The following is a 57,671-nucleotide window of genomic DNA, read 5'->3' on the forward strand; positions in this document are numbered from 1 at the left end:
AATGCTGGTCGCGACGGGAAACGCTCGAAAATTAGATCAGGGAAACCTTAGCTTCACGTTCCGCAATGCCTGACCATTCAATTCTGTGCACTTTAGAGCACCGATTTGCTCTGCTCAACAAATTGACTCCTAATCTAAATTACAGTGTCAAGAGCAAAGTACTTCAAATAATTCCCACAATGAGAAATTTAATCAACACTAAATATCCATTCGTACGCAAGCATACATTCCTCCCTGATATTATGTGGCATTTCCGAGTTCTCCTGAATCTTAAATACCACGGTCTGTGAGTCAATGAAAGTAAGCTCAATGTGATTGGTGATGAGGTCATGCTCCTGTGATTTATACACGCCATGGCGAGAGTTAAACCAATACCAATGCTCTTCCTGAATCTTTAGAAGAAGGGAAAAGAATATATTCAACTGAGATATGAAAAGGTTATAGTTCTTGTTCATTTTAATACACAGTATCAGCGTTATAGCCCGATTACTTCAAGTATTAGGCCGTAGCATTTAAAAATTAAATCTTGTGCTGAAAATGTAACATCCTGTATAAAATTGCGCATATTATGAACTATACTACACTTTGTGTGAACACCAGTGCTTATACGGTGCATTAGAAGGAGTCATAATGGATTAGCTGGTTAAGTTTGAAACAAAAAAGGCCCGACCAATAGTGGCCTGACCTTTCCAAAAAACAGTTCTTAAGTGCTAATTATTGAGCGTTCTTTTTCTCGGTTACTTCTTTACGAATATCCGTAGCTAATACTTTTAATTGTTGCATAGCATTGCGCAGACGCGTTCCGGCTGCTTTATTTCCCTTGTCATAAAAACTTGCTGCGTCCACTTCAATTGCAGCAATCACTTCCTTTAATTTTTGAAAATTTTCCATAGTTATATTTTTAAAGGGAGCAAATGTAGAATTTTGGTTTAAATTATTCATAGAAGTCTCTGTTCATTTGCTAAGTGAGTACTTTTCAATAAGCAACCTGGTTAAACTCAGTGTGGCAATCCAATTTATCACTGGTAGGAGTGTACTTAATTGATAGACCATGAAATCAATTAAGCTGTTTATTAAATCTCTTGGTCTTAAATTTGAATTTACTATGTTTGCATAGTAATATTTATCATGAAGTTCGCCTGGTTAAAATACATACTGGTTTTTATATGCATATTTTCAATACTGGAAAGTACGGGTGTGTCTATTACCTCGGTTTTGATAAAAACTAACATTTGCCAAAGCGATTGCAGTCTGGTTAGCGATGATGAAGATGCAGCGGAAAGAAACGAAAACAAAGGAAGTAACCTAAAAGAGTTTTGGGCTATCCATCAGGATCTGGCATTTCCGCAACTGCATATGTATTGTAAAGCCATCAGTTATCCGGACGAAAAAAGCAGCCATCATTTAGCCTGGATTTCACCTGTACCAACTCCTCCGCCTAATTATACGGTTTAATTTATTTTATTTGTTAAACACACCCTGCTTTAAGCATGCAGGTAAAATATTATCTAAAATTAAATCTATAAACCATGAAATTTTCTGTTCAATTCATATTATTATTTATATTGTTCATTACTTTTAGTGCTATTACGTTTGCCCAGCAGGTAAGTGATAGCAGCATCAAAATCAACACCGCACCGGTAGCCAATTCGCTCGATTATATTACCAAATTGCAGCCCATTAGTTATGAATATAACCGTGGCCGATACAAACAGCTTAATTTACCTGCCGGTAAGCATTTTGGTTTTATTGCTCATGATGCAAAGCTAATAGTTCCTTCGGCTGTGAGTAATCGCCATAGTTGGTACACAGCAGGCAAGGGTAGTCAGCGTACAATTACCACATCCGAAGTAGACCTGGATAAATTGGTGCCGCTATTGGTTGGTGCTATAAAAGAACAGCAGGCACAGATCGAGGAACTTAAAATTGAGGTAGAACAATTTAAAAGAAGTAAATAGGCTTGCTTGTATAAATAAAATGCAGCAGACAGGCTGCATTTTATTTATACATATGTTGCATTTTTCAGTTATTCGCTTTTTAGGTCAATACCTTTTGGTTTGGTGCAAGTCCGATTGCTTTGCGGATGAACGGGATGAAAGTGACGCGGACAAAATACCTGGCTATAAATAAGCCCTGTTTCAGTTTATTTTTGCTGAACATCGTCAGCATTTCGTTCAATGCGCCAGGCTGGTGCATCCATTCAGTATTGAATAAAGTAGCCTGACCAATTTTGGCGAACCTGGCAAACATTTGCTTTTCATAATTTGCTATGCCTATTTGTATGTCGGTCAATGCGGGATCGGTGAGTGTTTCACTTAATTGCAATGCATCCAACATGGCCATATTTACACCTTCGCCGGCAAATGGCGGCATCCAATGTGCTGCATCGCCAATAAGCGTGATGTTAGGTTTTGCTTCCCATTTTTGATTTAAAGGCATACAGTATTGTGGTCGTGGAATGAAAAGTGTTTTTTCACACCCAAATAACTCCCACCACACCTCGCTCCAATCAGAAAATTCTTTTTTAAACCAGGCCAATACTTGTTTATTGTCCTTAAAATCTATACTGCTTTCTTTAAACCAAAATTCTTTGGATTTATGGCTGGTTGCAAACCCTAAACTACCATCGCCTTTCGAACTTACAATTAAGGTTTTATTATTTCCGTAGGCAAATATTTTTCCGCCTTTCAGTAGTTGGTGAATAACGGGCGCGGTATGGGCCGATTCTTTTATTACGCCTTCCAACATGGTAATACCAGTCCAATAAGGCTTGATGTCCGTAACAAAAGGTCTGATCTTTGAGTTTGCCCCGTCTGCTCCAATTACAATGTCGGCAATGGTAGTGCTGCCATTCTGAAAAAATATTTTCCATTGATCCTGTGTGGGTTCTATAGATAAGATATGACTGTCCCAAACAACCGTGCCGGGTTGTAATGCATTTAATAAAATTTCCCGTAGTGGCCCTCTGTCAATTTCGGGCGGTAATTTTTGTCACCGAATTTTTCGATGCTGCTTTCTATATGCTGGTCAGAATAAATTTTGGCCTTATTGTCGACTACCCTGACCAATTCTGCACCTGGCCGGTAGTGTGCTTTGAATTCGTTCATCAGACCTGCTTTTGCTAAGGCTGCTAAACCTGATTCGGTATGCAGGTCAAGAGCGCCGCCTTGCAACCTTACAGCCGCATTGATGTCTCTTTCGTATACTTTTACATTTGCTCCTTTTAGTTGTAAAAGGCGCGCTAAGGTTAAGCCTCCGGGGCCGCCCCCTATGATCGCGATTTCTTTATGCTGAATCATTTTGCCTGTTGAATTTGTTTTGACGATGCAAAACTATTTCTTCGGCAATGCTGATAATAGTATAAATCGGTCGTTTTGGTTTTTGGATAATTCTTTCGGCACTACGCCTGAATATTTTTTAACGGCTTTGATGAAATGTGTTTGATCTGCAAAATCTTGTTCGGGAAAAAGTTTACCTGCTTTAATTTGTTGCAATGATGCCCGGAACCGTAAAATATTGCAGTATGCTTTTAAAGAAATACCAAACTGCTGATTAAAATAACGGTTGATCTGGCGGTTGCTCCAAAAAACTTTTTCTGATAATTCCTTTACCGTCAGCGAACCATTGGAAGCATAGATCAGATCAAACAATTTTTTCTTCCTGCTGTCAATCCCCGGTTTGATCAGGGCGAGCATGGTTAAAGAAACCTTATGACAGAAAGTTTCAAAATCATTCAGGTCATCATTAGTAACACTCCAAAAATCAGCAGGTAAGCGATAACCGTGATTTAATACAGAAGCAACTTTAATGTGAAGCAAGTATTCGATAGCCAATAATTTGAAACTGACAGCAAACATGACCATCTTAGCAGGAATGACAGTTTGATCTGCCTCGGTATCTAAGCCCCTTAATGTGGCGTGAAAGGATTCGTTCGCGGCATATGAAAAAATAATATCAAACCTGCCGTCAGGCAATACCACAATTTCCTTTTCGACTGCAGAATGGCTCCGGATCATCCAGAAACTTTCAACAAAATCGGCAAGTTCAGCAACCGGTTTAATCGTTTCCAATTCCAAATCACTTATCGCCATTTTTCATTTGATTATTAATAGCTCGCAATTACGAAGTTAATAAATGTTAACGGTGGATTCTTAAACACGTTAAAAGAACGATATGAAGGCAATAAGCTTTAAAACTTGTTATGCTTTTTAAACTGGTTTGGGGTAAGCTTAATGATTTTTTTAAACTGTTCGGTAAAATGAGTTAAATTATTAAAACCGCTTTGGTAACAAACTGTGCTTATACTTGCATCTCCCTCCATTAAGTATTTACACGCGTTGCCAATACGTATCTCGTTAACAAAATGCGAGAAAGTCTTTTTAGTCCGGTTTTTAAAATATCTGGAGAACCCCGAGTAGCTCATGTTCGCTATTTTAGCTACATCTTCTATCTGAATGTTGTTGGTAAAGTTGGTCATTACATAATCAAAAACTTTATCCAGTCTATCGTTGTCCTTTCCGTTTTGGCCACTTACGTCTGGGTTCGATAACAATTCATATTCGGTAGAGTCAGCTAAAGAGGAGAGCAGTTGTAAAAGAGCAATTAACCTTTCCATCCCTCTTTGCCTTAATATCCCATGCATTTGCAAGCTTATGTTATCCCGTGTGCTGCCTTTAATATGCAGGCCCATTTTTGATTTTTCGAAAAGCAGCTTTATTTTTTGCATTTCAGGTATCGTCCTAAACTCGTTCCCTAAAAATTCTTCTTTAAAATGAATTACCAGCGATCCTCCATCGGCAGCACTGCTTTCTTTTCGGAACAAGTGGGGCAAATTCGGCCCTAAAAAAGTTAGGCTGCCTTCTTCGTAATCTGAAACATGGTTGCCTACAAAACGCTTTCCATTCCCTTTAATGATAAGTACCAGCTCATATTCCGAATGATAATGCCAGGGCGTTTCAAAATAAGGCGTAACAAACTTATCTGCAAGAAAAGATGATTGCTCTGATAAGGGCAGTTTTTGAATATGAGGACGCATATAATAGCTGTTTAATAATTGGTAGTATAAATATATATACCAAATTTTAATTACAAGTAATTAAACAGGTTGAAAAAGTTTATTTTTTTGAACAGATACTTGTTGTATTATGGAATTATTAAATGAAAATTTGATTAACCAAATTATAAATCATTATGTCTTACCAAAGTTTAAAAGCCTCACAAAAGGCTCAATACGATAATGACGGGTATTTAATTATTCCAAATTTTCTTACCCAGCCAGAAGTTGATTTGCTATATAACCTTGCCACCAATGATGATATTTTGCGCAGCAATGCTTTTGATCTAAACGATCAGGCGGGCAAGCGTACCAAACTTACTTTATGGTTCACACCCGGCGATGATACTTTTAGCCTGTTAACACGCAGCGAAAGAATGGTACGATCAGTTCAATCTTTACTGGGCGATGGGGAGGTTTGCCATTTTCATTCCAAACTAATGCAAAAAGAGCCTAAGGTAGGCGGAGCATGGGAGTGGCATCAGGATTATGGCTATTGGTACAAAAACGGATTTTTATATCCCGATGCTTTGATAAGTGTGATGCTGGCGCTTACAGAAGCCACTAAAGAGAACGGTTGTTTGCAGGTGCTTAAAGGATCGCACAAAATGGGGCGGTTTGAACATTTGTTTGCCGGCGAGCAGCAAGGAGCAGATATGCCTTTTGTAGAAGAAGCTTTGAAAATTTGCGAAAAAATATACGTAGAATTAAACGCAGGTGATGTGTTATTTTTCCATCCCAATTTATTGCACATGTCTGAAGCTAACTTATCAGATAAACCACGATGGTCATTAATATCAGCTTATAACTTAAGTTATAATAAACCATTCCGCGAAAAAAATACCTCATGCATTACGCCTGTAAACATGGTGGCCGATAATGCGATAATGGAATCTGCCCCAACGGGATTGTCCGCCCAGTCAGATTTTTTGAATAAAGAAAACGAAATAACGCTAAAAGTAAAATAGATAACCAGCTATGAATACAGATATTAAGCTGGATTATTTACCAAGGCTTCCGGTTAATAAAGAATTAGGTATAGGGTGCATAGGTTCGGGCTTTATTATGGCCGATTGCCAGCTTGTTGCTTACAGGCAGGCTGGTTTTAATCCAGTAGCCATTGCATCCAGGAACCGGGCAAACAGCCAGACGGTGGCCGACAGGCACGTCATTAAAAAGGTATACGATACTTATGATGAACTACTGGGCGATACCGAAATTGCTGTAATTGATATTGCCGTACCGCCCGATGTACAGATAGAGGTGATACGTAAAGCAGTTAAGCAAAAGCATATTAAAGGTATACTGGCGCAAAAGCCATTAGGTGTTAATTTGCAGCAAGCTAAAGAGATCGTAAAAATGTGTGCCGATGCAGGCATAAAGCTTGGGGTTAACCAAAATATGCGTTACGATCAGTCAATACGGGCTTGTAAATCGCTATTAGATCAGGGGTTGTTAGGGACACCGGTATTTGCGTCAATTGATATGCGCGCTATTCCTCATTATATGGATTGGCAAAAGGCATTGGGTTGGGCTACACTGCGTACCATGAGCATTCATCATTTAGATGCTTTCCGGTTTCTGTTTGGCGATCCCGAACGTGTGTTTGCCAGTGTGAGCGTGGATCCGCGTTGTGCGAAAAGTTTTAACCATGAAGATGGTATCGCTTTATATATTATGGAGTATGCAAATGGTTTCAGGGCATCCTCATGGGATGATATTTGGACCGGTCCGGGCAGGGAAGGTGCGGCAAACGATACCTATATAAACTGGCGGGTTGAAGGAACCGACGGCCTGGCTAAAGGCACTATCGGGTGGCCGTCCTATCCTGAACGTACGCCAAGTACTTTAGATTATAGTATCATTGGTAACCAGGGGCAGTGGATAAAGCCCCGGTGGGATGAAGTGTGGTTTCCCGATGCATTCGCGGGGCCTATGGCGCAGTTGCTTTGCGCTATTGAAGAAGATAAAGAGCCGGAAATAGGTGGAAAAGATAACCTTAAAACCATGGCATTGGTTGATGCCTGTTATCTTTCTTACAAAGAACATAGAGCAGTAGCCATAGAAGAAATATTATCAGCAAGCTAACCTTAAATCAATAAACAATGATACAAGTTGGAATATTTACGGGCTATTTTCCGTACGGATTAGAAGAAACAGCCCGGAAAATTAGGGAACTCGGGTTCAATACAGTTCAGTTAGATGTATCTTTTAAGGACATGGATCTTTCCATCGATCAGATTACATCAGATAAATGCAAAAAAATACGTGATACGTTCAGGAATTACAATTTACCTGTTTCCTGTATTTCGGGTTATACCAACCTGGTACACCCTGACCCCGCGAAGCGGAAAAAGAACCTGGACTACTTGAAACAAATTATACGTTTTGCAAATGAACTGGGTTCGCCATATGTTATCAGCGAATCAGGAACATTCGACCCGGATAGCGATTGGGTACATCATCCAAAAAATAAAACGGAGGCAGGATACCAGGAGTGCCGTAAAGTGATCCAGGAATTAGTTGATTATGCGAGAGAGCATGGTGTAACCTTCCTGGTAGAAACGTATGTAAATAATGTAATTGGCTCAATTGAAGAAACATTGCGCTTGTTTGCTGATATAAACGACTCCCATTTGGGCTTATTAATGGATCCTACAAATTACTTTGAAGAGCATAATATTGACCAAATGGATGAAACACTTAACCAGATTTTCAATGCCTTGTCTGATAGAATAAAAATATCACACGCTAAAGATGTAAAACGTGCTGCTGCAGCGCATGGGGTGCAAATGGCGGATATTGATGCCAGCGAGGCGCATGCATTGAGGGGGGTAGGGGCAATTGATCTTCCGGCACCGGGCCTCGGTTCATTAAATTACGATTTGTATTTAAAACGCTTAAGCCGCAATTATCCCAATATTCCGATTATAATTGAGCATTTAGAAGAAAGTGACGTTCCGCGTGCAAAACAGTTTTTAGATGGAAAATTGCTTGCAAATGGTTGCTAAGCCTTTGACAGGAACACTTGATTAATAAGTAAACCGCCAGCGGGTAATAATCAAAAGCGATCTTGCCATTGGCAAGATCGCTTTTTGTTAACCAGAGCGAGCACCGCGAGAGGAGGCTCAACGTTTTGCTTAATTTTTAACGATCTGAATTTGGCAGCTGTTTAATCTCTATATTCCTGAAATCCACAGGCTGCCCCTCACTTTGTAAGGCGATAAAGCCGCTGCTTAATAATTTCCCGTCCTGTTTATATTTAGGATCGTAGCCATGTGCTACGCCGCCACCAATGGTAGGCCTGGAATATTGCAGCACGGTATCGCCGTTGATGATATGTGTAATTAATTTGTTGCCTTGAACTATTAGTTCTCCCTTTACCCACTGCTCGCCGTCATAGGTTTTTGAAGTAGAATTGATACAATGGTCAGGCGAAACCTTTCCTTTATAAACAACATCGGTACCTGGTGAGCACATATTTCCCGTTGGTCTTGATTTCCCATCACTAAGACCGCCTAATAACTGCATTTCTATCGATATTGGCCAATCCTGATCCTTTAGCATTGTCCTGGGGTCCTGCGAATGAAACATGACCCCGCTGTTAAGGAGGGTGTAGTCCGGCGCGCCTTTTTGTTGTTTACCCACAAAGCGATACTCAAACCGTAGGTGATAGTAAGAAAACGGCGTTTTGTAATACAGGTGGCCAAACTGATCGTTGAACTCGCCGTACTGATCATATCTGATTTTGACTATGCCATCTTCTACCCGAAACGTATTCCCATAGTTTTCACCAACCAGGTGGTGATTGATCTTGACAAACCAATTGTTAATATCAGTTCCATTAAATAGCTTCTTCCAGCCTTTGTCGGTATTGCCGGTGTCCGCCAGCTTTTTTGCTCCGGTACAGCTAAGCATGAGGAAGCAGGAAAACATAAAAAAATAGTGTGTTTTTTTCATAGTCGATTATGTGTGGTGTTCTTTTTTTACTGCCTGGTTTCATTGAATTAGAATGTGCATTAAAGATAGTCCATGAGATTGAAAAATTTGCATTGATCAACTATTCAATGAGACACTACCGATTATTTTAATTATTATACAAGGTTTTATTAGGGAAAACAGCCCTGACAGAAAATATGGATGAAACTTAATAAATTTTAACTATTGGATATAGATTTAATTGATTGTGATTGTTTCTCCCAATGTCATAATTTTATATCACTGTACAACCGATAGGTGCAAGTACGTGTTCAATATATAAACTTATAAATATGGAAAACGAATCAAATGACATCAGTAAATGCCCTTTTCACAACGGCAGCATGAAGCACAATGTTGGCGGTGGCGGCACCCGGAACCACGATTGGTGGCCCACCCAGTTAAAGCTGAATATCCTGCGACAGCACGCCTCTTTATCAAGCCCGATGGGTGAAGATTTTAATTATGCCGAAGCTTTTAAAAGCCTCGACCTTGCAGCAGTGAAAAAAGACCTTCATGCACTCATGACCGACTCACAGGACTGGTGGCCGGCAGACTTTGGTCACTATGGCGGTTTATTCATCCGTATGGCATGGCACAGTGCCGGAACCTATCGTGTGGGCGACGGACGCGGAGGCGCCGGCGCAGGGCTACAACGTTTTGCACCACTTAACAGCTGGCCCGATAACGTAAGCCTCGATAAAGCCCGCAGGCTGCTGTGGCCCATTAAACAAAAATATGGCCGTAAAATTTCATGGGCCGATCTGATGATCCTTACCGGTAACGTAGCACTGGAATCAATGGGTTTTAAAACCTTTGGCTTTGCCGGTGGACGTGAAGATGTATGGGAAGCGGATGAATCCGTGTATTGGGGCGCTGAAACCACCTGGTTGGGTGGAGATCTGCGTTATGCACATGGTTCACATGGTGTGGTAGAGGGGCATGGCGTAACGGTATCAGACGATGATGCCGACGGTGACATTCACTCCCGCAACCTGGAAAAACCGCTTGCCGCTGTACAAATGGGGTTGATCTATGTGAATCCCGAAGGCCCTGACGGTAACCCTGATCCTGTTGCTGCCGCCAAAGACATCCGCGATACATTTGGCCGGATGGCCATGAACGATGAGGAAACGGTTGCATTAATTGCCGGTGGGCATAGCTTTGGCAAAACCCATGGCGCTGCGCCTACTGATCATGTTGGCAAAGAGCCAGAAGCTGCCGGCATCCACATGCAGGGCTTCGGCTGGAGCAACAGCTATGGTTCTGGCAAAGGTGCCGACACGATTACCAGTGGACTGGAAGTAACATGGACCAAAACACCAACCCAGTGGAGCAATAATTTTTTTGAAAACCTGTTTGGCTTTGAATGGCAACTGTCTAAAAGTCCGGCCGGCGCACACCAATGGGTAGCTAAAGATGCAGAAGCTATTATTCCTGATGCGTATGACACCTCAAAAAAGCATCGGCCGGCCATGCTTACTACCGACCTTGCTTTAAGGGTTGATCCGGCTTACGAAAAAATATCAAGGCGCTTTTTGGAAAACCCGGATGAGTTTGCAGATGCTTTTGCCCGTGCATGGTTCAAATTAACGCACCGCGATATGGGCCCCCGTGAACGTTACCTGGGCCCTGAGGTACCACAGGAAGAATTGCTATGGCAGGATCCCATCCCTGCAGTTGACTATGTACTGATAGCTGAAAGTGATATTGTAGCCTTGAAAGCAAAAGTATTGGAATCAGGGTTAAGCGTATCTGAGCTGGTTTCCACCGCATGGGCTTCAGCTTCTACTTTCCGCGGTTCTGATAAGCGCGGTGGTGCCAATGGCGCACGTATCCGCCTTGCTCCACAAAAATACTGGCATGTGAACAATCCTGGGCAATTACAAAACGCATTAAACATATTGGAGGGCATTCAAAAAGAATTTAATGCGGCGCAAACCGGGAGTAAAAAAGTTTCGCTGGCAGATCTGATCGTACTGGCCGGTTGCGCCGCGGTTGAAAAAGCGGCTAAAGATGCAGGACATGCCGTCACGGTTCCTTTTACACCTGGCCGTATGGATGCCTCGCAGGAACAAACCGATGTGGAATCATTCGGCTATCTGGAACCCATTGCTGACGGTTTCCGTAATTATCGCAGATCAAAAATCTCTGTATCAACCGAAGAGTTGCTGATAGATAAAGCACAATTGCTCACACTTACAGCGCCTGAGTTAACTGTATTGTTAGGTGGTATGCGTGTATTGAATACCAATTTTGATGGTTCCAAACATGGTGTTTTCACTTCACGTCCGGGAGTGCTCACCAACGATTTCTTTATAAACCTGCTCGATATGGGTATTGCATGGAAAGCAGTATCCGACGATAAGGAACTTTATGAAGGCAGCGACCGCGCCACCGGTGAAGTAAAATGGACAGGCACCCGTGCAGATCTGGTGTTGGGCTCCAACGCAGAACTGAGGGCTGTTGCCGAAGTATATGGAAGCGCCGATACTCAGGACAAGTTTGTAAAGGATTTTATAAAGGCCTGGAATAAAGTGATGAATCTGGATAGGTTTTAACTTAGCTTGGTTGTAAATCCTGAATCACCTTCGGCTTTTCATTTGATTCACTAATGAACCAGATGGATGAACAAAGGTTATGTGATATTCTAAAAAAGGCACCGTGAAGCGGTGCCTTTTTTAATTGATTTACATTGAGATGCCATTCTTTAAAGCGCTTAATACAGTTATCTGGGAAGCCTTGGAAACCACTAATCGGTAGTTAATCAAAGGGCGTAACTATAGCAGAAAATTACCGTTTGAAGCAATAGAATGTCATAGGCTTATGCCGTTGCCAGACAGGCATATAAGTGAGGGGGAAATAATGGCAAATTATTGCGAAATTTACGGCAATGACGGAATTGAATGAATACGAGTGCGAAATGCTGGATGCGATGCTGGAAGCCTTCGGTATCCCGGACAGTTTGACACGGCTGCAATTACTCGAGCTTTTTGACAAGGATGAAGCTACTGCTTTTGCCATGGTGCAAATATTACTCTGGGAGGGTCTGGTGGCTGAGTCGGGCAAGCATGGCGATTACGAATTGCCGGAGAAGCTTGTACTTAAGCCTAAGGGCGAGAAATTCCTCAATGGAGGTGGCTTTAGCCAACGTTACCGGTTGGAACAGCAAAAACCAGTGGAGGTTGGTGGCACGCTGGTCAAATTGCAGCAGCAAAATATGCGGTTGCAAAGTGAAAAGCTGGCTAATCAAGCTGAAATCTCCCGTCTTGAAAAACAAATCAAGGGTTACAGCATCCGTCAATACCTTTGGTGGACATTGATCGCCTTCGCTTTGATCCTTGGTTACTGGCTGGGGCATAAGTAAAAATGATCAACTCAGAAACGATTCCGGCTAAAGCTTGATGCTATAAATGCATGTTCCGTTGCTAAAAAGGAAAATTTGACCTTTATAGCAATCAGAGGCTATCACAAATTCCTAAGCACTTTTATTGATACAGCAGGAACGTTTGACCTCTTTTTACTTTTTAGGCCCCCTCTGTTATACCAGATGAAAAAACCGGTGACGGGCATAGCAGCACAGATGAGCGAAACAAATAAAGCGAGCAGTTTGGTCGGGATGCCGGCAAAAGCGCCGGTATGCAGATCATAGTTCAAACTTCTGAATTTCTCACCTCCCTTAACATCCTGATCTCCATACTTCATCAGCAATTTGCCATTGTTACGGTCAAAATAATACCATTGGAATAGGTGGGTCCGGTTTTTGGCCAGGCGTACCTGAACATCCAGCGGGTCAGTATTCTTTTCCCTGAAGCGGATCGAAAATACATCAGCTTGAGGATGGATGTGCAAAAGGAGGGCAATCGCGCTGTCGGCTGTCTCTGGGTTGTAGGTTTTATTCGGTGTCGATAAAGGTATGGCCCGTTTCTCAGATGCCTTTCCTCCATTAGCTATGTATTGAACAGATTGGTCAGCCCAGTCGAAAGCGAAGACAAGGCCGGTAATACAGATAAGTAAGGCTGGTATAAGAATATAAAAGCCCGCTATGTTATGTAAGTCATAATTCAGCCGTTTTCCGCTAACACCGCGCTTTAATATCAGTCCTCTTTTGAGAGCTTTTGCCTTCCATTTCCTGGGGAACCAGAGAATAAGACCGCTCAGCAGCAATACAAAGAAGCATAGCGCAGAAATTCCCGTCACCATTCCGCCTACCGTGTCACCCAGCAGCAGGTTCCGATGCAGGCTCAGCACCAGCTGGAAGAACTCGTTACGGGTATCTTCCACGTACACCACTTTTCCATTGTAGGGATCTACATACACCCTGTAATAATATTTGTTAAAGTTCCAGTAGCCGATGCCCTTTTTGTCTGTTAACGACGCCCTGAATATCCAGGTGCGTCCTTTAGCCGGATAGATCTCACAACGCGAGATCTTAACTTTTGGCCCAAGGGCCTTCTGCGCCTGATTCCGCAGCACACTGAAATTCTTGAATTGACGATTGGCACCTGGTTCTACATATAACCGATCGTGATAAAAGAGTTCCTTCAATTCATCCGAGAAAACATTGATACAACCGGTCAGGCTGACGATCAAAACGACCAGGCCTGTGATCAGGCCCAGCCATTTATGCACCCAGAAAAATACTCTCCTCGCCATGGTTAAAAATTGTAGGAAACGTTCAGGCTCATGGTAGTACCGTTGCCACGCACATATTCGGCATCAATAGCACGGTACTGGCTCACAACCGGATAGTACGAATTATTCAGCAGGTTCTCCACACCAAGACCAGCAGACCACTTGCTATTAAATCGGTAACCTGCAGACAGGTTGAAAAGACTCACCGGTTTCACTGGTCCCTCACTGTTGGCGTACAAACCGGTTGAGCGAACATCAAAACGGTCACGGCTTCCGGTGTAAACCCAGAACAGCTTCATATCCAGCGAGCTCAAAGGACGGTAGCCCAGGTAAGCGGTTGCTTTGGGGGGCGCAATGCGCAGACCGTTCATATACACTTTTGTGCCGTTTGCCTGTTCGGCTTTGCCTTCCACAAAGGAGTAACTTCCACCCAGTGTCCACTGGCGGCTGAAATAAATATCGGCAGCGATCTCGTAGCCATGGATCCTTTCCGGCTCCCGCTGAGGTACCAGGAAACCGCCTACATCAACCAGATTGGCGCCCAGTTTGGAAGTACTGATATAATAAGAAGCAGTCAAATTTACAATACCGAGCCTGCTGCTGAAGCCGGCTTCATAGTTATTAGTGATGATTGGGTCGGTTGCAATGCTCTCCAGTGTTCCACTCGTTGCACTTCGCAGAATACGCCCTAATTCATTAATGGCAAATCCCTGTGAAAAACTTACAAATGGGTTGAAAATTTCATACTTGTTATAGCGTAAACCGGCGTTAAAGGTGGTGGCATTGTAAGGTATCTTGCCGCCTGTTACCGCAATACTACCCTCGCCGTTCGGTCCTTTGGCAATGGTATTAAAATCGTTTACTTTAACCCTGGCATTTTCATAGCGGATACCCGCCTTTAAAACGAAATTGGTCATCAGGTCAAGCTTCATTTGTGCGTACGGCGCAAGATTGAGCATATTCATGTTCGGAATATATACCCTGCCATCTGTTAAAATCTGATTTGTCCGGTCATTCAGCAGGTCGAGGCCATAGGTCAGTTCTCCGTCGCCAAAACCACCCATCTTCCAGGGCGTGTTCAGCGTGAGGCGAAGACCTTTTTTGAAGGACTGGATCTTCGTTTGGCCAGGGCCATACCAGGCTGTTCCCTGCTCTACATACCGGTTCATGGAGATAAAGCCATTGTAATAGGCTGAAACATCCAGGGAACTGGACAAAGGGAGGGCGTTGTTGTGATAGGAAACCAGGGCGTTGTGGTTATAAGGCGTGCCTGCAGCTTCTCCCGGATCATTACCTTTTTGACCAATGGAAGGCGTTACCCCATATTTACCGATTACATTAATATAATCGGTGTTCTGCACGCTTCTGAACAAGTTATACGACGCAACGATCTCGCTATGTTCATTTGGCTTATAGGCCAGTTTTACAAAGGCATTGTAAAGCGAATTCTCTCCAAGTCCGTCAGCCTGGGCATTCACGTTTCCTTTGGCGTCTTTTAGTACCCCGGTATAGTTATAAGTACCGTTAACCACATAGGAAAACTTGTTCACCGTTCCGGAAAAGCTTTGTGAAAACCGGTACCCTGCAGTATTTGAAGGATGAACCAGGTTACCATTGATCCCAACGCTGGTTGTGCCGCTGAACGTTTTATCCGCAGCAGGCTTTTTAGTAATAAAGTTGATGATACCACCTGCAGACCCGTTGCCGTAAATGGAAGTTGCTCCCTTAATGACCTCAACCCGTTCAATGACAGCAGGATCAAGTGTACGGATGTCGCGGCTTCCATTCATGAGTGGCGTAGACTGGGGAATGCCATCAATTAATACCAATACCTGGCGACCGCGCAACGTCTGGCCTGCGTTGGTTGCCTTATTATTGGAGGTCCCCAGTCCCGGAATGGTGTTTCCAAGGATGGCGGCAATCGAAGGATTGACGTTCAGTTGTTCTTTGATAGCGCGCGCGTTCAGGATAGTGACCGAAGAAGGAACATCTTTCAGGCTTTCCGGTTTTCTTCCGGCCGTAATAACGACTTCCGAAAGCGCATTTCCTGCCTGGAGCGCAAAAGAAACTTCAATGGTACTGTCGGCAATAAGCGCCAATTCTTTTACCGCGGTCTGGTAACCAACCAGGCTGACACTGACACGATGGGTGCCGGCAGACAGACCTTTGATCAAAAACTTGCCCTGCTCGTCCGTAGGAGTGCTTTTGCTGCCGCTTACCGTAACGGTGGCATATTTCAGCGGTTGGCCTTCTGTATCATTTACAGTACCTGTTAACGATGCCTTCGAATTATTTCCGTTTTGCCCGAAAGAAACAGTAGGGGCCAGGATGCTAATTGTAATAAATAAGATAAATACCAGCGAGATTTTTAGTGAATTACAGGAAGAGCAGACATCAAAACTGGTTTTTATGGAGGAATCGTGCATAAATTAAAGAATGTGATAGTTAATTTTGCGGCAAATGTAGCTTTATTTAGACTTATTACAAATAATAAACAAAGATAGTATGCTCGTAAGATGGGGGAACTATCATTAAAACCATTAGTTGCATAAGGATTACGCTGCCTGAAACATGTTGCCCTATACTTGGTTATTCTATAAAAGAGATGTTATGAAAGGCTGGCAGGAAATTGATAATAAATTGCATAAAGTGTTTAAGTTTAAGGACTTCTCTGAAGCCTTTTCCTTTATGACCAGGGTTGCTTTGTTGGCAGAATCCAATCAGCACCATCCAACATGGAAAAACGAATGGAATAAAGTTGAAATTTGGCTGTCGACCCATGACCAGGGCGATATTGTTACCGATAAGGATAGGTCCCTGGCTGAGGCAATTGACAATTTGTTGCTTTGATATTTTTTTTAACGGAGAAGATAGGATCTTTTAGTACTTGTAACCAGCTTTTATCAATGCGAACGCCCGTTTATTGCTGCGTTTGCAGCTGTTAGTACTGCTTGCAACTTGGCCAGCTTTTCCGGTGCGGTATTTAAACTGGCTTGGGCGTTATTTAGCTCTTGTGCGATCATCGCGTATGATTTTTCCATTTGCACCTGATTGGCATCCGCGTTGGTGTAAGCCTGATCAAGCGATGAGGAAAGGGCAGGGGCGCTTTTATACAGCTCTTTGGCCCGGTGGTATCCGAGCGCCAGGGTGGCTTCGGTTTCGATATTGGAAGCTTCGGCCGTAAAAGTTGATCTTAGTGCTACCAGTGTTAATGTAACCGCATTATCAGCATCTGTGTAAGCCGTATGGGTCATATTTATCAAATCGTCTGAGATTAATGGGTTTAATGCCTTTTTTTTCGTAATATCCCTGGAAAGCATGTCAATTACTTCTACCGTATAGATCAGTTTGTCTATCAGTATTTTCATGTCGGCTGAGAGCGTTTTAGTCTTGTCGTCTGCCAGTACGATCTCCTTGAATGCGGTTTCTGAGCTGTTTTGCAGGTCGAGGGCGCTTTGTGTTAACTGGTCTGCCAGTGTTTTATGGTTGTAAGCTTGTGCTTTGTTATTTTCGGCGACTGTTAATTGTGCCTGGTAGCCATCCGCTTTTTCGGTGAGCGAATTGACGATGGTCTGGAATTGTTCCACTTCATATTGGGCATCGATGATCTGGGCAGACAGGTCATCCAGCCAGGCCTGCTCTTGCAATGTGATTGGTGCCGGGTTTAATTGTGGTTGAATTTTCATAGCGCGTTGTAATAAAAAGCTACTTTTTTGTCCATGGCTGAAAGGGCGTTGGTAAATTTTAAGGGCTTATCTACTTCGCCTGAAGAAAAGGTAAGTATAAGCGGGAGGTATTTCTTTCCCGGCACCAGTGGGTTGCCGAAATGATCAGTGGTCGTTGGACCTATGTAGACTTCATACTGATTCCCGTTTTGTGCATTTTGGGCTATCGAATAATTACCTCTTGAAACCTGTTCCGCAATGATCACATTAAAAAATATAGCCGGGACCCCTGCGGGTAAAAACATACAGCGATATTCCGGGTTACAGGCGGTGTTTTCCTCCATCGTAAATTCCAGTTTCTGCACGTTATCGCCGGGTAAGGTACTTTCATTGGTCAGGGGTTTAACGGTGATCGTACTGCTGTTAACCGCTTTCAATTTTATCGTCAGCGTGAACGGTTCGCATGGCGCGGACAGGAAATTATCAAAACTGCCACGTTCTTTTTTATAGGTATCCGTCAAAACGGCCAGTACGAAGATAACATAGCGCTGGCCCCACACCAGCTCATCGCCGTCTGCGTCCTGCAGTATTTTGTCTGGGCCGGGCATATCCAAAAAATTGACCTGTTTGCTGAGATAAGTTGGATAAGCGGCAGGGGAAAGATGTGGTAAGGGAACGCTGATGATGATTTGCGTATTCCCTTGCTGTAATAAATTTTCGGCCTCAGTTAATGAAAAGCTTAATTTTTTGCTGTCCTTGACCATAACGATATAATAACCGCTGGCCGGGTAATTGGGTTTGGTAAACTCCACGACGAAACTGCTGTCTGTGATGTGCGCATCGGGCACCATCAAATTCAGGTTGAATGTTTTATTGCCGAAACCGCAGGCTGCGCGGGCAGCCTGGTAATCTGCGTTCAGCGTTGCAAAGATGCCTTCGGCAAGTTTTTCGGCGGTGCCGGCCTGCGAAAGGACGGCCTTAGCTGCCACTGCAGTTTGAATGGCCGTATCCAGGTTCGTTGAGCTGATCTGCAAGAGATTATTTACCAGAGTATTAGTGCTTTTGGCTTTATCCAGAACGGTTGATGAGGACACTTCAGCAGCCAGCATCGAAGCTTCCATGGCCAGTTGGGATGTGTTTTCGGCTGCATAAGCAGTATCATTGATCAAATCGACCGTTTTTTTTGCCTGCGTATACAGCTCACTCCCATAATCAGCGGCATTTATCAGGCTCCATATGTTACCGATATCGCTTGCGAGCCTGATGATCGCTGTAGCCGCGATCTGTACGTTAGCGGCGTAAACTGCGGTATTGGAAACTGATTGTTTTACATACTGATCGCCCTGGGTTGCTGAAGCCAGCAGGTTGTTGGCGATATGACTGTTGGTGAGGGTTTGTTTATTTACGGTTTCTTTAAAGGTAGCGTCTGCTTTAGCTTCGTCCAGTTTTTCTTCCGCGGTGATTGTAGCGCCCTGCGCATAGTATAGGCTAAACATGGCCGCGTTCACCTGGGATCTTAAATTCGTTTGAGCCAGATACTGGCTTTGCAGTGAATCGAGCACGGTGGTTTGTAGGATTTCGCTGTAGGTATTCATGATCATGATTAGGTTTTGTGAATTTAAAAAAACTAATCCGGATCTGATCACAGTTGTTATTGCTTTTATTTTGTTATGCCCGGTCCGGAAAATAAATATAATCCCGCGCTTAGGCAAGCGGGGATTGTATTTGCGATGCCGCTATTTATTTAACCGGGCTATGTGTTGCTGCATCGATGATCAACCTGGCCACCTCTTTCGGATGCGATTGATAAACAGAATGACTTGCCCCGTCAATCTCTACTACGGTACTTTTGGCGCGTTTGGCGTACATGCGTTCCAGGTCGGGGTTGATGATGCGGTCAGCCTTAGCGACCATATACCAACTGGGCTTTACTCTCCAGGCCGGGTTCTGAATGATTGCATGAAATACGGCGTCGGCTGTAGGCATTTGCGCGTTGGCGGTAAATTCAGCCACCGCTTTGGGCAGGTCCGCGGCAAAATCGGCATAAAAACTTTCCGGTGCGATATAGTCAAATCCGTCAGCTGGTTTCTGCAAGGATTTATAGGCCGAAGGGTATAGTTTACCGTTACCTCCTTCGCTCTCGCCATTGTCAGGCGCATGGGCAGCAATGTACACAAGGCCGGCTACATGATCATCATTTCCGGCAACGGTAATAATAGCGCCGCCATAGCTGTGTCCAACCAGGATACACGGGCCATCCTGCATACTGAGCACACGTTTTACTGCTGCTACATCGCCATCGAAGGAGGTTAATGGCTGTTGGGTCACGCTAACGTGATAACCTTTTTTGACCAGGATATCGTACACCGGTTTCCAGCCGGAGCCGTCTACGAAAGCGCCGTGTACCAGGACGATGTTTCTTATTCCTGCCGGTTGCTGAGCAACCGCTTTAGTGGAATTGTAAATTAAGCAAAAGAGCAAGGCGTAAAACAGGCAAATGCTGTTTTTGAAGATTGAATTTTTCATGATAACAAATCTTAATTAAAGAATAACGTTTGAACCGGTTATTAAGGTGAATGTGAGAATAGTTATGTTGTTAGAATTAATAATTATGATCCAGGATGTTCCGGATGAGTTCCTGGGCCTGTTTTTTTCTTTTTGTTTTGATAGCCTGGAAAAGGTCTGCGTGCAGGTAATGACTTATAGCAAAATGCCCGATGCCCCGCGTCTCGCGTTCGGAAAAAAAAGTCCGGATAGTATGTGTGAAATTTTGATAAAGGGAAGCCAGTACCTTATTTTGGGACGCATTAGCTATAGCCATGTGGAAAGCGATATCTGCATTGGTACAGGCTGGCCTGTCCTCTTCGGTAATAGCCTGTTTCCGGAGTTTAAGCTGTTTTTCTATTTCTTCCAGCTGCGCCTGTGTATGGTTTTCTACCGCCAGCCTTACAATCTCCTGCTCCAGTAGTTTCCTGACTGCATTGATCTCGTCGAAATCAGCCACGTGCAACCGGCCGGTCATATTCTCCTCCGGCAAAACCTCGTTAACAAAAGTGCCTGAACCTTGCTGAACTTTCAGCATACCGGACATGGCCAGGCTTTTGATCGCCTCACGTATGCTTGACCGGCCTACTTCATAAACTTTCATCAACTCAGGCTCAGCTGGTATTTTTTCTCCGGCCTTGTATTTTCCGTCAAGAATATCCTGTCTGATTTTTGCAGAAACCTGATCTGATAATTTTTGATTTTCCATTGTTGTTAATTATGATACAAACATACGATGTTTTTATTAAACATCAGATGTTTTAAAAATATTTTTATAATTTCACAGTCATATTTAACCTTATTGCTGTAGTTGCCGATATGCCCGGCTGGAAAAGATACATCGATGGGCACCTAATGTCCCGAAAGCGGTAGAAAAGCCACGATCCAGAATCTTCGGGTAAACGGTACTTTGCCTTATAATAAATAGGCGGCATTTATTATTACAAATAGGGAAATGCTGAGGCAAGAACTGAGATGAAATAATCTGTCTCTGGTGAGGAAGCCGTTGCCGGTATTAGCAGGAATCTGATTGCGGTAGGTGCCCGATATATATAGACGTTAAAACGTTTTTACTGGCCGGCTTGCTGATGAATGACCGGACGAAGGGATATTCGCTCACCCGCAGCTGATCCTGACGATCAATAGACGCGGACGCAATGTAAATGCTGATAGCTTTTCGAAAAGAAGAATAAAGTTGATCAAACTGTTCCAGAAATTCCCATCCGCTGAAGTATGGCATATTCAGATCTAAGAAAATAACATCCGGTAACAACTCAGTTTTTGCCTGGTTTTCCTTCAAAAAGTCAATAATGATTTCCCCATCCAAGCTATAGGCTACATCTTTAAATAAATCATATTTTTCAAACATCCGCTGCATGATCACATGTGTTATCGGACTGTCGTCAATTATTATCAGTTTGCACATAGTTCACAGGTTAAGGTGGCGGGATATCAGCATACAATAACCATTCCGAGACGCTACCACTGCAAATAAATTATCGTCTCACCGAATGATAATTAGTAATAGCGACAATTGATTTAAGTTTGAATTAACCAATGCGCATTAACATTTCCTTTGTAAGCGGTTTTATGAGGTAATCCAATACAAAGGGGTATTGTCCGGATCTTCGTATATCACCTGGAAGAATTGAAGATGACACAATGTATACCCTTATAGGTTTAATTAGGCACGCATATAAATCTTTCAAGTCCTCCAGAAAATCCCATCCGCTGTAATTGCTCATATAAAGATCAATAAAGATCACATCGGGCAACATGCATTGATTCGTTTTGTTTTCCATGAGATCCCGGATAACATGAATGCCGTCCATCCGATGGGAGATAGTCTTAAATGTTTGATATTTATCCTGCATTATTTTTAAAATCGAGTGATCAATAAAATTGTCGTCGATATATAAAAGCCTTTTTTTTAACATTTTATGATTTGTATAGAAATATGGTAACGGTGAACATATATACTAAGTTGAACCATTTTTTGTTTTGCTTTTATTGCAATATTTTAAGATTTATACTAACAATTGATCTGATTAACGGAAATGCCCTTTAATTAAACCCTCATAAAATAATTTCTCAGTTCCTTGTCTTTCATTTGAGCGCATATCTTTTCCCTCGGGAGGTATACCTGCCAAATCTATTACAGTAGCAAGGCTTTTATATGTTCATTTGTTTAGGAATAGCAGTCTTTTTAATGGCAGAAAGTAGCTGCTGTGGCTTAAATGGTTTTAATAAACAATCAGAAAACCCACTTTCGAGCAGATCTGTAAGCATTTGCTGATCAACAAGTGAAGCGGTAAAAGCGATTACGGGAATATTGGGAAACATTTTTTTGATGTGCAAAATAGCTGTATAGCCACTCATGACCGGCATCTCCAAATCCATTAAAATGATATCATAGTTGGCATTGTTGATAAGGGCTTCAATGGCTTCTTTACCGTTAAAGCTGCAGGTAATGACCGCTTTCAAATTTGAAAGCGTTTTTTTTGCTACCATCATATTTATCTGATTGTCTTCAACCAGCAAGACATTTACACCAGAAAGGTCCTCTGGAACGTTAATTTCCATATCACTAAGCGTCGGAGAGGCAAGGTCTGCTTTATTAAATTTGATATCAAACAAGAATTTGCTGCCTTTGCCTTTTTCGCTAAGAAGCGTTATGTTACTGTTCATTAATTTTAATAAACGGACACAAATAGTCAGACCCAGACCAGTTCCAATATTTTTATCATGATCCCTATCATATACCTGTTCAAAACTTTCAAATACTTTGTGGTGGTCATTTTTAGCTATACCAATGCCCGTGTCTTCAACCATAAATCTGATTTCAACCGATGTAGGACTGATGTTCAAACAATGGGCCTCCACCTTAATGTACCCTTGCTGGGTGAACTTTAGAGCGTTAGACAACAAATTATTGAAAATTTGAATGAGCCTCAGGTCATCCACGTAAACCATACTATTGAGCTTTTGATCTATATCAATGATAAGGTCAAGGCCTTTTTCACGGATTGAAGTAGTGAAGGGCATACCAATGTTGGTTAATAATTGATAAAGATTCAGTTTTACAGGATGAATTTCGAGCTTATCTGCTTCAATTCTATTGAAATCCAGGATGTTGTTAACCTGTTGTAACATATGATCCGAACAATAGATCAATGTCTGAAAATATTCATCTTTATACAAGCCATGGTCTTGCCTTAGCAAATTTAAGGTACCAATAATGCCATTTAAAGGTGTCCTTAACTCGTGTCCCATTGTAGACAGGAACCTGGTCCTTGCATCAATTGCCAGTTTACTTTGGTTTAGTAATTCATGTATATATTTTTTTTCAAAAACAATATAAGAGGTAGCAAAAATTATCGTCATAATGATTGCAATAAATCTGTTTACAACGGAAAGTTTACTGGCCTGCTGTGCATTAAATGCTTCTAAAGGAGACAGATGGAGCCCCAAAAAAATGCAAATACTGAAAGAGGAAATTATCAGTAAAATATAAACTAATGGTTCCCATAATTTCGATTCCTTAAAATCAATGAGGATGGGCACTGTAACCATTAATGGAAAAAAGTACAGGTACTGTTCCGTTTGGATGCCCTCAAGGCAAACCAGCAGGATCAGCAATCCGCAGACAGTTGATATGATCGCGATTTTCAGATTTTTGATTGCCTGATGGTATTTTAACAGGAGAAACATCAGGACAGCGAAGCAAAAACAGGCCACCAGAAAAGCCGAAACTAATAAGCCAAGCCATAAGTCATATACGGAGAGGAGCATCCCCGCGGCCAGCGTTGCGATACCAAGCTGATATGTCCTTTTTGGCACATTTTTGATATCAAAAAGGGCGTGCAGATAGGATTTGCTGTTTTTTTGTGATGGAGCTATATTACCAAGGTTTTTCATATTGTTTTACCGGAAGAAATCCATTTATATTTATTACTGCTTGCAGGCCAAAACAGTTCTTCGGCCATTTTATAGTGCCCTGGTTGTTTTATCACCATTGAGTTACGGAGTAGACGTTTCTCTTTTATTTACTGTTTTATAATGGGGCGTATGATAAAGTACGGAATAAGGCGGAATGCTTGACGTTAACCAAACGTTGCCCCCGATCACGCTATGATGACCTATGATTGTATTTCCTCCCAATATGGTTGCCCCTGAATAAATGATCACATTGTCCTCCAGTGATGGATGGCGTTTGGTATGTGCCATACCTTTATCTACACTTAATGCCCCAAGCGTCACACCCTGGTATAGTTTAACATGCCTACCTATTGTACAGCTTTCACCAATCACAATGCCGGTGCCGTGATCTATATGAAAATACGGGCCAATCGTGGCGGCCGGATGGATATCAATGCCCGTTTTGGAATGCGCGTATTCGGTAATAATACGGGGCAACAGGCTGATATGGAGTTTGCTTAATGCGTGGGCTATACGATAAAGCGATATAGCGAGAAAACCTGGATAGGTTCTAATCACTTCAAATTCGCTGTGCGCTGCCGGGTCGCCTTCCAGAATAGCTTCCAGGTCACTTTTTATCAGGCTGTATAACGAAGGAACTGAGTCAAAGAATAATGAGGCCGGGCATGAACCGTCGTGCTGTTTTGAACCATTGACATCTGCAACCATACGATGCAATTTGTTTTTTAAGTCTGAAAATTCATTTTCGATCTGCTGTATGTGATTAAACGTTTTGTTTGCTTGTTCCGGAAACAGTAAAGCGATCAAACCGGTGGCCCAACCCGTTATTTCCTTATTATCTGGTACGATTTCGGCCAACTGATGTTTATTTAGAATGTATTGATAAAATGGTGGGGTCATATCAGATTTCTATGGTTACTTTAAACTGTCAATATGCGTTTTACTTGCCGTTGTTTTCTGTAGTGTGGCTTCTTTAATTTCGTTGTGAGGCCCGGTTCCATTATTTATCATGTTTTAGTATTTAACCAAAAAGACTTCAAAAACGGGTAGTGTTTAATCAGCGCCTGATGGTCAGGATTGACGGAGGACCATGGCCTGTCAATAGGAACGGGTTTCAAAGGTCTTTTTTTCTCTGGCTGAAAATATTTCGTGAAATCCGAGCCGTTTAACCCGGGTGCACGCAGATCGTGCAGTTTAATGTCGGGCAACTCTTCCCCCTTTTGTGGACTTTTCTCTACTGGCAGCATCTTGTTTGAATTTTCAAATATGCCATAATACTTGAAAAGCGTCTTGGCAATGGTATATTCCAGAGAATTGTCGTTGATCATCAGTAAATATTATCTGGTTATCTAACCCTGCTTGGTCAAATATGATGCCTTAGCTCTGCCGGGGATATTTCTGACTGGCAGTGTTTTAACCAGTAATTAAAGTGTTGGGGAAATTTATATATTAGCTAAATAAACTATACGGATACTGGGCGGAATTTTTTTTATTACCCAAACAGTAAATGTGCCCTCAGTGGTAATAAAGGGCTTTTTCGAACCGGTTGCGTTTTACTGCACAAGCTACAAAAGTATGGCTTACAAACCAGCAATGCCGAATGTAAACAATTGGTATCAGGTTTGAAGAGGCTGGCATAGTTTAACAACGGTTATTCTCATCTTTTTATTTAATTCTTTCCGGGTTTTAGCATGAAACAAAAAATCAAAAGTTTAATATCATTTTTTAACTATATCATGCTGTTATTGCATCTAAAGAAAAGCCAGATCAAAGGGAGCAGCTTCTTTAAGACAACCATCCGTTTTCAGCGTTCCACCAACATCGGGATTTTCTGTTCAAGAATAGAAAATACATCATTAACCGTCTCAGGAAGTGATAACAAGGTGGCTTTCCATAACGCTTATGTCGCTGGTTCGGTTATTAGTATTGAAGGAAGTCAAAATCAGGTTAACTTTGAAAAAGGCGTGATGTTCCGGGATTCCTCATTGATTATCCGCGGCGAAAATTGTGTGGTTAACATCGGAGCGAATACTACGTTCGGTGGCATCCGGATTGTTAACGCCGGCAAGAACAATAATATATCGATCGGTTCAAATTGTTTGTTTTCGGACTATATCGAATTATGGGCCAGTGATACGCACCCCATTTTTAATGAAAGCGGCCAAATCATTAACCAGGAAAAGCCAATTTTTATAGGTGACCATGTATGGGTTGGGAGTAAAGTAACCATACTTAAAGGAGTCACTATCCAAAGCGGAAGCATTATTGGAATGGGCTCCGTTGTTACCAAGGATGTGCCTTCAAATGTGATCAGCGCCGGCTATCCCAACAAGACTATAAAAGAAAATGTTTCCTGGAAACTTGAATATTAGCGTTTAATAAATCAGTCTGTTGGGCTTTCTTTTATTACCCTTATTTTGCCCAAACTCCGGTATCTTTCTCATTGGTGATGCGGTTTACCTGGTAGGTAAGAAAAACGTTAATGATCAGCACCAGAATGATGTTGGCTAAAACGGTGCCATACAGGCCAACCAGCTTGATTAAATAAATTGATAATGGAATGTTCAGGACTGCAGTGCTGATAACCAGGATCAGCTGTATTCTTAACTTTCCGATCCCATTAAGCGCACTGGAGTAAATTCCCTGCCAGTTGGTAGAAATGACATATACCGTCATGGCTAACGACAATTGGAACGGTACATGCACTGTGTCGCCTATCCAGAGATGGTAAAATAACTGTGAACCAACAAATAACAGTATGGCTAATCCGCTGATATAAAGCCACTGCTTCCTCATTTTCTGAATAGATTGTTTGATCCAACTCATATCCTTTTTGGCATAAGCGTCGGTAAAGGCACTCCAATAAGGGGTAAGTATGATGACAAAGATTACCTGTATTAAAGAAAAATATTTATAAGCCAGATTGAATACGGTAACATCCTGAGGGCCCAGGTTACGGGAGATAACAATGTTATCCGTTTGGAAGAGCACTATTGCGCCGATCTGGATGAAAAAAAACACCCCACCTGTATTCAGCAGGCTCTTGGCACTGGACAGATCTATAAAGCGGAATTTGGGCGCGTATGCTTTTAGTGACGTATTGAAAAAGTAAAAGTTTGCTATCAAAAAGACAATAACAGGGGATATACTGACTGCTACGACCAGCAAGAATAAATTGCCTTTTGTGAAAACGGTAAGCAGATAGATAGCCAATAATGTTAATGCCTGTCCGCAAAGAGCGATTAGTGATGCTTTAAAAGGTTGGTGAGATGCCGTTAAAACACTATTTACCGGTTGAAGAAAAAATTGAACGCAGAAGGCGCCAAGTGTAATGGTGATAATGGGCCAAATATCGTAGGTTACCGCGTTTTTTATATTCAGTAACGCGTTCCAGTCGAAAAGCGAACCGGTAACGTAGAATAAAAGAAAAGTAACGGCCGCTATCAAAAACAGGATGGCATATGTTGTGCTTATATACCGGGCAATATTTTCAGTTTCATTTAATGCCAGGGAGCGTGCCATCTTATTTCTTAATCCATTGCTTAGCCCGATATCAAAGGTATTGATCCAGCTTACCATTGAACTGATTGTAAGCCAAATACCATATTGCCCTGCATTAATGTAATGAATGGTTAACGGGATGAGTATAAAGCCCACAAGCACACTTGCTCCTTTGATTAAGAATGAATAAATAATATTCTTCTTTAACTTTAGCGTTCGTTCGTGACCAACGGTCCAAAAGGTTTGTGCTTTGCTTCTTAATGATGTTAACATTCTTTGCCGGTAAATTTGATAAAATAAAATGCGGAATCCCGCCGGTTATATCTTCTTAATTTGAAATATTTAGCTGTTATAGAATTCCACGAGCTCTGCCGCGTTTTTATCCATGGAGAAGTTTAGCTCAACAAATTTTCTTGCAGCGGTTTTCATAGGTAAGGTATCGATTTTATTATTGCACAATCTTTTTATAAGCGCGATGTAGGCGGTAACATCGCCAACATCAATAACATATCCATTATCTTCATGCACTACCATATTGCTCAACCCAGGCGCATCATTAACAATAACCAGTCCATTGTAATACATAGCCTCCAGCAGCGCTATCGAAAGGCCTTCGAACAAAGAGGGCATTAGATATATATCTGAGGCGATCAGCAATTCCGGTATATCCTTTCTGTTCCCGGTAAAGATGATATTGGCATTCGGAAAGTTCTCCGTTGCTCTGACTTGCTCTGCAGCCTCATCAGCACCCGTTCCTACATGAAGATAAGTTATTTTTACACCAGCTTTATGCAGTGGCGCTATAAGGTCAATAAGGAAATTGTGGTTCTTTATAGCGGAACATCCCCCAATCGAAATCATTACAAATGCATCTTGCGGAATCCCTAATTCCCTGCGTTTGGTTAAGCGGATATCATCACGCTGTGCCAAAAGGTCGGGATTGAGGTTTATCCAGTTATTGATGATAAAAGTTTTGTTATAAAACCTGTCCCTTTCATTGGCCTGGACAGCAGTACCAATAGCGTGATTTTTGACGCCCAGAAGGGATGCCATTTTCCGGTGCAAAATCCGCTTAAATCTTGTCCAGCCTTTAAAGGTCCAGTTGTTATGATAAGTTCTCACAATATTCCGGTGGCCGGTAAGTCTTAATGCTATTACCTTCCATAAGTACAGATCTTCGGTATGTATATGCACAATACCGAACTTTTTATTTTTGAAATAACTGAAAAACTTCAATATGGAAGAAATTTTGCCACTGGATCCTACAGAATCAACCGTATAGCCCTTGTCCAACATTTGCTCTTCAAACCGTCCCTTGCGTAATTCGCACGCCAAAAGCGTTATGTCTATCTGGTTCCTCTTAAAGATATCAGATGCATGGTACAACATGATTTCCGCACCTGAAAATTCTATACTATGCAGAATATGAACTGCTTTTTGTGATTTCATTTAAAAAAAAATCTGGTTAATCCCATTTTGATCAGCCATATGGCTGAAAGTATCAAGTATGGCTCAATTCTTCTTTATTAAGTTACTGAGTTAAATCCTTGCTTTTATTGTGTGCTTTTTACTCCTGATAAACGGCTTTTCTATAAATATCCACGATAAGAGCCCTAAAAAATAGGTGATCCCGATCAGGGTAAACACATTGATATATCCCTGCAACTTCAGCTGTACGATAACCGTTAGTAAAAGCCCATGATAAATATATATACCATAAGAGATATCGTTATTATTAAACACTTTCTTTGCTATGCCTGGCGAAGAATAAGCCAGGGAAATCACGCAAAAACTTAAAATAACATGTTTAATGGAAGTAAATATCGCCTTGTCCATCAAATTGGGGAATAATAAACTGTACGCAACATAGCCAATGACCCAAAAGTGGGCCTTGTTATAAATAAACGGCAGCTTGTAAATACGCAGCCGCTGAAAGATAACGCCAATTAAGAAAAGATAAAAGTAGGGTATGAACGTGTATCCTGCTGCCTTTTGTAAAAATGAGCTTGGAAGTTTAATGTAATAAAACAAAACATGTACTATAAAAAACAAGATAAAAAGGCCATAAAAGCCATAATCCAATCTCTTTTGCGGAAGTATAATGTAAAGCAACGGGAGAAGCAGGTAAAACTGTAGCTCAATCGGGATCGACCATAAACTGCCGTTGTAAGATCCAAATCCATAACCAGACAAAAAGCCGGGAGTATAAATAAATCCTGTTAGCTGGCTGGGTAACCACAATACCGAACTGCTGTTAATAAAGTTTATCCCGGTTAATGAAATAACAATGATAGTTACTAAAACGCAGGCCCATAAACCCGGATAAATGCGAAGTGCCCTGTTACGCAGATAATCGCTGAAATGCGTATTCCGTTCGTAAGAGGCAGATATCAGGTATCCACTGATCACAAAAAACACAGGAACTCCGGGGAATAGATATAATATATCGATGCCTCTTGGGGAGATCGGAAGGTTTAAATGCTGAAAATAATGATCAACGATCACCTGAGTAGCGGCAAAAAAACGTAACAGGTCAAAATTGTTGACTTTAAACTCTTTAATATTTTGCATTTAATATAACCATATCCAATGGTCACTGGCTATGCAATTATTGTGCAACACTTGCCCCGAAAAGATTCATTGTGCATTAAAGCGCCTTTTGATGCTTCATAACCTGTTTCTGCATGATTAAACAGGACTAAACTCAAATGCAAGTAAAATGATTAATAGTAAAATACTTTTCACATGTTGATATAAATGCCCGGTTTGGGTATAAATATCATCATTGTTCTGCTCAGGTTTCGAAACCAAAATAAACAATAAAAATGCTGCCAATTGTCTGTTTGTAATAAAATTGTTATTTAAAAGATACTTATTAAATCCGTCATATTTTTACGAAATGATAATAATATTATATATTTTGTATATATTATGGATTGTATTTTAAAAAAATAACATTCAAAGTGTAATAAAATTATTAATTTGCGAAAAATGTAACATTTCACATATTTTGCACGTTTGAAACACGGGCAGACAAAACTGTAGACATTTAAACACCCCCTTATGAAAAAAAACTATTATCTATTGATGCTATTGGTTGGCTTACTTTCCTGTAAGAAAGAAGCCAGCAATGTTTCTCCAATCCAAGAGTCTGATACTTCGGCTCTTCGGTCGGCAATGGTAACGACAGCAGCGACTGTGGCCGTTGTAAAAGACACTATTCCGCCAACAAATGCGGTCAATGTAAAAACCTATGGCGCATTAGGTGATGGGGTTCATGATGATACACAGGCTATTCAAAACGCGATTAATGCCAGGAGCATCCTGGTGCTTACTAAAGGCACTTATATTATTAATAAAACGCTTGTTATGCGAAGCGGCGTCAGTATTTATGGAACAAACGGTGCTACTATCAAAGCCGGGCCATCCATGAGTGGGACTTTGCTGGTATCCGGAAGGTATTTCTCTTTAAATTCGGTAGCCAGCAGCTCGATCGTAAATTTAAAATTCCTGCCGTCAACAAAAAGCTTTACACCGGGCGCATGGGCCAATGCCGTTTTTTATATATCCAACAGCCCCAAAAATTCCTTTAAATATAATACCATAACCTTTAATCAGGCTTATAAGGCCTTGGGCATTGAGGGTTTCTGGGTATCAGGTACGGGCAGTACCAATAATTTTATTGGTTATAATAAGCTTTATACTGCAGGGATGGAGTATGCGGAGGCGGGTGCGAGTTACAATATCATCATTGGTAACACTATTCAGAACGCGCATTCAAACGGCCTCAGCTCACACGGAAATTCTACTGTTTATTGTAAAAGCAACCAGGTGATCAATAATACTGTTATTAACGCAGGGCATATGGGGATTGAAGATTGGGGTAACGTAGATGGCACACTGCTGAAAGGGAATGTTGTTTCGGGTACCGGGAAAAGCCCTACAGAGAGCGCAGACGGTATGGGTATGTCATTAGTGGGAATCAACACAGTGGCTGTTCTGAACACCCTGAGCGATGCCAAGCTTATGTATATGGAAATTGGTGGGAATCATAATTGCCGTATTGATAGCAATCTTATAAATGATGCAGCCAGCTTAATTCCCGGTATCGTTGTAAATTTCCGTGGCAGCACACCGGCAAATACTAAGGCCGCATCTTCTAAAGTAGGTTACAATACCATTAATAATTGCTGGGAAGGAATTTCAGTGGAAGGGGATTATACACCTGCGGCCTCTATAACCGGCAACAGGATAAATAATTCCAAATATATAGCGATCAACGTCAATAGCAATTCTTCTTTCAACGTTAATGTTACTGGCAACAACATCACCTATAGTAAGCCTAATGTGCAGTCAAGAAATGCTATTGTAGTGTATTCAACTAAACTTTCGTCCGCACAAATTGTGACCGAAACCAATAATACCATTACCTACAATACCAGTGCAAACGGCGGGGTTATGCGTGAAATCGCCCTGCTTGTTGCCATCAATAATATTAATTTTACCGGCAATAAAGTTGTGGGGAACAATATTAAGGCTGGAGGCATAAAAATCAGCGCCATCTCTGCAAACGGCAATAAATTTACCGGGATTACCCTGGTTAGCAACTCATTTAGCGGTGCCCTTGTTGAACTGGCGGGCATGAGTTTTAAAGCGAACACGAATAATGTAACGCTGAACTAACGAAAAATAGAAATAGCGCGGTCGCCTTGCTTAGGGGAACCGCAACTTTTAGACCGGTAATTGCGTGCAGCAGTTACCGGTATTTTTATGAAACCCCGCGGGTACAATCCATAATTTACTTAAACTGAAAACGTAACCGAAAGCCAATAACTGCAGGTCATAATTTACCGGCCTGTTAAGTTTAAGGCTTGTACGTTAAATAGCTTATCTGCCGGTTAATGCCAATTACAACAATGTTAAAGTTGTTGTGTACCAAATATTCCCCAATTCTCATGTTGTCCAATTAATTCCTCATTTAATTTGCGAAAATTCTGCAATTTCTGATTGCTTTAAGCTGTTTTTTTATGAAAATTACAAATTTGCCTAATGGTTCAATTATTGTAAACCGATAGCCAACTCGGTAAGGGTAAAAAATTAACAGCTTTTAACTATAGGACGGTTTATACATAATCAACTGGTGCTATAGCTAACTTTTGATCATTCCAATCCGATAAATATTGACTTTACTTTGAAACCATGAAATTAAGTGTTACAAAATTTTTCCTGTTTATTGCCCTCTTTTTTTGCTTCTCTTGCGGTTCCTATAAAAATGTGCCTTATTTCCAGGATTTGGATCACGTTAAAAATTCAGAAGAGGCGATTAACAACTTTGCCCCTTTAAAAATACAAACCAATGATCTGATAGGGATCCACGTAACGAGCTTAAACCCTGAAGCGGCTATGGTATTCAATTCCGGTCAGGGGAATAGTGGTAATGAAGCTTCGGCCAACAATCAGGTCTACGGTTATCGGGTAGATGCAAATGGTGAAATCAAATTGCCGTTAATAAGTAGTATGAAAGTTGCCGGTATGACCACAGACCAGGTAGCCCAGCAATTAACCAATGATTTATTGCCGTATCTGAAAAAGCCTATTGTTAACGTTCGCTTACTCAATTTTAAAATTTCTGTTATGGGCGATGTGTTAAAACCAGACTCTTACGCGGTACAAAACGAACATATCAACATTTATGAAGCTTTGAGTCTTGCAGGAGATCTGAATATTACAGCCAAACGTAAAACTGTTTTTTTAATAAGAGAACAGAATGGGAAACGACAGTATTTTCCAATAGATTTAACTAAAAAGGAAGTATTTAACCAACCTTATTACTATTTGCAGAACAATGATATTTTATATGTAGAACCGGATAAGTCCAAATATTCCAACGTGGATAGAGGATATAGGAATACTTCTTTGCTCCTTTCCGGTCTTTCGGCCATTGCTATCGTAGTATCTGCATTATTAATCCAAAATCGTTAAGCGTTATGCCAACTAATAAATCACAGCATATAATAAACAGCCGTCAGGCCCGTGGTGACGACGACAGCATCGATTTTAAATACCTTATTCGCCACTATTTTAGTTACTGGCCCCTTTATCTGATTTTTTTGGTTATTGGGCTTGGGGCCGCTTCTGCATATTATAAAATAAAAAAGCCCTTATTTGACGTTAAGGCTACCATGTTAATGCAGGACGACAGTAAGGAAAAGCCTACGGATGATAAATCTGCTTTACAGGAACTGGATCTTGTTAACCCGCCTAAAATTGTGGAAAATGAAATAGAGGTTTTTAAATCCCGCAGTTTGATCAAATCGGTGGTTGACCATCTTCAATTATGGGTTAGTTATCAATTCGTTGATGGCATACTAAAAACCGACCTGTATGATTCAACTCCGGTGGAATTTAATTTATATAAGTCAGAAGGTGTTATTCCAAGCCAGCTCATGATAGTGAAAATCTTAAATCATGATGCTTATACCATTACCGATGAAAATAAAAAAGTAACCAGTCACCGTTTCAGGGATACCATAACTGACCGGATGGGCGTATGGAACATTTCGCCAACAACACAACTCGATAAATATATCGGAAAATCAGTAAATGTTATTCTGGGCGATAGGGAAGCCACTATATTGAGCTACCAAAATGGGGTAGATGTTTCTATGCCTGATAAACTGGCCTCGGTAATTGAATTGTCAACCAGCGATCAAAACGCAAAACGGGGAGAGGATTTCCTGAATAATCTTATTTATTATTACAAGCAGGCGGAGCTGACGGAAAAAAACAATATGACCAAAAGCACTATTGATTTTATTGATAACCGACTTGATTCATTAGTGGGCGAACTGAACTCTGCTGAGGGTAAGGTTGAAGGTTATCGCAGTAGCAAAGGTTTAACTGATATTAATGCGCAATCACAGGTATATCTTCAAAATGTACAATCCAACGAGTCAAAATTAAATGAAGTCAGTATTCAGTTAAGCGTTCTTGACGGTCTGGAAAGTTTCGTGAATTCTAATGCCGACCGTGGTACGCCATCCACCATCGGTATTTCAGATCCAACCCTTGTCGCCCAGGTACAGAAACTGTCCGATTTGCAATTAGAAAAGACTAAATTGTTAGCAACCCTTCCGGAAAAAAATCCGGCCTTTGAGCCTTTGAATAAGCAAATTGCTTCAACCAAGCTGAGTATAAAAGAAAGTTTGCGAAATATTAAGGCATCATTATTGGCAACAAAACATGAGTTACAATCTTTCAAATCTACATCACAGTCTTCCATATCCAACATTCCCGGACAGGAACGTCAGCTTGTTGGTTTAAAACGCCAGCAATCCATCAAAGAAAACCTGTACACGTATTTATTGCAAAAACGTGAACAGATCTCGCTAAGTTATGCGTCTTCGTTGTCAAGTGCCCGTTTGCTGGATGTTGCCTACGCACTTCCTCAAAAAAAATCAAAACGATACATCCCTTTCGCGGTAGCCCTGCTTTTAGGACTGATTGTTCCTACCGGATTTGTTTATGCTAAAGGTGTGGCGAAGGATACTGTGAACAAACGCAAAGAAATTGAAGTTGCTACTTCACTGAATGTTCTGGCGGAATTGAGCTATACCAAGCTTAATCATGAAATTGTAACAGACAAGCAGAACAATGACATCAACTTTTCACTTATTGAACAATTCAGGCATTTACGCACTCAATTGAACATTCTGAGCAATGGTCATGAAAAAGGAAGCGTTGTTTTGATCTCATCGAGTATTACCAAGGAAGGAAAAAGTTTTGTTAGTAGCAATCTGGCCGTATCGCTGGCCCGGTCTGGTAAAAAAACCATCTTGCTGGAAATGGACATTTATAAACCTAAGATCAGCAACGCGTTCCACCTGGGCAAAACAGCAGGTTTGTCTGATTACCTAATGAATGTAATTGGGAAGGATCAGTTAACTCAGGAAATTGCTGCCTATCCAAATTTGCATGTGATCAGTAGCGGCGCATTTGTCGATTCTTTTTCAGAGCTGCTTGACCAGGTTAAATTTAGCCAGTTGATAGCTAATTTAAGAGCAGAATATGATTACGTTTTATTAGACACCCCTCCATTGCATTCCATTAATGACGCAAACATTTTAGCGCAATATGCTGATACAACTTTATTTGTTGTTCGTCACGCTTACACGCCTAAATCAATGCTTGCCTTTATCAGGAAGCTTTATGTTAGTAATAATTTACCCAACATTCAGGTTATTTTCAATGGCTTGAAAAATGGCAGGGACGGTGAGGGTTACAAATACGAAAATTATTATTCGCGTAAAAACATGGCTTAATCCCATTCCGGCAATCTTTTAAGAAAGATTGCCGAAATGGATTTTGGGATTGGGCAATGACGGCAACAATATGATAAAAAAAAAGGTATTTATAAAATGTTTATGTGCTTCGGGAATAAGAAGCAGTGCAATGACCAGGATTCAAGTTCGTGTCAATTATCTTAACTGATTATGTATTATTTTCTGGCATTCTTGTTTATGTTAATTTCAGCAAAAGGAAGTTTCTTTTCTTTCTTTGAGATTGACTATTTATTAATTGATGTCTTATTTATCTGGGTAGGAATTACTTATAACCGATTTAAAAAGTCGGACATTAGGTTGTTTTTAAAGTTCAGTCTCATTTACGTAGGGTTTGTCTCCATGAGATATTTCTGCCTCAATAATGTGTCCTTCGCATTTTTAATGAGCGATATTATCTTTCTCTTTAAATATATTTTGCTGGCATTCTTGTACTGTGCAATACTTAAAGAGGAAGCATTGAATTATATCGTAAAAATTACCGTCATAGGCGCAGGGATATCTATCTTTTTTTATACGATTCAGTTAATTAACAATGATGCGGTGTTTTTTATCGGAAGTCTTATTCATCTTCCCCCACGGACTTCAAACCCCGATTATACGAATTTCCTGATCTTTACATTTGACAGGAACCATAGTATCAGAAACTCGGGTTTTGCCTGGGAGCCAGGTGCATTTGGCTGTCTGTTAAATATGGCGCTGTTGATGTACCTGTTTTCCAATAAATTTGTTTTCGATAAAAAAGTGCTGCTGCTTATCGTGGCTATCGTCACTACATTATCTACAACCTCGTATATCGCGTTGATGGTTAATCTTTTAATTTATTACCGGGCCAATGGCGGAAAGCTCAGCAGGATATTCCTGATCGCAGCACCAATAATAGGAGTAGTTGCTGTCAAGGTGCCATTTCTGTTTGGTAAAATTATTGAGCTTTACAAACAGGATTTGCATGACGTGGAGCACATGGAAACACTGGGTACCTTTTATTTGAAGCATGGAGGCCAGTTGCCGTTAAACAGGTTTGGCAGTCTGATATACATATACCGGTTATTTGGAGAAAAATTGATATGGGGAATATCGAACATGTATCAGGAGGCGGTTGTGCAATTGGGTAATGTGAACATCTCCAACGGTATCATTGATTTCATCGCTAAATTCGGTCTCATTGGTTTAGTTTTCCTGTTGTACAGGTATGCGATGCTTTTTAAGAAATTTATAGCCAGCAATGAGCTGATGATTTATGCCATACTTATTATACTGATATTAAGTTTTGGAGAGCCTATATTGATATGGCAAAATATTCTGGCATTTTTTTTTCTATACCATTATACAAATCCGGTTAGTGATGATGACGAAAGCCTTGCCGAAGAAGATGCTGCTGCTATGGAAGAAATGGCCCATTAATGATCAATATTTATTAATTATAATTTAAAGAATATAAAAAGTGCCTGAAAAAATAATAAAAATCGCTACTTTATGCTGCTGTTATAACCGCATCAGCAAGACAACATTGTTCCTTAACAGTTTGCTTAAGCAAGCAGTTCCTGATCATTGTCATCTCGATTTTTATCTTTTGGATGATAATTCACCCGACATGACCGGAGCACGTGTTAAGGAGATGTTTCCTCAAGTTAATGTGGTACACGGTACCGGGTCGTTATTTTGGGCCGGAGGAATGAGAACACTTTGGGCAGAGGTGCTCCGTCGGGATGAATATGATTTTTATTTGTTGCTAAATGATGACGTGGTTTTATCAGCCGACGCACTTGAACGGCTACTTGCAGCGTATAGCCAGGCCAAAAGCGGCGGCAATATCCTTTTAGGTACCGTGCTTGACCCCAAAAGCGGAAAGATAACCTATGGCGGGCGTAAAATAAAAAACTTTATAACCGGCTCTACTTTTATGCAAACGCCCGATGCCGAACGCTTGAAAATATGCGAAATAGGCAATGCTAACATTATGTTGGTGGATCGCGCGACAGTGAATAAAATAGGGATACTGACTGATATCTACACGCATGGCTTCGCCGATTTCGATTATACCTACACGGCAGTAAAAAATGGCCTGCAGGTGTGGGTAGCCCCGGGTTATTACGGACATTGTGAAAACGATCATGGTGTAAGCTGGTTATCAGGCAAGGTTCCGCTAAAAAAGCGTATTGAACATTTGTATAGCCCCAAAGGCCTTGCATTCAGAGAGTATCGCACTTTTATCAACCGGCATTTTTCCTTTATGTTACCGGCAGCCTATTTTAAATTGTGGCTGAAAACACTGTTCCCTTTTATTTACGACTCCTTTAAGAAAGAGCAAGTATAATTTGCCCGTTTACCCGACAATGGGGACAACGGCTTTAAAGTAGTATGATTGCCGCGCAGGCCTCTGACGGGAAAGTGTTGTTATTGCGCCGGCGTATAGCCAGAAATTTATTAGATTAAAAAACTACGTTCCGTTTAACAGGCCCGTTAACGGCGAATGGTGCGAAATATCAGCATGATGATGCTGATATTTCGCACCATTCGCTGCTCCAGGGAAGTAAAGGGAGGGGGATCAATAGTGCACCGCTTACAGTATTGATGCTGACTGCTTGAATGTGCTCCGACAAATTTTTCGTGATGCCGAAATGAAAGGTTTGAATCCGCAAAGGTAATTGGTATCACCCAGGAATGTGGTAAATAATCCACAAGGTAGGTACAAATAGCCCCGTTATTTTTAGGGTTTAACAACACCTGGATGTTCTTGAAAATAAAAGGAAAAAATAATTAAACATGTAAGGACCGCTTTTCGACCTGTGAATCGGAAGAATTAGACTGCTTACTTAGGTATTATGGCGCCATGCATTATTAAATGAGAAGAAATGGATCATTTCGGAGCATCGTTTGAACTTAGTTGCTGTACATATATGAATACTTATGATTAAAGCCTGGATTAAACGGAATTGGTACAGACAGCAGTATAAAGGTAGGCATTTACGAATAAGCAACCATGTTTTGCTTGATATGAGATGTCATTTTGAGGGATGGAATGTAATAGGTGAAAACTGCGAGATTTCAACCTCATCTATAGGTAGATCAACCTATATTAGTGCAGATTCTGTGATCAGATATACGCATATAGGCCGTTTTTGCTCTATTGGAAGCAAGCTGCAAACAGGTTTGGGGATGCATCCTACGCGTGATTTTGTTTCCACGCACCCCGCTTTTTTCTCGGTTTCGCAGCAGGCGGGATTTACTTTTGTGAAAAAAAATTCCTTTAAAGAAAACCGCTTTGTCAATGAAGCTCAAAAGTGTATTGTTAAGATCGGTAATGATGTTTGGATTGGGAATAATGTGACAATTATGGATGGATTATCAATAGGGGATGGTGCTGTGATTGGAACGGGGGCCGTAGTTACCCAAAATGTGGCGCCATATGCTATTGTCGCAGGAGTACCTGCCCGGATCAAAAAATATCGGTTCTCCGAAGCAGAAATCGGGCAATTACTGGATATTAAATGGTGGGATTGGGACATGAAAAAAATCCGCTCAAACAGCCATCTTTTTGCAGATATGACATCTTTTCTAAAACTACACGGAAAATCCGCAGCAGAATATCGGGATCAAGTAATTGGGTAAAGTGCTGATTGATAGCGGTAAGTAGCAGTTAAAACATTGCGCGGGCTATGGTATATGCCATCAGCCCTTACTTTCTGGTGTTGGGAAAGTTTTATTTTTTTTCAGGGCGTTTAACTGCTTCTCGAGCGCTTGAATCATGAAATCGTCGTTGACGTTGGATATGTAATTGGCCATATTATTCCCATCCGGTTCGAAAACGATTAACGCGAAACCACAGTCGGGTATCTCCCGAATAAGGGCATCAGCCAAATTCCTCATTTTTTCAGCGTCAATTTTATTCTTCATTAATTCTATATGCATAGTTATGGCGACGATTTAAAACTTTATTGATCATGATTTGCTGCTGTCTAAAGCTCCACCCAATCATGCTATCTTTTTGGTTTTACGTGAAATAACTGATAATGTTTCTGTCCTGCAAATTTTAATTTTTTGGCTTGCTTTTTGCCAAGTGACTAAAAGTTATAAAAAGCTTTTCTTGCCGGCAAGAATCGAAAATTAAATATATAAGCGCATGATGAAAAATAATAAATCATGCTATAAATATAGGGCATTTTAATAATTATTTCTGTTGGTAATTAATATTTATTGCTAACTGAAATTTAATGCATTGGTTTTAAAGCCCGATAATTTAAGCACCAGCAATGTATACCCTAACGATAAGAATTTAGATTGTTTAATTTTTAAAAAAATACCCCTTAAAAAAAATACCCCTTAACTGAATATAAGCTTTAAATATTTATTAGAACCTATGTCACAATCGTATTTACTAAACAAAGAAGTATTAGATAACATTGATCAGTTTAAGGATAAATTTCAAACACTCCCACTTTTAAAGCTCCCTATTGATATCCAAACCTTAACAGGCAAAAAGTCCGGTGTTGCAGAACAAGAATTTGTATTGGATACAGACTTGTTAAAAAGGCTTAGCTTTTTTGCAGAAGAACAAGGCTGTAAACTGTCGACCATACTTTTGGCGGCATATAAAGTATTGTTACAACGGTACTCTACACAGGAAGATCTTTTTATCACACAAATCATATGCAGAGACTTGCCGGTTGAAAATCCATCCTCAAAATATGGTTTCAATTCTATCAGGAGCACGATCAGTGGGGAGATATCCTTTGTTAATATTGTTCAGCAATTAAAAGCAACGCGATATGCTCCCGGGTACACCGGCAATCTGACATTTAATGATCTTAATGAAATTTTGTTAAACCTTAAAATTGACAAAGAGGTATTTAAAGGGTTATTTGGTTTCGATGAATCAGGAGAGGCGGTTGAAGGCGATGAAATTAAAGGATTAATCAGTAAACATTTTAAGGACTTTTATCTGGGTTTATTTTTTAAAGAAACAACAGAAGGAGTACCGGGAGTATTATACTATAATGCGTCTCTTTTCCAGGATGAATTTATTGACAAATTTCTGAAACATTTTGTTCAGCTATTGGATTTAATAGCTATTAATCCTGCTGAGCAGGTGGGGCGGCATCAGTTGCTTACGAGCGAAGAATGGAAACAGATTATTGTTGACTTCAATGATACCGTTGCTCCTTATCCCGAGGAAAAACTTTTATTTTCCCTGTTTGAGGAGCAGGTTGCAAAAAATCCTGACGCTATCGCCCTGATTCAGGCCGGGCAGGTTTTAACTTATGGTCAGCTTAACCAACAGTCAAACCGTTTAGCCCATTATCTTATAGATGAAGGAATTGTTCCGGGAGATAACGTGGGCATATTGGCAGACCGGGACTTCAATATGATTGTGGGTATGCTGGGTATCTTAAAAGCCGGGGGAGCATATGTGCCCGTTGATCCCGATTATCCAATTGAGCGGCAGGAATATATTTTTTATCAATCCGCGTTAAAACTAATCATTGCTGATAAAAGTTACCCTTTAAAATCGCTGATCGATCCCCGGAAATTTGCAGATATCGATTTTAACAGCATCAATATAAGCAGGGACACCAATCCGGATATCAAGATCAGCAGCCGGCAATTGGCTTATACGATTTATACCTCCGGTTCTACCGGCCGGCCAAAAGGCGTAATGATAGAGCATCATTCGGCTGTTAATTTAGTCCAATGGGTAAATAATGAATTTAATGTTGACGCCAATGACAGGATATTATTCATAACCTCCATGTGTTTTGATCTTTCTGTCTATGATATCTTTGGCATGTTGTCTGCCGGCGGACAGATCGTTATAGCCCGGCAGGAAGAGATCCGGGACGTTAAACAGCTTCAAAGCTTGCTGGTCAATCATCAGATTACTTTTTGGGATTCTGTTCCAACTACATTGGACTACCTGATTTTAAATTTAGAAACTGAGGACCCTCAATACCGTTATGATGGCCTGAAAACAGTATTTTTGAGCGGAGACTGGATTCCTTTGAGTTTGCCAGACAGGGTTAAAAAGTACATGCCAGGCGCAAGAGTCATAAGCCTTGGAGGTGCTACTGAGGGTACCGTATGGTCCAACTTTTTCCCGGTAGAAAGTACATCGGAGAAATGGAACAGTATCCCGTATGGCAAGCCGATCACCAATAACTTTTTTTACATTCTGAATAAACAGTTGCAGCCGCTTCCGTTTGGGGTAGCTGGTGATTTATACATCGGAGGAGCTGGTGTAGCCCGGGGATATGCAAATGATCCGGATAAGACGGCAGCAGCATTTGTGCCCGATCCTTTTAATGACAGCCTGGGCGGTATGATGTACCGGACCGGAGACCTGGGCAGAATGATGCCGGATCTAAATATGGAATTCATAGGCCGGATAGACAATCAGGTAAAGATCCAGGGGTTCCGAATTGAACTTGGAGAAATTGAAAACGTTTTAAAAGGATTTCACCTGGTATCAAATGCTGTTGTGTTAGCCAAGGATGACCAGGAGGGTAAAAAAAGACTGATTGGTTATGTGGTGCCTGAAGGCGGTAAATTTAACAAGGAAGCTGTAATGGATTATCTCGGAACAAAGCTTCCGGGGTACATGGTGCCTTCGGTTTGGGTTGAGCTGGAATTTCTGCCACTTACCTCCAATGGGAAAATTGACCGGAAATCGCTGCCGGAGGTGAATCACCTTGATGCAACAGATAACCTTGTAAATGCAGTTTCTGAAACCGAAATGATTCTCCAATCCATCTGGCAGGATTGTATGGGAATTCCTCAGATCAGTATCAATGCCAATTTTTTTGAATTGGGAGGGCATTCTCTAAAAGCAGTACAGATACTATCCAAATTTGAAAAACGTACCGGAAAAAACTTCCAGCTTTCTGTGCTTTTCAAATATCCGGATATTCAGTCCCTGGCGCGTTTTATTGACGATGATGACAAGGAATCGGTATTTATATCCTTAGTTCCGATCAAACCGTCCGGTTCTAAGACTCCCTTATATATCATCCACGGCGAAGGATTAAATGTGCTGAATTTTAGCGAGCTGGCAGCCTGTATTGATAAAGAACAACCTATTTATGGATTACAGGCTAAGGGGCTGAATGATGCGGATGAGCCGTTTGAATCCATTCCCGATATCGCGGCACATTACATCAGTGAAATTTTACGCCACAATCCAGAGGGTCCGTATATATTGTCCGGTTATTCCTTTGGCGGATATGTCGCAGTTGAAATGAACCGCCAGCTTGGCGAAATGGGTAAAAAGGTCAGTATGCTGATTATGTTTGATACCAATGCCGAAAAAACTGAATATAAGGATTGGTACAAGTTGTTACCCAAGAAGGTTAAGAGAAACATCCCGAAATTACTAACCTTCATTAAAAATTCAGTTACACAACCTGTCAGTACGTTTAAAAATCAATCACAACAGGTCTCCAAAAAACGCTTTAAAAAAGAATCGGAGAAATTTTACCAGCAAATCGGGAAAATAAAGGAGAAACACCTGGTTGCATTTCGCAAATACCAGTTGGGCCCCTTTGATAATAAGGTTTATTTATTCCGTGCAGAAATTTGCGTTCATTATGTAAATGATACGAAGTACCTGGGATGGAAAAATTATGCACGCCAGGGAGTAGAGGTACTTGAGGTACCAGGAGATCATCTTTCCATGCTGGAAACCCCAAATGTGGAAAAGCTTGCTGGCATTTTGGAGAGAACACTGGATCAGCGCTGCTAAACAACGCTTGGATATCAACCCATTAAACACAAACAAATCAAAACTTAATGAACATTGTACCCGTAACCCAAGAAAATTTAAATGACTGTGTAAATATTTTTATAAAGGCATATAATCAGGCACCCTGGAATTACCAATGGACTGCAGAGAAAGCTTCCCGGTATTTGGCTGAGTATATGAGTTCGGGTCAATTTGTGGGATTTATACTATATGATGAATCAGTTCCGGTGGGCGCCATATTTGGACATTTTAAAACGTGGTGGACTAACGATCAGCTAATGATTGATGAATTTTTCATTGCCGCTGAGAAACAGCGGAAAGGATATGGAAAACGGCTGATGGAATTTTGCAGCGCCTACGCTAAAGAGCAGGATGCGGAATTGACGATACTGATGACCAACAAATATATGCCAGCTTATAAGTTTTACAATAAAATTGGATACCTAACAGCCGAGCAGTATGTATTTATGTTTAAACAACTTTAAAATTTGCCAGCGTGTTTATTGGTATGCATCTCCGCACTGCAATAGTAAAATCAATTGTCAAGCTAAATATTACATGATATGAAACCTAATAACCTAATTCCAAAGCTCGATGTTTTTAACAGCAAATTCATTCTGAGAGATAAACGATTTCTTTGGCTGGATTATGATAAAGGAATCAGTATTATACTCGTTGCTTACGGACATTGCTTTTTTATGCTCTTTGATCATGGTATTAACATGGCCCCGTATCCATATTTCAATTATATCGGCACGTTTTTGTACGGCTTCCGGATGCCGTTGTTTTTTATTGTATCGGGTATTCTGATTTCCAATAGCCTGCGAAAGAGGGGCCTGCCAGCCTATTTGCTTAACCGGGTAAATAATATTCTATACCCTTTGTTGGTATGGGGAGGAATACAGATATCACTTGCACTGTTATCTGCCCGTTATACGAATTCTGATATTACAATGGCAAGTTACCTGAATCTGATCATTAACCCCAGGCAAACAGGGCACTTTTGGTATCTGAACGCGCTGTTTTTTATTGGTGTAATATACTCCTTGCTGAAAACCAAATTAAAGGTTTCCATCGGTATTCAACTTGTAATTGGTTTTGTGTTTTTTTCAATCGCAGGTTACATTAATATGCATGATTTACAGGCTGGACTCCTTACCGATATATGCCAGTTCTATTTGTTTTTCGCGATAGGCGACGCGATCTCCAACATCTTTTTAAACGAACGCTTTGTCCATCGTTATACATCCTGGAAAGTTTTCCTGCCATTGCTACTCCTTTTTCTTGTTATTCAATATAAGTTTACGGAACTCAATCTGCATGGCGGCAAAGACGGGATCAATTATGTAGAGCATAAATTACCATGGTTTTATCTTTTTGAAGCATTAATCGGGTGTTCACTTTCCGTTAGCCTTTCTTTTCTGCTGCAAAAATATAAGGTGTTATCGTTTTTGAGGGTAATAGGGTATCATTCGCTTTATATTTATTGTATGCAGATCATCGTAATGAATATTATGAGGATTGTGCTGATTTCTATATTGAAAATTTCCTTTGTTCCATTATTGTTTGGTTTGATATGGACCTCAGGTATCGTTATTCCGATGTTGTTTTACAATGTATGTTTAAGACTTAATGCCTGGTGGTTGTTCACGTTTAACAAACCGCATGACCATTACGATTATATAAAACAGTCCAGGTTAGATTTACAGATATCCGACCGGTAATCAGGGGTTTACCAGGCAGATGAAACGTGGAAATAATTACTCAAATTGCGCACGGGTTAATTAGCTCCTCAAAAATTGCGGTTCGTTTCTTTTAGTAATAAGCAAAAATTTAATAGTAGCGCAAATAACAGGGCCGATCTTCATTGATCTTTTCCTTTCAGCGCTTAAATAGGTTACAAACACAGCTTAGCATCATAATTGTTATAATCATTATATATAAGTATATATGAGTGAACGTTATAAGAATGTCAACAGAATGGTCAATGTCTTAATGGATTATTCCATATTGAATTTGTCTTTAATATTAGTTTATAACTTAACACATCATACATTATATCAGTGGTTGTTTGATAAATCACAATTAAATGTTGTTTTGATTTTAAACCTGTTGTGGCTTTTGTCGACCAGTTTATTGGGGGTGTATCGCCCTGTTCATCATGTCTCATTGTTTGTCAAATCCATCAAAGCATATGTACTGTATTTGTTTTTAGTTAGCTATATCCTGATAATTGTAAATACTACAGATTCTTATCATATAAACAGAGCATCTTTATTCTGCTTAATGACCCTGTTCGGTTGCCTTCTTCTTTTGTGCAAATTTATCTTTTACAAAACCGTTGGGAGCTCGTCAATTATTTACGGGCCGGTGAGAAAAGCGGTCATTTTAAGTGAAGGCCGGTCAGGAGCCGATTTTTATAACCGGTTTAAAAAAGATATGGTCGGTTATAAAATAATGGGTTTGTTTGATGACAATCCTCCGGCTATAACTGACGATCATTTATATTTGGGTAGGATTGAGACCTGTATGGCATATGTAATTAAACATAAAGTGGACGAGATCTACTGCGCACTTGATCCATCTAAAAAAAGCACTATTGAAAGGCTTATTAAAGATTCGGATAAAAACATGGTGCGCTTTAAACTTGTCCCTCAGCACTTTGATTATATTCAAAAGTTTCTTCCTGCTTCCGTAATTAACGCAAATGTCCTTTCTCTCAGGGAGGAGCCTTTAGAGAATATTTTGAACCGCGCTCTTAAGAGAGTATTTGATGTCATGTTTTCGCTATTGGTTATCGTGTTTGTATTCACGTGGCTTTTTCCAATCATATATGTACTGATCAAGATGGAGTCACCTGGCCCTGTTTTTTTTGTGCAGCCGAGATCGGGCAGAGATAATACGACTTTCAACTGTTATAAATTCAGAAGCATGTATGTTAACCGGCATGCCGACAATTTGCAGGCTAAGAAAGGCGATTCACGAATTACCCGGATCGGAGCCTTCCTCAGGAAGACGAGCCTGGACGAAATGCCGCAGTTCTTCAATGTCTTATTTGGTGATATGTCTGTTGTTGGCCCAAGACCGCACATGCTGAAACATACGGAGGAATATTCTAATTTGATTGATCATTTCATGGTACGTCACTTTATAAAACCAGGCATTACGGGATGGGCCCAGATTAATGGACTTAGGGGAGAAACGAAATTGTTGGAAGATATGCAGGCGCGCGTAGAAGCCGACGTTTGGTATATGCAGAACTGGAGTTTCGATCTGGACCTGAAAATTATTTTTTCAACAATTTTTAAAACTATAAGAGGAGATAAATATGCTTTTTAATGATCTGTGCATGGAAGGAAGGGATAGTTTGCAACAGCCCTGCAATAGCGCTATATGGGGCTTGGGTGCATGCAAATCTGAAATAATATGAATAAAATTCTTTTATCTGCCTTTGCCTGTGAACCTGATAAGGGATCTGAACAGGGTAATGGATGGAATTGGGCCAAGGGCTTAGCTGAAAAAGGTTATGAAGTTCATTGCTTAACCAGGAGTGTAAACCGGCCAAGTATCGAAACGCATCCGGTCATTGAAAATCTTCATTTTCATTACATCACGATGCCGCTCGGGACAGAAGTTTTGTATTTAATGACGCAGGCCTCCATTTACCTGCATTATATGCTTTGGCAATACCTGGCTTTCAGAAAAGGTAAATCTTTGCATAAGGAAATGAAGTTTAAACTTGCCCATCACGTTACCTGGGGAAGCCTGCAGATGGGTTCCTTTATGTACCGGTTGAATATCCCTTTTATTTTCGGCCCGGCCGGCGGAGGGCAAAAGGCCCCGGAAACATTTAAGCGGTATTTTCTTGATCACTGGGCCTCCGAATTGAAAAGAGAAAAGGTGAGTAACTGGATGATAAAATATAATCCCGCCTGCAGAAAAATGCTTCAAAAGGCAGCGGTTGTATTGGTATCCAATCAGGACACCCTTGCTATGGCAAAAAAGATAGGCGCAAAAAACTGCCAGCTATCACTCGATATGGCGTTGCCCGAAAGCTTTTTTCCCAGAGAGTTCAAACTAAAGCAGCCTGTGAACGGACTACTTAAATTGTTGTGGGTAGGCAGGTTTATGCCCAGAAAAGGGATGTTGCTGATATTGGATGTTATGCAGCAATTAAAACATATTCCGGAAATAACATTAACAATTGTAGGGTATGGAGAGATGGAGGCGGTCATTGCCGGCAAGATCAAAGAATATGGATTGGAGAACACGGTGAAGATGGTGGGGGCGGTGCCATATGAACAAGTACGGCTGTTTTATGATATGCATGATGTGTTCTTTTTCACGTCCTTAAGAGACTCGGGGCCAGCCCAGTTGCTTGAAGCCCAGTCTTTTGGTATGCCGATTGTTACGCTCGATTTACACGGCCAGTCGCAGGTAGTCAGTGATAAAACCGGTATAAGATGTAATGCCAGTTCACCAGAGGCGGCTATTCCAGAATTGAAAGATGCCATTGTTCATTTATATCGTCATCCGCATATTGTTAGTGAGATGAGTATTGAGGCTATGAAATTTGCACGAAAGCAAACCATGGCAGAAAAAATCAGCCATATTGTTACTGACTATTATCCTGTGTGAGACAGGATAATCCGTTTACAGAATAGGAGTGGGCTGAATATGATAAAAATTGTTAAACTATAAAGTTTCATAAAGTGAGGGTAGTATTATTACATAATGATTTACGGGTATATTGGAAGCGAAGGCTGTCTTTTTTAAAGGATTTTTTAAAATCCCGGGATATCGATCTTTACGTTATCGAATTGTTCGGCAAGGGTTCACCATATATATTCGACCCATATGATAACAAAGAATTATGGTGGAACTGTCTTTTTCCGGACAATAAGGATAATGAACTTTCAAAGTCCACGATTAAGGAGGTTTTGTTTTCCAAATTAGCGGATATCAATCCCGATGTTATCATTGCCGGATCTATTGTATTTTACTCAGGGGCATTGGGCTTAAGGTGGGCCAAGAATAACAACAGGAAGTTTATCATGTTTGACGACGCCAAACCATCAAATGTTAAACGGAATTTCGTAGTACAGCAAGTTAAGGATGCTATAACCAATCAGATAGACGCCCTATGGTTGCCATCTAAAGATTATGATGAGGAATATACTTCTTTATATAGTAAGGAATCTATACATTTTTTCTACGGGTATAACTGCATAGATAATGGTCTTTTCAAATTTAAACAAAAGAAGAGGTTCGATAACCGCAGAATTATTTGTGTTGCCAGGCTTGTTCCAATTAAAAACCTGGAGAATTTGCTGAAAGCCTGGAAAAATGTAGAGGAAGAGAGCGACCAGGATACACTTGTCATGCTTGGAGACGGATCGCAGTTGAATGACCTGACCTTACTCCGGGATCAAATGGGGTTGAAAAGGGTAGAATTTGTAGGTGCTATACCCAATGATTCTATTCCGAATCATCTGTTTGAGGCAGACGCCTTTATTTTGCCCAGCTGGTCGGAGAGTTGGGGGCTTGTGGTCAATGAAGCTATGGCAGCAGGACTGCCGGTGCTGTTAAGTAACAAGGTAAACGCTGCGGACACATTGCTGATAGAAGGTATTAATGGCTACAGTTTTGCTCCTTCAGATGTTAAAGGCATGAGTGACCAGATCCTGCGATTTATCAATTTATCAGCGGATGCGAAAGGACGAATGTCAGAAAGTTCTCTTGAAATAATAAATTCACTTAGTTACGAAAATATGGGCAATGAACTGCTGACAACCTTGTTATGGTTAAAGTCTAAACCCTTAAAGAAAAAAAGGTTGTTATCCAATCTCTTAATTAATTTTTGGGATGGCCGTTACAATACACAAGGTTGGGATACGGTTGCCGTTTGAACCAAATATCATCACCCGACTACATACAAATTTTATATGAGCCTTGCTCCGATCATACTTTTTACTTATAAACGTGTCGCACCATTAAAGGCGACCATAGCCGCCTTGCAAAAAAACTTTTTGGCGAGAGACTCTTTCCTTTATATTTTTTCTGACGGTCCCCGCCATGAACATGACAAAGCGCAGGTAGAAGAGGTCAGGAAATATTTAAGAAGCGTGACCGGCTTTAGGGAAATCACCATTCGCGAATCTGAACAAAACAAAGGACTTGCGCGTTCAATCATTGACGGCACTTCGGAACTGATCCAGCAGTTCGGAAAAGTGATCGTGTTGGAGGATGACCTGCTAACGACCCCGAATTTTTTAAATTTTATGAATGAAGCGCTGGAAAATTATGTGTACAACCAGCAGGTTTTCTCCATATCAGGCTACAGTTTTAATTTGAAACCGGAATCTTCGGATGACATCAGCGAGGGTTATTTTCTGAATCGTGGGTGGTCATGGGGATGGGCCACGTGGGCAGACCGATGGAATCAGGTGGACTGGCAGGTGGAAGAATACGCACGGTTTAAAAACGATAAAGCGGCAAGAAAACGGTTTGCTCAGGGAGGGTCTGACCTGAACAGCATGCTTGACAAACAAATGACCGGCCTTTTGGATTCCTGGGCAATCAGATGGTTTTTCAATCAGTATAAGCTGGAAGGCGTAACATTATATCCAAAGCTCTCCAAGATTTATAACAATGGATTTGATCAGTATGCTACGCATACTAACGGATCATCATCACGTTATATTCCCTTGCTGGATACTAAACACAAGACTGATTTTATTTTCCCGGATGTACACGAGATCCATCCGCATTATCAAAAGCAGTTTCAGCATAAAATGGGTTTATCATCCAGAATAAAATCAAAAATCGAAACACTATTTATACGCTACTGTAAATGATGAATTTAGTTAAAGTTTTGAAGAAAGGCCGAGACCTATATTTATCCAAAGTACTGTGGAATAAATATCAGATAGGTAAAAATTTTCACGCCGGTAAAGGTGTGCGCATGTGGGCGAAAAAAACCCTGGTCATCGGCGATAATTTTTATATCGGACGTTATTCTCAGATCGAATCCGATACTGTCATCGGTAATGATGTCATTTTTGGAAATTATGTAGCCATTGTTGGGCGATATGATCATCATTACCAGCAAATTGGAACGGCTATCCGTTTTTCAAGTCAGATCAGGGATAACGATTATAACTGGCTGGGCAAGGATCTGCTTACCGTTATAGAGGATGAGGTATGGGTAGGGTATGGATCGATCATCATGAGCGGGGTTAGAATTGGTACAGGAAGTATCATAGCTGCAGGTTCCGTGATTACCAAAGATGTAGAACCTTATTCCATCACCGGAGGATCCCCGGCCAAAAAAATTAAGGACAGATTTAATTCTCCGGAAGACATGCAGATTCATCAACAACTGTATACCGAGCTCCGATCCTGAGGTCTTAGGCAGGCACATCGTTATTTAGTGTCTGCCGGCTAAAGCACCTTAAACTGGCGAATGATACCCAGGAGCGGTCTATATAGAATGACCGCTACACAACGGTTTTTTCTGTAAGCATTAACCATGTAACCTATTACGCCGGCCTTTCGTAAAATCACTGAATTTATAGAAAAACCTTGATTTTTTATTTAGGTTTGCTGAGCCCTTTATGCTCTTGCTCAGGCAAAGCTTGCCCGGGCAGGAAAAGACGATGCAACAGAAAGTAAAATAGGTTGGAGGGTAATATATATACTGGCCGGCGGCATAAAGATTTGGGTTATTTCTATTCATGGTCTTTACCATAGACCATGTAAAATATTAAAAGAAATAATTTAATGGTGCTATAATTGATCTGATAACTTACTGGGCTTCGTGCTGCCGGAAAATACTTTTTGATTTTCGGGGTCCATTCTGTAAAAACTTGATACATCACTTACGTAAAAGATGATACCTCTAAATGTAATTGCCAATGCGGATGATTTTGGTTTAAACTCTTCGGTCAATAAAGCCATTTTATATTGTTATGAAAAGGGCTATATTAATAGTACCTCGCTCATGGTGAATTGTGACGGATTTGAAGAAGCTGTGGAGCTTACACTGCAAAATGATATTATCAGGAATGTTGGTTTGCATATCAATTTAGCGGAAGGCAAACCGGTAACAGATTTTGTAAGCAAGGCGTTCCTTACTGAAAACGGGGAATGGGATATCCATAAAACCGGGAAAAAGGTCAGGTTTCTCGATTCCGGTACGGCGCTGTCTTTTTACAAGGAGATTGAGGCTCAGATCGATCGCGCTTTAAAAGCGCATATCCCTCTTACCCATCTTGATGCACACCTGCATCTGCATACGTTACCGGGCTTTAATCAAATTTTTCTGGTATTGGCTAAAAAACATGGATTAAAACTACGGCTGGCCCAGTCTTTCAACGAAGGTAACCTCCTGAAGTTTTTTTTCAGAAACTTGCTGAACAAAAAGATTACGGCGGCTGGGTGCAATTATTCAGACAGGTTTCAAACCGTTGATTACTTCGTAGCAAATAGCCACCTGTGGCATAAAAATCTGCGCGTAGAAATTATGCTTCATCCTGATTTCAACGATCAGTCAGAACTTACAGATCATTACCTCCCCTCAGATATGTCAAACTGGATCCGGTTTTTATTAGCCGGCAGATGAGTTTCGTGGCAAATTAATTCCCGGAACTGGGGATTATTTTACACGCGGAAAATACGGCTTTTTCACGTACCACAAATGAAGTTTACGCCTGGTCATATTAATTGGCTTTTTTTAACTATAAAGCTATAAATTGATAACTTATACTTAAGTTTTCTTTTAAATGAATTAGGCTTAATAATTGCAATGGATCGGTCGTTACTGAACAATAACTTGTTTATTAGCATTAATCTAAATCATTAAGTCGATGCAAAAATTCTCTACTGTGCCATTGTCTGATTATTCAATTCTTAGTTGTCAGTTGGATGATCTGAAATTTGATTCCAAGTGCATAATCAATACAGTTAATCAATATTCTTACGTCATGGCAGAGAAGGACCAGGATTTTAAAGATGCATTAAGTCACTCTGATGTGCTGCTACCTGACGGGATAGGTATAGTTGCCGCTGTGAAATTTTTAAATAAACAGAATATAAAAAAAATAGCCGGCGCTGATGTACACTTGTATTTTCTGAAGAAGTTGGATGCGGAAAAAGGAAGTTGCTTTTACCTGGGATCCTCAGAAGAAACTTTAGCAAGGATTAAAAAAAAAATTAACCTGGAATATCCGAATATTAGGGTCGATACCTATTCTCCGCCATTCAAAGCGGCCTTCTCAAAAGAAGATACAGATAAAATGGTTGAGGTAGTAAACGAGTTTAAGCCCGATGTGTTATTCGTTGGCATGACAGCTCCCAAACAGGAAGTTTGGACCCATGTTAATAAGGAAAGGCTGGAAGTTGGTACGATCTGTGCCATCGGAGCGGTATTTGACTTTTATGCAGGAACCGTTTCACGGCCGTCTAAGTTCTGGAGAGACCTTGGTCTGGAGTGGTTTATCAGGTTGTTAAAGGAGCCAAGACGGATGTACAAACGCTATGTGATATACGGTCCCGCGTTTATATTAATGCTCATCAGGTCAAAGTTAAACCAGTCATTAATTAAAGGCGCCCATGCGTAGGAATTAATCTCCTAACGATTAATCAAACATTCAATTTCCTGCTATACAGCATGGCTTTCTTCCGTTTTCTAAGAACCGGATCTGAAATAATTCCCTTAATTCTGTGGGAATTAGGAAACAATACGTCTAATGTGTAAATAAAAATCTGAACTATATAATGAAAAAAGTAGCATTGATCACAGGAATAACAGGACAGGACGGGGCCTATCTGACCGAGTTATTGCTTTCCAAAGGGTATGTCGTGCACGGCATCAAACGCAGAAGCTCTTTGTTTAATACTGATCGCATCGATCATTTGTATCAGGATCCTCATGATGAAGATCAACGATTGATCCTGCATTATGGAGATCTGAGCGACAGCACGAATTTAATTCGAATTGTGCAGCAGGTTCAACCGGATGAGATTTATAACCTGGGGGCTATGTCACATGTAAAAGTGAGTTTTGACACGCCGGAATACACCGCCAATGCAGACGGGATCGGGACGTTAAGATTGTTAGAGGCAATCCGGATTCTGGGGCTTTCTAAGAAAACGAAAATATACCAGGCATCCACCTCGGAATTATATGGCTTGGTACAAGCCGTTCCACAATCAGAAAGCACACCTTTTTACCCCCGCTCTCCATATGCTGTAGCAAAGATGTATGCTTACTGGATCACCGTTAATTATCGCGAAGCTTACGGAATTTACGCTTGTAATGGAATTCTTTTCAATCATGAAAGTCCGTTACGGGGAGAAACTTTCGTAACCCGTAAAATTACGCGGGCTGCCTCCAAGATCGCTATGGGCTTACAGGATAAATTATATTTGGGTAACCTTGACGCGCAGCGTGACTGGGGTCATGCTAAGGATTACGTGGAGGCGATGTATCTGATTTTACAACAGGAAAAACCCGAAGATTACGTAATTGCAACCGGTGTAACTACTAAAGTTCGCGAATTTGTGCGTATGGCATTTGCTGAAGTTGGGATTACGATAAGGTTTGAAGGAGAAGGTGTTGATGAAAAAGGTTATGTGGAATATTGCGAGTCTCCTGATTTTCAGATAGAGATTGGTAAAGAAGTAGTTGCTATTGACCCTAAATATTTTCGCCCTACAGAAGTTGACCTGTTGATAGGTGACCCGACAAAATCGAATACCCAGTTAGGATGGAAACCTAAATATGATCTTCCTATGCTTGTTAAAGATATGATGACGGCTGATGTGAATTTTTTCAGAAAGGAACGTTTGTTGAAAGAATACGGATATTATGTTAAAAATCAATTTGAATAAGGGCTGAATGGATAAGAATTCAAAAATTTATATCGCCGGGCACAAGGGAATGGTTGGGTCTGCCATATTTCGCAAACTGACAAAAGAAGGTTATCATCATATTATTTGTAGGAATTCTTCAGACCTTGATTTACGCGACTATACACAGGTAAGTCAATTTTTTCAGGAAGAAAAACCTGAATACGTATTTCTGGCAGCAGCAAAAGTGGGCGGTATTGTAGCCAACAACACTTACAGGGCTGAGTTTTTATATGAAAACCTGCAGATTCAGAACAATGTAATACACTCCAGCTTTTTGGCCGGTGTGAAAAAACTGATGTTCCTCGGCTCCAGTTGTATTTATCCCAAACTCGCCCCGCAGCCGCTGAAGGAAGAATACTTGCTTACCGGTTTGTTGGAGCCAACCAATGAACCCTATGCAATCGCGAAGATAGCCGGGATTAAAATGTGCGACGCCTATCGTGACCAATATGGGTGTAATTATATTTCCGTGATGCCTACCAATCTTTACGGTTATAATGACAATTATCACCCGGAAAATTCTCATGTTTTACCAGCGTTGATACGCCGCTTCCATGAAGCAAAGCTGGAGAATCTGCCGCATGTGACCATATGGGGCACGGGTACTCCTAAACGTGAGTTCCTGTTTGCCGATGACCTTGCCGAGGCATGTTATTACCTGATGCAAAGCTATGATGAAAGTGGTTTGGTCAACATCGGTACCGGCGAAGACATATCCATCAAAGACCTTGCACACTTGATAGGCGAGGTTGTAGGCTACACCGGGCAAATTCAGTTCGACCACGGGAAACCGGATGGCACGCCGAGAAAATTAATGGATGTTACCAAACTTCATCGTGAAGGGTGGCGGCATACTATTCAATTAGAGGAGGGAATTGGGCTGGCCTATCGGGATTTTTTAAGTAAGCAGACGGAAAGCATCGTCGAACACCAGTAACCCAAACAAGCTATCCTCCGGGATATCATACCCCGCTATATTATAGCTCACCATTACAAAGGGATGTGCAGTTAGCCGCATCCCTTTGCGAGTTATTCATATGAGTCCACTTTTAACACGCGCCTCTTAATTTTTATAACTACTGCCATTTAAAAGGTTTCCGGTCATATTGAGTCCGGACACCGCGTTATGCACGGTGGACAGAAAATGTACACTATGATCTTTAGAAATTACTTTGTTGCCAGAAATAACTGAATTATTTGTCCCGATAACAAAGCCACTTTCCGATTCCCGGCGATTTTCAGACCCTGCATGATAGGTTAAAATATTGTTTTTAATAACCAATCGTTGTCCGGTCAAATCGTTTTTCCTCGTATAGGAAAGGATCGCGATCCTTCCCTGTTTAGCCTGAACATCAAAAACAAGCTTGTTCGCGATCAGGGATACCTGATAATTCCCGGCATCACTGTCAATGTCAATTCCGCGATATTGAGGATTTGTTATCACATTGGAATCGATCAGCAGGCATGTTACGAAATTTCCAAAAACCTGTATGCTTTCTTTGGTACCCTGTATGGAATTATTCCTGATGATACTTGAATTTTTACCGGTGTCATGATACGGGCCAGGTTTGGTGAAATTTGAAATAATTCCTATGGCCTTAAATTCTGTGTCGATAATTTGATTACGTGCCACCAATATGTGATGATTGCCGCCGGATTCTATATAATATAACCGGGCATCCCGGATGAGATTATGAATAACTTTGGTGTTGGTGCCCACCGCGGAAATTCCAATTCCCTCTTTCTGCTGTTCATAGCTTTTGCCTGTTCCAAATATCCTGTTATCGGATATGACTGTTCCGTCACAATTACCCCAATCCTCGATTCCCATAAAACCCGCATTTCTGATTGTATTTTGCGTAATCACATGACCGGTACAAGGGGTCTTGCCGTTTCCATGACCGCTTATAGCATCTGAGTGCGCATTAATGATCAGGTTGCCTTTAACCAGGCTGTTGCAGGCTCCGTTTTCAGCGTATTCAATACCTGCGGTCAGCAAGTTATTAAACAAGAACTGATTGCCGGAGGAGCGCTCACCGGTAATCCAGATAGCTTCTGCACCTTTTGGATTATAAGCCTGGTTTAAATTGAATGTGCATTGCTCAATGGTGATATTCCTGCAATTCTTTAAGACGACTACAGCGTTAGCCCAGTTACTTAACCGAAAATCACCTTTACTTTCAAATCTGACGTTTATCAGCCGGTTTTTATCAGCATGATCATATTTAAGAAAAACGTTATTAGTTAATAAGGTGCCTGACATATTACTGCCGTTTTTGATAGTTCCTCCAATAATATCAACCCCGGCAGGAACAGATAATGTTTTATTAATTACGTAGGTACGGTTTAACCGTATAACCTTAGGTGCACTGTTGATGAGAGATTGAAGTGAATCCGTATCATCTTTTTCTTCCTGATGAGCCATGCCTTTAACCAGCTGACACTGACAGGTAAAACAAAGGAGGATTATAAAGGTAAAAAATAAGTGTTTCGCTTCTTGATATAATAAAGTCATATTAAACATCGCGTTATGAGGTGTCGTTTACTTAGCATAAATCCATCCACAAAAAATTTCTCTGATAAAACGTGTGCTTACTGCATATTACTCATAAAAAATGTAAGACAAATCCATGCCTTTCAATGAAATTCCGGGTACCGACCTAACATTTTGCCAAATTTTCCTCCGCAAATTTCAGGTTAAGTTGGGTATTTACTGTGGTGTAGTCGCCGACAAATGAGGAAAAAAATCCTCATATGTTTTGTCGTATTTACGCATTGCCCAACTGATTAAAAATATTAAAGCGTATAAAAAATAACGACATGGCGCATCGGTTATTTTTAATACGCCCAACTCATTCCCTGTATAAGTAAATACCCGCTTTTCGTTGTGCTTTACCACGGAGGACGTTCCTTGGAAAAGCACCCGCTCATTTTCGGCAAGGGTTTTGAATGGACAGGGTGTAATAGAATTATTTAGCAAGAAAAAAGTAATGGGGGATAGTCAAAAAGCCTGGCTGGCATCAACGGAAATAATTCCTGAAATTCTGCAGCCGCTTTTTTTTGAAAACCTGAACCGCATCTATTGTGGCAAGTCGCACCTGATTGAAAGACTTTCAGAAGTGGTCGAGTACGTTTGTCTTTCAGATTTGAAGTTTGCCATTATGGGAACACTTGATGAGCTTGAAAACCAATTGACAAGAATGGATGAAATCTATAAGTTGTTGGGCTTAACTTACTCATTTGAAAACTGTAAAGGAATGATCAGTACCCTTGAAAATGCATTTTCATCTATAGTGCTGCATGGTGAGGAGATAGCGGTTCGTGATCTGTCGATCTTGTTTTATTTGCTTAATGTAGAAAGTATGGAG

General features: G+C 40.9%; 50 protein-coding genes (2 of these 50 running past the window's edge). 29 read left to right on the top strand and 21 right to left on the bottom strand.

The features are described from left to right. Positions 1 to 35: the final stretch of a hypothetical protein gene (locus M2273_RS12850; protein WP_429397364.1), read on the top strand. It extends 712 nt beyond the left edge of the window; the window shows 35 of its 747 coding nt (coding positions 713-747); the start codon falls outside the window, past its left edge; the stop codon is at positions 33 to 35. 679 nt (positions 36 to 714) lie between these two features. Here M2273_RS12850 and M2273_RS12855 read toward each other — a convergent pair. After that, complete coding sequence (locus tag M2273_RS12855; RefSeq protein ID WP_429397366.1) at positions 715 to 942, bottom strand: histone H1; 228 nt, start codon at positions 940 to 942, stop codon at positions 715 to 717. Positions 943 to 1,128: 186 nt separating this feature from the next. Between M2273_RS12855 and M2273_RS12860 the strand changes: the two genes are divergently transcribed. Then, positions 1,129 to 1,455, top strand: a complete 327-nt coding sequence (locus M2273_RS12860) for a hypothetical protein (RefSeq protein ID WP_429397367.1) — start codon at positions 1,129 to 1,131, stop codon at positions 1,453 to 1,455. A gap of 74 nt (positions 1,456 to 1,529) precedes the next feature. Next, positions 1,530 to 1,958, top strand: coding sequence for a tail fiber domain-containing protein (locus tag M2273_RS12865; RefSeq protein WP_429397369.1), 429 nt, complete (start codon positions 1,530 to 1,532; stop codon positions 1,956 to 1,958). A 79-nt stretch (positions 1,959 to 2,037) separates the two neighbouring features. On the opposite strand, the gene M2273_RS12870 is transcribed toward M2273_RS12865, so the two are convergent. From M2273_RS12870 to M2273_RS12885, 4 genes are all read right to left on the bottom strand, one after another. Next, positions 2,038 to 2,748 carry an FAD-dependent oxidoreductase gene (locus M2273_RS12870; RefSeq protein WP_429397371.1) on the bottom strand — a complete coding sequence of 237 codons (711 nt, stop codon included), beginning with the start codon at positions 2,746 to 2,748 and terminating at the stop codon, positions 2,038 to 2,040. 191 nt (positions 2,749 to 2,939) lie between these two features. Next, the gene (locus tag M2273_RS12875) at positions 2,940 to 3,299 is read right to left on the bottom strand and encodes an FAD-dependent monooxygenase (RefSeq protein WP_429397373.1); all 360 of its coding nucleotides are present in this window, start codon (positions 3,297 to 3,299) and stop codon (positions 2,940 to 2,942) included. Between the two features lie 33 nt (positions 3,300 to 3,332). Continuing rightward, positions 3,333 to 4,091, bottom strand: coding sequence for a helix-turn-helix domain-containing protein (locus M2273_RS12880; protein WP_429397375.1), 759 nt, complete (start codon positions 4,089 to 4,091; stop codon positions 3,333 to 3,335). Between the two features lie 98 nt (positions 4,092 to 4,189). Continuing rightward, positions 4,190 to 5,035: an AraC family transcriptional regulator gene (locus M2273_RS12885; protein WP_429397377.1), complete on the bottom strand. Its 846-nt coding sequence runs from the start codon at positions 5,033 to 5,035 to the stop codon at positions 4,190 to 4,192. 155 nt (positions 5,036 to 5,190) lie between these two features. Between M2273_RS12885 and M2273_RS12890 the strand changes: the two genes are divergently transcribed. From M2273_RS12890 to M2273_RS12900, 3 genes are read left to right on the top strand one after another with little or no spacing between them, the layout of a single operon-like run. Continuing rightward, positions 5,191 to 6,021, top strand: a complete 831-nt coding sequence (locus M2273_RS12890; RefSeq protein WP_429397379.1) for a phytanoyl-CoA dioxygenase family protein — start codon at positions 5,191 to 5,193, stop codon at positions 6,019 to 6,021. Positions 6,022 to 6,031: 10 nt separating this feature from the next. Then, positions 6,032 to 7,141, top strand: coding sequence for a Gfo/Idh/MocA family protein (locus M2273_RS12895; protein WP_429397381.1), 1,110 nt, complete (start codon positions 6,032 to 6,034; stop codon positions 7,139 to 7,141). A 17-nt stretch (positions 7,142 to 7,158) separates the two neighbouring features. Next, a complete protein-coding gene (locus M2273_RS12900) occupies positions 7,159 to 8,064 on the top strand; it encodes a sugar phosphate isomerase/epimerase family protein (protein ID WP_429397383.1) in 906 nt (301 codons plus the stop codon). A 136-nt stretch (positions 8,065 to 8,200) separates the two neighbouring features. Here the strand turns inward: M2273_RS12900 and M2273_RS12905 are convergent, their stop codons facing one another. Continuing rightward, on the bottom strand, positions 8,201 to 9,013 hold the full coding sequence (locus tag M2273_RS12905; RefSeq protein WP_429397385.1) for a 3-keto-disaccharide hydrolase: 813 nt from the start codon (positions 9,011 to 9,013) through the stop codon (positions 8,201 to 8,203). A gap of 311 nt (positions 9,014 to 9,324) precedes the next feature. Here M2273_RS12905 and katG point away from each other — a divergent pair, with 311 nt between their 5' ends. Together katG and M2273_RS12915 are read left to right on the top strand one after the other, a co-directional pair. Continuing rightward, positions 9,325 to 11,592, top strand: a complete 2,268-nt coding sequence (gene katG, locus M2273_RS12910) for a catalase/peroxidase HPI (RefSeq protein WP_429397387.1) — start codon at positions 9,325 to 9,327, stop codon at positions 11,590 to 11,592. 332 nt (positions 11,593 to 11,924) lie between these two features. Next, positions 11,925 to 12,398: a hypothetical protein gene (locus tag M2273_RS12915; RefSeq protein ID WP_429397389.1), complete on the top strand. Its 474-nt coding sequence runs from the start codon at positions 11,925 to 11,927 to the stop codon at positions 12,396 to 12,398. Between the two features lie 101 nt (positions 12,399 to 12,499). Here M2273_RS12915 and M2273_RS12920 read toward each other — a convergent pair whose 3' ends face one another. Both M2273_RS12920 and M2273_RS12925 read right to left on the bottom strand, forming a co-directional pair. Further along, complete coding sequence (locus M2273_RS12920; protein ID WP_429397391.1) at positions 12,500 to 13,687, bottom strand: PepSY-associated TM helix domain-containing protein; 1,188 nt, start codon at positions 13,685 to 13,687, stop codon at positions 12,500 to 12,502. A 2-nt stretch (positions 13,688 to 13,689) separates the two neighbouring features. Further along, positions 13,690 to 16,092, bottom strand: a complete 2,403-nt coding sequence (locus M2273_RS12925) for a TonB-dependent receptor (RefSeq protein WP_429397393.1) — start codon at positions 16,090 to 16,092, stop codon at positions 13,690 to 13,692. 184 nt (positions 16,093 to 16,276) lie between these two features. Between M2273_RS12925 and M2273_RS12930 the strand changes: the two genes are divergently transcribed. Next, complete coding sequence (locus M2273_RS12930; protein ID WP_429397395.1) at positions 16,277 to 16,516, top strand: 4a-hydroxytetrahydrobiopterin dehydratase; 240 nt, start codon at positions 16,277 to 16,279, stop codon at positions 16,514 to 16,516. Between the two features lie 53 nt (positions 16,517 to 16,569). Here M2273_RS12930 and M2273_RS12935 read toward each other — a convergent pair whose 3' ends face one another. The 8 genes from M2273_RS12935 to M2273_RS12970 form a co-directional block, all read right to left on the bottom strand. Continuing rightward, positions 16,570 to 17,352, bottom strand: coding sequence for a hypothetical protein (locus M2273_RS12935; RefSeq protein ID WP_429397397.1), 783 nt, complete (start codon positions 17,350 to 17,352; stop codon positions 16,570 to 16,572). Next, positions 17,349 to 18,926 (bottom strand): hypothetical protein, encoded by a 1,578-nt coding sequence (locus M2273_RS12940; RefSeq protein WP_429397398.1) that lies wholly within the window; start codon positions 18,924 to 18,926, stop codon positions 17,349 to 17,351. The genes M2273_RS12935 and M2273_RS12940 overlap by 4 nt, the downstream gene beginning before the upstream one ends. 145 nt (positions 18,927 to 19,071) lie before the next feature. Beyond that, positions 19,072 to 19,857 carry an alpha/beta fold hydrolase gene (locus M2273_RS12945; protein WP_429397400.1) on the bottom strand — a complete coding sequence of 262 codons (786 nt, stop codon included), beginning with the start codon at positions 19,855 to 19,857 and terminating at the stop codon, positions 19,072 to 19,074. Between the two features lie 76 nt (positions 19,858 to 19,933). Next, positions 19,934 to 20,584: a FadR/GntR family transcriptional regulator gene (locus M2273_RS12950; protein ID WP_429397402.1), complete on the bottom strand. Its 651-nt coding sequence runs from the start codon at positions 20,582 to 20,584 to the stop codon at positions 19,934 to 19,936. A gap of 306 nt (positions 20,585 to 20,890) precedes the next feature. Beyond that, positions 20,891 to 21,301: a response regulator gene (locus M2273_RS12955; RefSeq protein WP_429397404.1), complete on the bottom strand. Its 411-nt coding sequence runs from the start codon at positions 21,299 to 21,301 to the stop codon at positions 20,891 to 20,893. Positions 21,302 to 22,047: 746 nt separating this feature from the next. Further along, positions 22,048 to 23,793, bottom strand: coding sequence for a hybrid sensor histidine kinase/response regulator (locus M2273_RS12960; RefSeq protein ID WP_429397406.1), 1,746 nt, complete (start codon positions 23,791 to 23,793; stop codon positions 22,048 to 22,050). Between the two features lie 102 nt (positions 23,794 to 23,895). Continuing rightward, complete coding sequence (gene epsC, locus M2273_RS12965; RefSeq protein ID WP_429397408.1) at positions 23,896 to 24,672, bottom strand: serine O-acetyltransferase EpsC; 777 nt, start codon at positions 24,670 to 24,672, stop codon at positions 23,896 to 23,898. Positions 24,673 to 24,821: 149 nt separating this feature from the next. Then, on the bottom strand, positions 24,822 to 25,142 hold the full coding sequence (locus tag M2273_RS12970) for a hypothetical protein (protein WP_429397410.1): 321 nt from the start codon (positions 25,140 to 25,142) through the stop codon (positions 24,822 to 24,824). Between the two features lie 363 nt (positions 25,143 to 25,505). On the opposite strand from M2273_RS12970, the gene M2273_RS12975 reads away from it, so the two are divergent. Next, positions 25,506 to 26,186, top strand: a complete 681-nt coding sequence (locus M2273_RS12975; RefSeq protein ID WP_429397412.1) for an acyltransferase — start codon at positions 25,506 to 25,508, stop codon at positions 26,184 to 26,186. A gap of 40 nt (positions 26,187 to 26,226) precedes the next feature. Here the strand turns inward: M2273_RS12975 and M2273_RS12980 are convergent, their stop codons facing one another. From M2273_RS12980 to M2273_RS12990, 3 genes are all read right to left on the bottom strand, one after another. Continuing rightward, a complete protein-coding gene (locus tag M2273_RS12980; RefSeq protein WP_429397414.1) occupies positions 26,227 to 27,588 on the bottom strand; it encodes an oligosaccharide flippase family protein in 1,362 nt (453 codons plus the stop codon). Positions 27,589 to 27,657: 69 nt separating this feature from the next. Next, the gene (locus tag M2273_RS12985) at positions 27,658 to 28,764 is read right to left on the bottom strand and encodes a glycosyltransferase family 4 protein (RefSeq protein ID WP_429397416.1); all 1,107 of its coding nucleotides are present in this window, start codon (positions 28,762 to 28,764) and stop codon (positions 27,658 to 27,660) included. Between the two features lie 90 nt (positions 28,765 to 28,854). Next, a complete protein-coding gene (locus M2273_RS12990) occupies positions 28,855 to 29,886 on the bottom strand; it encodes an acyltransferase family protein (RefSeq protein ID WP_429397418.1) in 1,032 nt (343 codons plus the stop codon). Between the two features lie 492 nt (positions 29,887 to 30,378). Here M2273_RS12990 and M2273_RS12995 point away from each other — a divergent pair, with 492 nt between their 5' ends. The 6 genes from M2273_RS12995 (at position 30,379) to M2273_RS13020 (ending at position 39,266) form a co-directional block, all read left to right on the top strand. After that, a complete protein-coding gene (locus M2273_RS12995) occupies positions 30,379 to 31,998 on the top strand; it encodes a glycosyl hydrolase family 28-related protein (protein WP_429397420.1) in 1,620 nt (539 codons plus the stop codon). Positions 31,999 to 32,514: 516 nt separating this feature from the next. Next, positions 32,515 to 33,297 (top strand): polysaccharide biosynthesis/export family protein, encoded by a 783-nt coding sequence (locus M2273_RS13000; RefSeq protein WP_429397422.1) that lies wholly within the window; start codon positions 32,515 to 32,517, stop codon positions 33,295 to 33,297. A 5-nt stretch (positions 33,298 to 33,302) separates the two neighbouring features. Then, positions 33,303 to 35,636 (top strand): GumC family protein, encoded by a 2,334-nt coding sequence (locus M2273_RS13005; protein WP_429397424.1) that lies wholly within the window; start codon positions 33,303 to 33,305, stop codon positions 35,634 to 35,636. 477 nt (positions 35,637 to 36,113) lie between these two features. After that, positions 36,114 to 37,058: a hypothetical protein gene (locus tag M2273_RS13010; RefSeq protein ID WP_429397426.1), complete on the top strand. Its 945-nt coding sequence runs from the start codon at positions 36,114 to 36,116 to the stop codon at positions 37,056 to 37,058. Between the two features lie 40 nt (positions 37,059 to 37,098). After that, the gene (locus M2273_RS13015; RefSeq protein WP_429397428.1) at positions 37,099 to 37,971 is read left to right on the top strand and encodes a glycosyltransferase; all 873 of its coding nucleotides are present in this window, start codon (positions 37,099 to 37,101) and stop codon (positions 37,969 to 37,971) included. 593 nt (positions 37,972 to 38,564) lie between these two features. Beyond that, positions 38,565 to 39,266, top strand: coding sequence for a CatB-related O-acetyltransferase (locus M2273_RS13020; RefSeq protein ID WP_429397430.1), 702 nt, complete (start codon positions 38,565 to 38,567; stop codon positions 39,264 to 39,266). 60 nt (positions 39,267 to 39,326) lie between these two features. Here the strand turns inward: M2273_RS13020 and M2273_RS13025 are convergent, their stop codons facing one another. Continuing rightward, the gene (locus tag M2273_RS13025) at positions 39,327 to 39,566 is read right to left on the bottom strand and encodes a hypothetical protein (protein WP_429397432.1); all 240 of its coding nucleotides are present in this window, start codon (positions 39,564 to 39,566) and stop codon (positions 39,327 to 39,329) included. Positions 39,567 to 40,014: 448 nt separating this feature from the next. Between M2273_RS13025 and M2273_RS13030 the strand changes: the two genes are divergently transcribed. The 12 genes from M2273_RS13030 to fcl all read left to right on the top strand — a co-directional run bounded on the left by M2273_RS13030 (position 40,015) and on the right by fcl (position 55,240). Continuing rightward, positions 40,015 to 43,389 carry a non-ribosomal peptide synthetase gene (locus M2273_RS13030; protein WP_429397434.1) on the top strand — a complete coding sequence of 1,125 codons (3,375 nt, stop codon included), beginning with the start codon at positions 40,015 to 40,017 and terminating at the stop codon, positions 43,387 to 43,389. Between the two features lie 47 nt (positions 43,390 to 43,436). Continuing rightward, on the top strand, positions 43,437 to 43,874 hold the full coding sequence (locus M2273_RS13035) for a GNAT family N-acetyltransferase (protein ID WP_429397436.1): 438 nt from the start codon (positions 43,437 to 43,439) through the stop codon (positions 43,872 to 43,874). A gap of 78 nt (positions 43,875 to 43,952) precedes the next feature. After that, positions 43,953 to 45,113 (top strand): acyltransferase family protein, encoded by a 1,161-nt coding sequence (locus M2273_RS13040; protein ID WP_429397438.1) that lies wholly within the window; start codon positions 43,953 to 43,955, stop codon positions 45,111 to 45,113. 226 nt (positions 45,114 to 45,339) lie between these two features. After that, complete coding sequence (locus tag M2273_RS13045; RefSeq protein WP_429397439.1) at positions 45,340 to 46,728, top strand: undecaprenyl-phosphate glucose phosphotransferase; 1,389 nt, start codon at positions 45,340 to 45,342, stop codon at positions 46,726 to 46,728. An 87-nt stretch (positions 46,729 to 46,815) separates the two neighbouring features. Continuing rightward, positions 46,816 to 48,027 (top strand): glycosyltransferase family 4 protein, encoded by a 1,212-nt coding sequence (locus M2273_RS13050; RefSeq protein WP_429397441.1) that lies wholly within the window; start codon positions 46,816 to 46,818, stop codon positions 48,025 to 48,027. 74 nt (positions 48,028 to 48,101) lie between these two features. Beyond that, entirely contained in the window at positions 48,102 to 49,298 is a 1,197-nt protein-coding gene (locus tag M2273_RS13055) for a glycosyltransferase family 4 protein (protein WP_429397443.1), read from the top strand. Between the two features lie 36 nt (positions 49,299 to 49,334). Continuing rightward, on the top strand, positions 49,335 to 50,246 hold the full coding sequence (locus tag M2273_RS13060) for a sugar transferase (RefSeq protein WP_429397445.1): 912 nt from the start codon (positions 49,335 to 49,337) through the stop codon (positions 50,244 to 50,246). Next, positions 50,243 to 50,794 carry an acyltransferase gene (locus tag M2273_RS13065; protein ID WP_429397447.1) on the top strand — a complete coding sequence of 184 codons (552 nt, stop codon included), beginning with the start codon at positions 50,243 to 50,245 and terminating at the stop codon, positions 50,792 to 50,794. The genes M2273_RS13060 and M2273_RS13065 overlap by 4 nt, the downstream gene beginning before the upstream one ends. Positions 50,795 to 51,280: 486 nt before the next feature. Next, positions 51,281 to 52,012 (top strand): carbohydrate deacetylase, encoded by a 732-nt coding sequence (locus tag M2273_RS13070; protein WP_429397449.1) that lies wholly within the window; start codon positions 51,281 to 51,283, stop codon positions 52,010 to 52,012. A gap of 361 nt (positions 52,013 to 52,373) precedes the next feature. Further along, positions 52,374 to 53,009: a WecB/TagA/CpsF family glycosyltransferase gene (locus M2273_RS13075; RefSeq protein WP_429397451.1), complete on the top strand. Its 636-nt coding sequence runs from the start codon at positions 52,374 to 52,376 to the stop codon at positions 53,007 to 53,009. A gap of 157 nt (positions 53,010 to 53,166) precedes the next feature. Continuing rightward, positions 53,167 to 54,282, top strand: a complete 1,116-nt coding sequence (gene gmd, locus M2273_RS13080) for a GDP-mannose 4,6-dehydratase (RefSeq protein WP_429397453.1) — start codon at positions 53,167 to 53,169, stop codon at positions 54,280 to 54,282. Between the two features lie 7 nt (positions 54,283 to 54,289). Beyond that, positions 54,290 to 55,240 carry a GDP-L-fucose synthase gene (fcl, locus tag M2273_RS13085; RefSeq protein WP_429397455.1) on the top strand — a complete coding sequence of 317 codons (951 nt, stop codon included), beginning with the start codon at positions 54,290 to 54,292 and terminating at the stop codon, positions 55,238 to 55,240. A 126-nt stretch (positions 55,241 to 55,366) separates the two neighbouring features. Here the strand turns inward: fcl and M2273_RS13090 are convergent, their stop codons facing one another. Next, complete coding sequence (locus tag M2273_RS13090; protein WP_429397456.1) at positions 55,367 to 56,728, bottom strand: right-handed parallel beta-helix repeat-containing protein; 1,362 nt, start codon at positions 56,726 to 56,728, stop codon at positions 55,367 to 55,369. 460 nt (positions 56,729 to 57,188) lie between these two features. Between M2273_RS13090 and M2273_RS13095 the strand changes: the two genes are divergently transcribed. Continuing rightward, positions 57,189 to 57,671: the 5' portion of a DUF892 family protein gene (locus M2273_RS13095; RefSeq protein WP_429397458.1), read on the top strand. It continues 153 nt past the right edge of the window; 483 of the gene's 636 nt are visible here — the first part of the coding sequence; the start codon lies at positions 57,189 to 57,191; the stop codon falls past the right edge of the window.

Origin of the sequence: Mucilaginibacter lappiensis (genome assembly GCF_050433765.1) — a bacterium.
Classification (GTDB): Bacteria; Bacteroidota; Bacteroidia; order Sphingobacteriales; family Sphingobacteriaceae; genus Mucilaginibacter; species Mucilaginibacter lappiensis_A.

What these genes read in the sequence shown, in the direction of transcription:
- M2273_RS13035 (WP_429397436.1), top strand. Translation starts at nt 43,437, where the DNA reads ATGAACATTGTACCCGTAACCCAAGAAAATTTAAATGACTGTGTAAAT.
- M2273_RS12950 (WP_429397402.1), bottom strand. Translation starts at nt 20,584, where the DNA reads ATGGAAAATCAAAAATTATCAGATCAGGTTTCTGCAAAAATCAGACAG.
- M2273_RS12980 (WP_429397414.1), bottom strand. Translation starts at nt 27,588, where the DNA reads ATGTTAACATCATTAAGAAGCAAAGCACAAACCTTTTGGACCGTTGGT.
- M2273_RS12945 (WP_429397400.1), bottom strand. Translation starts at nt 19,857, where the DNA reads ATGAAAAATTCAATCTTCAAAAACAGCATTTGCCTGTTTTACGCCTTG.
- M2273_RS13005 (WP_429397424.1), top strand. Translation starts at nt 33,303, where the DNA reads ATGCCAACTAATAAATCACAGCATATAATAAACAGCCGTCAGGCCCGT.
- M2273_RS13050 (WP_429397441.1), top strand. Translation starts at nt 46,816, where the DNA reads ATGAATAAAATTCTTTTATCTGCCTTTGCCTGTGAACCTGATAAGGGA.
- M2273_RS13030 (WP_429397434.1), top strand. Translation starts at nt 40,015, where the DNA reads ATGTCACAATCGTATTTACTAAACAAAGAAGTATTAGATAACATTGAT.
- M2273_RS12880 (WP_429397375.1), bottom strand. Translation starts at nt 4,091, where the DNA reads ATGGCGATAAGTGATTTGGAATTGGAAACGATTAAACCGGTTGCTGAA.
- M2273_RS13040 (WP_429397438.1), top strand. Translation starts at nt 43,953, where the DNA reads ATGAAACCTAATAACCTAATTCCAAAGCTCGATGTTTTTAACAGCAAA.
- M2273_RS12905 (WP_429397385.1), bottom strand. Translation starts at nt 9,013, where the DNA reads ATGAAAAAAACACACTATTTTTTTATGTTTTCCTGCTTCCTCATGCTT.
- katG (WP_429397387.1), top strand. Translation starts at nt 9,325, where the DNA reads ATGGAAAACGAATCAAATGACATCAGTAAATGCCCTTTTCACAACGGC.
- M2273_RS13045 (WP_429397439.1), top strand. Translation starts at nt 45,340, where the DNA reads ATGAGTGAACGTTATAAGAATGTCAACAGAATGGTCAATGTCTTAATG.
- fcl (WP_429397455.1), top strand. Translation starts at nt 54,290, where the DNA reads ATGGATAAGAATTCAAAAATTTATATCGCCGGGCACAAGGGAATGGTT.
- M2273_RS12855 (WP_429397366.1), bottom strand. Translation starts at nt 942, where the DNA reads ATGAATAATTTAAACCAAAATTCTACATTTGCTCCCTTTAAAAATATA.
- M2273_RS13000 (WP_429397422.1), top strand. Translation starts at nt 32,515, where the DNA reads ATGAAATTAAGTGTTACAAAATTTTTCCTGTTTATTGCCCTCTTTTTT.
- M2273_RS13090 (WP_429397456.1), bottom strand. Translation starts at nt 56,728, where the DNA reads ATGGCTCATCAGGAAGAAAAAGATGATACGGATTCACTTCAATCTCTC.
- M2273_RS12915 (WP_429397389.1), top strand. Translation starts at nt 11,925, where the DNA reads ATGACGGAATTGAATGAATACGAGTGCGAAATGCTGGATGCGATGCTG.
- M2273_RS12865 (WP_429397369.1), top strand. Translation starts at nt 1,530, where the DNA reads ATGAAATTTTCTGTTCAATTCATATTATTATTTATATTGTTCATTACT.
- M2273_RS12885 (WP_429397377.1), bottom strand. Translation starts at nt 5,035, where the DNA reads ATGCGTCCTCATATTCAAAAACTGCCCTTATCAGAGCAATCATCTTTT.
- M2273_RS12870 (WP_429397371.1), bottom strand. Translation starts at nt 2,748, where the DNA reads ATGTTGGAAGGCGTAATAAAAGAATCGGCCCATACCGCGCCCGTTATT.
- M2273_RS12995 (WP_429397420.1), top strand. Translation starts at nt 30,379, where the DNA reads ATGAAAAAAAACTATTATCTATTGATGCTATTGGTTGGCTTACTTTCC.
- M2273_RS12930 (WP_429397395.1), top strand. Translation starts at nt 16,277, where the DNA reads ATGAAAGGCTGGCAGGAAATTGATAATAAATTGCATAAAGTGTTTAAG.
- M2273_RS12890 (WP_429397379.1), top strand. Translation starts at nt 5,191, where the DNA reads ATGTCTTACCAAAGTTTAAAAGCCTCACAAAAGGCTCAATACGATAAT.
- M2273_RS12925 (WP_429397393.1), bottom strand. Translation starts at nt 16,092, where the DNA reads ATGCACGATTCCTCCATAAAAACCAGTTTTGATGTCTGCTCTTCCTGT.
- M2273_RS12920 (WP_429397391.1), bottom strand. Translation starts at nt 13,687, where the DNA reads ATGGCGAGGAGAGTATTTTTCTGGGTGCATAAATGGCTGGGCCTGATC.
- M2273_RS13020 (WP_429397430.1), top strand. Translation starts at nt 38,565, where the DNA reads ATGATTAAAGCCTGGATTAAACGGAATTGGTACAGACAGCAGTATAAA.
- M2273_RS12900 (WP_429397383.1), top strand. Translation starts at nt 7,159, where the DNA reads ATGATACAAGTTGGAATATTTACGGGCTATTTTCCGTACGGATTAGAA.
- M2273_RS13075 (WP_429397451.1), top strand. Translation starts at nt 52,374, where the DNA reads ATGGCAGAGAAGGACCAGGATTTTAAAGATGCATTAAGTCACTCTGAT.
- M2273_RS12935 (WP_429397397.1), bottom strand. Translation starts at nt 17,352, where the DNA reads ATGAAAATTCAACCACAATTAAACCCGGCACCAATCACATTGCAAGAG.
- M2273_RS12970 (WP_429397410.1), bottom strand. Translation starts at nt 25,142, where the DNA reads ATGATCAACGACAATTCTCTGGAATATACCATTGCCAAGACGCTTTTC.
- M2273_RS13060 (WP_429397445.1), top strand. Translation starts at nt 49,335, where the DNA reads ATGAGCCTTGCTCCGATCATACTTTTTACTTATAAACGTGTCGCACCA.
- M2273_RS12990 (WP_429397418.1), bottom strand. Translation starts at nt 29,886, where the DNA reads ATGCAAAATATTAAAGAGTTTAAAGTCAACAATTTTGACCTGTTACGT.
- M2273_RS12960 (WP_429397406.1), bottom strand. Translation starts at nt 23,793, where the DNA reads ATGAAAAACCTTGGTAATATAGCTCCATCACAAAAAAACAGCAAATCC.
- gmd (WP_429397453.1), top strand. Translation starts at nt 53,167, where the DNA reads ATGAAAAAAGTAGCATTGATCACAGGAATAACAGGACAGGACGGGGCC.
- M2273_RS12955 (WP_429397404.1), bottom strand. Translation starts at nt 21,301, where the DNA reads ATGTGCAAACTGATAATAATTGACGACAGTCCGATAACACATGTGATC.
- M2273_RS13065 (WP_429397447.1), top strand. Translation starts at nt 50,243, where the DNA reads ATGATGAATTTAGTTAAAGTTTTGAAGAAAGGCCGAGACCTATATTTA.
- M2273_RS12975 (WP_429397412.1), top strand. Translation starts at nt 25,506, where the DNA reads ATGAAACAAAAAATCAAAAGTTTAATATCATTTTTTAACTATATCATG.
- M2273_RS12875 (WP_429397373.1), bottom strand. Translation starts at nt 3,299, where the DNA reads ATGATTCAGCATAAAGAAATCGCGATCATAGGGGGCGGCCCCGGAGGC.
- M2273_RS12940 (WP_429397398.1), bottom strand. Translation starts at nt 18,926, where the DNA reads ATGAATACCTACAGCGAAATCCTACAAACCACCGTGCTCGATTCACTG.
- M2273_RS12985 (WP_429397416.1), bottom strand. Translation starts at nt 28,764, where the DNA reads ATGAAATCACAAAAAGCAGTTCATATTCTGCATAGTATAGAATTTTCA.
- M2273_RS13025 (WP_429397432.1), bottom strand. Translation starts at nt 39,566, where the DNA reads ATGCATATAGAATTAATGAAGAATAAAATTGACGCTGAAAAAATGAGG.
- M2273_RS12860 (WP_429397367.1), top strand. Translation starts at nt 1,129, where the DNA reads ATGAAGTTCGCCTGGTTAAAATACATACTGGTTTTTATATGCATATTT.
- M2273_RS12895 (WP_429397381.1), top strand. Translation starts at nt 6,032, where the DNA reads ATGAATACAGATATTAAGCTGGATTATTTACCAAGGCTTCCGGTTAAT.
- M2273_RS13070 (WP_429397449.1), top strand. Translation starts at nt 51,281, where the DNA reads ATGATACCTCTAAATGTAATTGCCAATGCGGATGATTTTGGTTTAAAC.